Raw genomic sequence first — 56,669 nt, forward strand, 5'->3', positions numbered from 1 at the left:
AATGGGCGAGGCGCCTGGTGGAACGCCGGGGCCTCGCACATGAATCAGGCCCTGCCAAGGAAGTGGTTTGATGGACTGGGCCTGATCTCGGTACTCGATACGGTAAGAGGGCTTAGCCGTTCTTCATGAACCGCCGTATACCGAACGGTACGTACGGTGGTGTGGGAGGGCGCCGGGGGTGACCCCGGCCCCTACCCGATTGCTGCCGACAGACCGGCAGGTGAATACACGGCAAAGCAGGCCCGGTTCGTGGGGCCTGCTGCTTTTGCTTTCGCTCAGGGAGCGTGTCAGGCCCAGCTGCCGTTGGCTCGGCAGGGGCCTGGCGGGTTCAATTATGGCGCATGCGCAGGATGGCGGTCAGCACGTCGCGGCGAGTCACGATGCCGCACAAGCGGCCTTGTTCGGTTACCGGGTAGACCTTGGGTTTCTGCCCCAGCATCTCCTGAGCCAGATCGGTGATGCTCTTGGTGGGCGAAACGGAGAGTACTTCGTTGCGCATCAGTTCCTTGACCAGCGGGGCTTCGTCGTTGAGATAGGCGCTCTGCAGCAGCTTGCCCAGCACGTCCTGCTCGGAAATGAAGCCGATCAGGTTGTCGTTGTCATCGACGACCGGCACGCCTGGCAGGCGATGCAGGGCCAGGCCTTCGGCCAGCGTCGTGATCGAGGTGTTGGCCGTGACCCGGTAGCAATCCCGGGACATGATCTCGCGAACGATGGTAGGAGCCCTGTTTTGCATGGCGCATCTCCTTGTTCGAGCGCTTTGAAAACACTGCGAATGCCTGTGCGAGCGAATCGCTGGTCGGGAACGAGCCAAGCCGCTTCATCTCGCTCGACGATTTGTTCAGCGCTTCCTCTTACGGATACTTTCAGCATAGCTGAATCGCTTCGGGCTTAAACAATGCCTTCAACACCTAGCCAACGCTGTGGCTGGCGGGTTGGGCGCGGTGGTTCCAGGTGCCGGAACATGCACGGGGTCAGGCGAATCCAACCCTTGAGAAGGGATAGGCTAGGCACTTTTTCATGCAGCGCCTAGTTTGAGAGGTGGAGCTGGCGCACCCGATACCGTGGCGGGTGATGGAGGAGCAGATGGACGCGCGTGAATATCTGGCCCGCAAGGGCCTCGATGGCAGTCGTGACGAGGAGCGTCCCAATACGCTGGAAGAGAAGGCATGGGAGCGTGCTCGCCAGGCCGGTGGGCACCAGCCTCGGGCCGGCACCCCCCACGACTGGGAGGATTGGGAGCGCTATCACGATGCGCTGGCGGAAGGGGCGGAGAGTATCGATCAGAAGATCGACCACGAGGCGCATCGGCGGGCCCTGGAGATCGAACAGAGGCAGCGTGAAGCGGCGGAGGCAGTGCAGCACTATGTGCCGGCCGGTGATGACGCTTCGGCTAGCCATGGCGCTTCAGGCGGTGATGCCGAGCCGACGGCGGCTGCACGCGGCGCAGCGTCATCGTCGCCAGGTGTGCCACCATCCGCATCGACCGAGCCGATGCCTCCAGCGCTGCGCTTTGCCTTCAAGACGCTTGCCATTCTGCTGCCGCCCTTGGCCGTGGGCCTCTCCCAGGGTGGCGCCAAGCGAGTCGTCTACAGCCTGGCATTGACCCTGCTGGGATGGGTGCCGGGCTGCATTTACGCCTGGGTGTGGTTGAAGCGCCGGCTCGGGTGATGCCCTTCCCGGGCCCCATGACAGGAGCCACCTGCGTACTGGGCTCCATTTTCGTTTGCGAATAGTGAGGTTGAAAACGAAAGCGGTATGCTCGGGCTCGCACGCCGTAAGCTGCTATTCGCAGCACTTTGCAAAGGGAATCGCAAGAGCAATTCCATAGACTAAGGTCTAGGTGTCTTGGCGAACATGCCTGTTGCCCTCTAATGATCGTTAAGCTAGTCTCGCTATCGTAAACGAACATTTGGGGCTGTTTTTGATTGAAATCGAACATTTGACCGAGTGGTTAGTTTTCGTTTCGATCAGCCAGAGCCTCATCTTCGACCCACAAGAATAATCGGGGCGAGGCTAATGTCCTACCTGCTTTCCATCGATCAAGGCACGACCAGCTCGCGCGCCGTGCTCTTCGATCGCACCATGAACCCGCTGGCCATCGCTCAGCAGGAGCTCGCTCAATCCTTTCCCGACGATGGCTGGGTGGAGCACGACGCCGAGACCATCTGGCAGACGGTCATCGGGGTCTGCCGCGAGGTTCTGCAGCGCACCGGCGTTGCGCCCCGAGACATCGCCGCAATCGGCATCACCAATCAGCGTGAGTCCACCGTGGTCTGGGATCGTGCCACCGGCGAACCGATCCATCCCGTGATCGTGTGGCAGGATCGGCGCACGGTGGCGCACTGCGATGCGCTCAATGCCGCGGGACATGCCGAGCTGGTGCGCGAACGCACCGGGCTGCTGATCGACCCCTATTTCTCCGCCACCAAGCTGGCCTGGGTTCTCGACAACGTGCCCGGGGCGCGCCAACGGGCCGAGCGCGGCGAGCTGGCCTTCGGCACCGTCGACAGCTACCTCGTGTGGCGTTTGACCGGCGGCCGGCACCACGCGACCGATGCCACCAACGCCTCGCGCACGCTGCTGTTCAATATTCACACCCAGCAGTGGGATGCCGAGCTGCTGGCACTGTTCGACATTCCTGCCGCGGTGTTGCCCGAGGTGCGGGACTCCAGCGACGACTATGGCTGCACCGAGCCCGGCCTGTTCGGCCACGCCGTTCCCATCACCGGCGTGGCCGGCGACCAGCACGCCGCGCTGGTCGGGCAGGCGTGCTTCGAGCCCGGCATGGTCAAGAGCACCTACGGTACCGGCTGCTTCATCATGCTCAACACCGGTGAGCAGGCGGTGAGCTCGAACAACCGGTTGCTGACCACTCTGGCGTACCGGATCGATGGCGTTCCCACCTATGCCCTGGAGGGCAGCATCTTCGTGGCCGGGGCCACGGTGCAGTGGCTGCGCGACGGGCTCAGGCTGTTCGATGACGCCGCCGAGACCGAGCGCCTGGCCGAGCAGACCCGGGCGGGCAGCGGCGTCTATCTGGTGCCCGCCTTCACCGGATTGGGGGCGCCGCACTGGGACTCGCGTGCCCGCGGGGCGATCTTCGGTCTCACCCGCGATACCGGCATTGCCGAGCTGGTGGCCGCCGGGCTGCGCTCGGTGTGCTTTCAGACGCGCGATCTCCACCGCTGCATGGAGCAGGACGTCGGCCTCGGCCAGGGCAGGCTGCGGGTCGACGGCGGCATGGTCGCCAACGGCTGGCTGATGCAGTGCCTGGCCGATGTGCTGGGACAGGAGGTCGACCGCCCGGTGGTTCGCGAAACCACGGCCCTGGGAGCGGCCTATCTGGCGGCGCTGGGCATCGGCTGGTACCGCTCGCTGAACGAGCTGGCGGCCAGTTGGCAGTGCGAGCGCACTTTCTTTCCCCGCATGCCGGCTGATATCCGCGAGTCGCTCTATGTCGGCTGGCAGGTGGCCGTGGAGCGGGTGAAGAGCGAGCGCGATCTTTCTCCCCGGTGTGCGACGGAGCACGCATTGTCGCTTGCCGGTTAGAGCCCGCCTGGGCTCATCCACGACTCAATAACGACGACAAAGAGTTCAGCATGTCCTTGATACTTGAAAACATCGATCACGTGGTCAACGGGGCCGTGCATATCGAGGGCGTCAACCTCGAGTTGGCGCCCGGCTCCTTCAACGTGCTGCTGGGGCGGACCCTGGCCGGCAAGACGACGCTGATGCGCATCATGGCCGGTCTCGAGCCGCCCACCCGCGGCAGGGTGCTGATGCACGGCGAGGACGTCACGCGCACCTCGGTGCGCAAGCGCAACGTCTCGATGGTTTATCAGCAGTTCATCAACTACCCGGCCATGACCGTTTACGACAACATCGCTTCGCCGCTCAAGCTGGCGCGGGTGTCGCGAGAAGAGATACGCCGGCGGGTTCACGAGACGGCCAGCATGCTGCACATCGAGCATCTGCTGGATCGCTACCCGGCGGAGCTCTCCGGCGGCCAGCAGCAGCGCACCGCCATGGGCCGGGCGCTGGTCAAGGATGCCGATCTGATCCTGTTCGACGAGCCCCTGGTCAACCTCGACTACAAGCTGCGCGAGGAATTCCGCGAGGAGCTGCGCGAGCTGTTCAAGGCGCGCAACTGCATTGCCGTCTATGCCACCACCGAGCCCAACGAGGCGCTGGCGCTGGGCGGGCACACCGCGGTACTGCACGAGGGGCGCCTGCTGCAGTACGGCCCCACCGAAGATGTCTATCACCGTCCGCGCGACGTGCTCACCGCCGAGATGTTCTCCGAACCGCCGATCAACGTGGTGCCGGCCATCGTCTCGGGCACGGAGGTGACCTTCGACCGCAACGTGCACTTTCCTCTCAATCGCGATCTGGCGGGCCTTTCGCCGGGGCAGTACCAGTTCGGCGTGCGGGCCTCCCATATCGGGCTCGAGCGCCAGGCCAAGGACGATCTCGAACTCGAGGTGCAGGTCGACATCGCCGAGATCAGCGGCTCGGAAACCTTCCTGCACGTGCGCAACGAGCTGTTCCACCTGGTGCTGCATCTCACCGGCGTGTACGAGTTCGCCGTGGATCAGCCGCTCAAGGTCTACTTCCCGACCCACAAGATCTATGCCTTCGACCGGAATGGCGACGTCGTGCACATTCCGTCTCGGCCAGGAGCGCACTGATGGCCCAGATAACTCTCAAGTCGCTGGCGCACAGCTATTCGCCCAGCCCCTCGGGTCCCGAGGATTACGCCATTCGCGAAATGGAGCACGTGTGGCACCAGGGCGGCGCCTATGCCTTGCTGGGGCCCTCCGGCTGCGGCAAGTCGACCCTGCTCAACATCATCTCGGGCCTGCTGACACCTTCGGATGGCCAGGTGCTGTTCGACGACCGGGTGGTGAACGAGCTGGCCCCCGAGGAGCGCAACATCGCCCAGGTGTTCCAGTTCCCGGTGGTCTACGACACCATGACCGTGTACGACAATCTGGCCTTCCCGCTGCGTAACGTGGGCACGCCGGCGGCCAAGATTCGCGAGCGCGTGGCTGAAGTGGCCGACGTGCTCGATCTCACCTCGCTGCTCAAGCGCAAGGCGCGCAACCTCACCGCCGACGAGAAGCAGAAGGTCTCCATGGGGCGTGGCCTGGTGCGCGACGACGTCTCGGCGATCCTCTTCGACGAGCCGCTCACGGTGATCGACCCCCAGCTCAAGTGGAAGCTCCGGCGCAAGCTCAAGGAGATCCACGAGCGCTTCAACATCACCATGATCTACGTGACCCACGATCAGCTCGAGGCCTCGACCTTCGCCGACAAGATCGCCGTGATGTACGAGGGCCAGGTGGTGCAGTTCGGCACCCCGCGCGAGCTGTTCGAGACGCCGGCACACACCTTCGTTGGCTACTTCATCGGCAGCCCCGGCATGAATCTCATGGAGGTGGCGCGCACCGAAGAGGGCGTACGTACCGGCACCGTCGATCTGACGCTGCCGCCCGCTCTGCGCAATGCCATTCATCGCTCCCGCTCGCGCAACATCAAGCTCGGCATTCGCCCGGAGTTCGTCGAGGTGCTGACGGAGCCGGGTGAAGCCAGCTACCCCGTCGAGATCGACAACGTGCAGGACCTCGGCACCTACCGCATCGTGTCGTTCACCTTCGCCGGCATGCCGTTCCGGGCGCGCCTGGGAGAGGATCGGCCGTTGCCACGGCGCCATGCCTACGTCCGCTTCCCCGAAGCGTGGCTGAACCTGTACATCGACGAGTTCCGCGTGGAGGTGGGGCAATGAACAAGGTCTACAACAACCGGGCGTGGTTCCTGATCCTGCCCATGCTGATGCTGGTGGCATTTTCCGCCATCATCCCGTTGATGACGGTGGTCAACTACTCGGTACAGGACGTGTTCGATGCCAACACGCGTTTCTTCACCGGTACCGAGTGGTTCGAGGTGATGCTCAACGATCCTGCCTTGCAGGCGGCGCTGCTGCGTCAGTTCGCCTTCTCCTTCACCATCCTGGCCATCGAGGTGCCGCTGGGTATCGGCATCGCCCTGCTGATGCCAAAGCGCGGCTGGCAGGCCTCGGCGGTGCTGATCCTGATCACGCTGCCGCTGCTGATCCCGTGGAACGTGGTAGGCAGCATCTGGCAGCTCTTCACCCGCGGCGACATCGGCCTGATGGGGGTGGGCATCCGCGAGCTGGGCTACGCCTACAACATCACCCGTAACCCTGCCGATGCCTGGGCCACCATCATTCTGATGGACGTGTGGCACTGGACCCCGCTGATCGCTCTGCTGTGCTACAGCGGCCTGCGCTCGATTCCCGACGCCTACTATCAGGCCGCGCGTATCGACCGGGCTTCCAAGTGGGCGGTGTTCCGCTACATCCAACTGCCCAAGCTGACCAACGTGCTGGTGATCGGCGTGCTGCTGCGCTTCATGCACTCCTTCATGATCTACGCCGAGCCGTTCGTGCTCACCGGCGGCGGGCCGGGCAGCTCGACCACCTTCCTCAGCCAGTCGTTGACCACCATGGCGATCGGTCAGCAGGACCTGGGCCCCTCGGCGGCGTTCTCGCTGATCTACTTCCTCATCATCCTGCTGGTTTGCTGGGTCTTCTACACCGCGATCATGAACAGCCAGAAAGACAACACCACTCAGGGAGGAGCCTGACATGACCAGCTCCGTACCGACCACCCCCGAAAGCGTGCGCAAGCAGGCCGCCGAAGCCGCCGCCCTGCGCCGCAAGCGGGCGCGTAACGTCACCACCCGTTGGCGCCGCCGCACGCTGCTCGGTCTCTATCTCGTGTTCGTGATGCTGCCGATCTACTGGCTGCTCAACCTGTCGTTCCAGACCAACAGCGAGATTCTCGGCAGCTTCTCGTTCTGGCCGCAGAACTTCACCGTGGCCAACTATGCGCGCATCTTCACCGATGCCAACTGGTACATGGGCTACGTCAACTCGCTGGCCTACGTGCTGATGAACATGCTGATCAGCATCTCGGTGGCGCTGCCGGCAGCCTATGCCTTCAGCCGCTTTCGCTTCATCGGTGACAAGCACCTGTTCTTCTGGTTGCTGACCAACCTGATGGCGCCGCCGGCGGTGTTCCTGCTGCCGTACTTCCAGCTCTACTACTCGGTCGGCCTGTTCGATACCCATATCGCCGTGGCGCTGGCTCACTGCCTGTTCAACATTCCCCTGGCGATCTGGATCCTCGAAGGTTTCATGAGCAGCGTGCCCAAGGAGGTCGACGAAACCGCCTATATCGACGGTTACAGCTTCCCGCGCTTCTTCGTGACCATCTTCCTGCCCATGATCCGCTCGGGCATCGGCGTGACGCTGTTCTTCCTGTTCATGTTCTCGTGGGTCGAGCTACTGCTCTCCCGCACCCTGACCGCTACCAACGCCCAGCCCATCGCCTCGATCATGACGCGTACCTCGACGGCCTCGGGCATCGACTGGGGCACCCTGGCCGCGGCCGGCGTGCTGACCATCATCCCGGGCATCGTGGTGGTCTACTTCGTGCGCAATCACATCGCCAAGGGCTTTGCCCTGGGCCGTACCTGAAGGGGAGGGAACGACGATGGAATGGATGGTCTGGACTCTGCCCACGGCAATCTTCTTCTCCGTCATCGCCGCGATCCTGCTCGGCATGACGACCTGGGAACTGGTGTCGCCCAGCGTGGAACGGCGCGGCTTTCTGCCGATTGCCACCACCCGCGGCGACCGGCTCTTCATCGGGCTGCTCTCCGCTGCCTATATCCACCTGGCAGTGGTCGGCTTCACCGATATCTCGATTTGGTTTGCCCTGGGGGCTTCCGTCCTCTGGTTGCTGGTGCTGATGCGCTGGGGCTGAACCAAGGCCGTACGGACGATAAAGGTGTCAAGGATGACTCACAACACGCAGAACGAGGTCAACATGAAGAATAAAAGGATCCAACTGACGGCTATCGCGGGCAGCCTGCTGCTCGCCTCGGCCGCCCTGCACGCCCAGACAGACGATGCCCGCGCGATCGCCGAACGACTGGTCGATACGCACTTCCAGAACTCCACGCTCTCGAGGGAGGAGCAGATCGAGGAGCTGCTGTGGTTCGCCCAGGCCGCCGAGCCGTTCCGCGGCATGCAGATCAATACCGTGGCCGAGGGTCTGACCACCCACGTGTGGGAGCGCGACGTGCTGGCGCCGGCCTTCGAGGAGCTCACCGGCATCCGCGTCACGCACAACATCATCGGCGAGGGCGACCTGGTCGATAACATGCAGACCCAGATGCAGACCGGGCGCAACATCTACGACGGCTACATCAACGACTCGGATGCCATCGGAACCCACATCCGCTACGGCACCACCATCAACCTGTCCCAGGCGATGGAGAACGAGTGGGCCGACTTCACCTTGCCGACCCTGGATCTGGACGACTTCATCGGTATCCAGTACACCACCGGCCCCGACGGCAGCATCTATCAGCTGCCGGCCCAGCAGTTCGCCAACCTCTACTGGTTCCGCTACGACTGGTTCCAGCGCGAGGATTTGCAGGAGCAGTTCCGCGAGATCTACGGCTACGACCTGGGCGTGCCGACCAACTGGACCGCCTACGAGAACATCGCCGAGTTCTTCACCGAGCACGTGGGCGAGATCGACGGCGTGCGGGTCTACGGTCACATGGACTACGGCCGTCGCGACCCCTCGCTGGGCTGGCGCTTCCACGACTCCTGGCTCTCCATGGCCGGCATGGGCAGCCCCGGCATCCCGTTCGGTAACCCGGTGGACGACTGGGGCATCCGGGTCGACGAGGAGAGCCGTCCGGTCGGCGCCAGTGTCAGCCGTGGCGGCGGCACCAACGCGCCGGCTTCCGTGTTCGCCATGCAGAAGGCGGTGGACTGGCTGCGTGACTATGCACCGCCCGAGGCTCAGGGCATGACCTTCGGTGAGGCCGGCCCGGTTCCCGCCCAGGGCAACATCGCCCAGCAGATCTTCTGGTACACCGCCTTCACCGCCGACATGATCGACCCCAGCGTGGCGGTCACCGACGACGAGGGCAATCCGCTGTGGCGCATGGCGCCGTCGCCGGTCGGGCCGTACTGGGAAGAGGGTATGAAGGTCGGCTATCAGGACGTGGGTTCCTGGACCTTCTTCGACTCCACGCCTGAGGATCGCCGTACCGCGGCCTGGCTGTTCGGTCAGTTCACCGTGGCCAAGACGGTCTCGCTGGAGAAGCTGATGGCGGGTCTCACGCCGATCCGCGAGTCGGACATCTTCTCCGACCAGATGACCGAGATGGCGCCGCGCCTGGGCGGTCTCGTCGAGTTCTATCGCAGCCCCAACGAGTCGATGTGGACGCCGACCGGCACCAACGTGCCCGACTATCCGCGCATGGCACCGCTGTGGTGGCAGAACCTGGCGCCGGTCATCAGCGGCGAGATCTCGCCTCAGGAGGGGCTCGACAACCTGGCCGGCGCCATGGACAACATCATGGCGCGCCTGGCCCGGGCCAACGTGTTCGAGGCCTACCCGCCGGTGCTCAACGAGGAGCGCGACCCGGAGTACTGGCTGTCGCAGCCGGGTGCCCCCAAGGCCAAGCTCGACGACGAGATGCCGCAGGGAACCACCATCCCTTACGACCAGATGATGGAAGAGTGGATGGCCGCCGGTACACGTTGATGCCGACTCGAGTCCGGCGCAGCGGCTAGGTGCGCCGGGCTCCGCAACCATTATTCGTGTTTCCGGTAGCCCGTCCGGGTCATTCCAGGCCCCGTTCGGCGCTCGCCGAGCGGGGCCTTTGTCTTCGAAAGGTCCGCACATGGAACTGCGTAGCAGCAATATCGACAAGCTGGGCGGCGAGGTCTTCGACGTCCTGATCGTGGGCGGCGGCATCAACGGCGCGTCTGCGGCGGCGGCTCTGGCCGGCAAGGGCGTTCGTGTCGCCCTGATCGAGCGCGGCGACTTCGCCGGCAGCACCAGCATGCACTCCTCCAATCTGGTGTGGGGCGGCATCAAGTACATGGAGAGTCGCGACTTCGCCCTGGTGCGCAAGCTGTGCCGGAGTCGCAACCACCTGATCAAGAGCTATCCCTCCACGGTGCAGGAGATCCGCTTCCTCACCACCATCACCCGGGGATTTCGCTACCACCCGCGCTATCTCTGGGCCGGCGCCTGGCTCTACTGGCTGATCGGCAACGGCTTCACCCGCATACCGCGCTTTCTTTCGCCTCAGGCGATAAGCGACAACGAGGCGATCATCGACACCGGCAGCGCCGTTGGCGGCTTCGAGTACTCCGACGCCTATCTGCACGACAACGATGCCCGTTTCGTCTTCAACTTCGTGCGCGGGGCGCTCAACTACGGCGCCGTAGCGGTCAACTACGTCGAATCGCTGGGTGCCCGGCGCGAATCGGACGGTTGGCTGACCCGTGTGCGCGACGTCATGTCGGGCAGGGAGCTGGAGGTGCGTTCGCGGGTGTTGATCAATGCCGCCGGCCCCTGGGTCGACGAGCACAACGCGCTCACCGGTCAGTCGACCAACCATCGCCACGTCTATTCGAAGGGCATTCACCTGATCGTGCCGCGGCTGACCGACAGCCAGCGGGTGCTGGCCTTCTTCGCCGACGATGGCCGGCTGTTCTTCGTCATCCCCATGGGGCCGCGAACCTGCATCGGTACCACCGATACCCGGGTCGAGCGCCCGGAAGTGGTGGCGACGCAGGAGGACATCCGCTTCGTGCTCGACAACATCAACAAGCGGCTGCGGCTCGAGCGGCCGCTGGATCAGCAGGACATCATCTCCATTCGCTGCGGCGTGCGCCCCCTGGCGGTCAAGGCTACGGGCGGCGGCGAGCGCGACTTCCTGCAGCTTTCGCGCAAGCATGCCATCGACATCAATTCTCACGACGCCCATCTGAGCATCTTCGGCGGCAAGCTGACCGATTGTCTCAACGTCGGCGAGGAGGTGGTCGAGGCGGTGAACCGCATGGGGATCGAGGTGCCGTTCCCGAAGCACCGCTGGTACGGCGAGCCACCCGATCAGGTGCGCCGGGAATTTTTGCACCAGGCCAGGCTGATGCGACTCGACGATCTCACCGCGCAAGCGTCGTCCGAGCCGCTCTCGACCCGGCTGTGGCGGCGCTACGGCACCCACGCGCTGGAGATGCTCGAGGAGATTCGCGAAGACCCCCGCCAGGCCGAAGTGCTGATCGAGGGCACCGAGTACCTGCGCTGCGAACTACACTACGCCAAGCGACGGGAGATGATCACGCGGCTGGAGGACTTCCTGCGGCGGCGTTCCAAGATCGCCCTGGTGGTACATGAGGAGGCGATGCGTCGTTCTCCGGGGCTGCGCGAGGCCTGTACGATCCTGTTCGGCGAAGAGGCCGATGCGCGTCTGGAGGAGTACTTCGCCACCACCCGGCGCGAGCGCAGCGAGGCCGCCGCCGTCGAGCGGGCTGCCACGGTCGCCTCCGCGAGCGCAGCGCTAGCGGAGCCGGGAGCCGAGCCGGGACGCCAGGCGTCGCATTGATGTGCGGCGGGTTGGCAGTATAATCCGCGTCAACTCAAATCGAATGCGAGGTTGACCGTGGGCTACTTGATCGGCGTTACCGCGCTCTGGGCCTTCTCGTTCTCGTTGATCGGCGTCTATCTGGCCGGTCAGGTGGACAGCTATTTCGCGGTGCTGGTGCGTGTGGCGCTGGCGGCCCTGGTGTTCCTGCCGTTCCTGCGGCCCAGGCTGCTGGTCGGCCGCCAGCGGCTGGCGCTGATGGGCCTGGGCGCCGTGCAGCTGGGCGTGATGTACATCTTCTTCTACCAGTCCTTCCTGCTGCTCACGGTGCCGGAGGTGCTGCTCTTCACCATCTTCACGCCGCTCTACGTGACGCTGCTCGACGATGCGCTGTTCGGCCGCTTCACGCCGTTCTACCTGCTCACCGCCGCCTTGGCGGTAGTGGGGGCGGCGGTGATCCGCTACGACGGTATCGACAGCGGCTTCCTGCTCGGTTTCCTGGTGGTCCAGGGGGCCAACCTCTGCTTTGCGCTGGGTCAGGTGGGCTATCGACGCCTCTCCGCGGACCTGCCCGCCGAGCTGCCGCGTCACAGCGTCTTTGCCTGGTTCTATCTCGGCGCGCTGGTCGTGGCGCTGCCGGCCTTCGCCCTGCTCGGCAACGCCGCGGCGCTGCCCACCACCGGCGTGCACTGGGGCGTGCTGGCCTGGCTGGGGCTGGTGGCGTCCGGGCTTGGCTACTTCTTCTGGAACCTGGGGGCGACCCGGGTCGATGCCGGCGCCCTGGCGATCATGAACAACGCGCTCATCCCGGCCGGCCTGCTGGTCAATCTGGTGATCTGGAACCGCGATGCCGATCTGGTGCGGCTGGGGCTGGGCGGGGCGATCATCGTCGGCTCCCTGGTGCTCAACGAGTGGTGGCTGCGGCGTCGCGCTGCCGCTACCGCCTGAGACGCGTTTGCCCGTCCTGCCCACTGTCTCCATAATGAACGCCCACGACGCGAGAGGCGAGGGCATGCACAAGCAGCACGACGGGTTCAAGAACATCGGTCTGATCGGCCGCCTGGGCAGCACTCAGGTGGTCGAGACCCTCGAGCGGCTGCTTCGTCTTCTCGATGAGCGTGGCCTGCATGTGATCGTCGAGGATCGCACCGCGACCGTGCTGCCCGATCATGGGCATCCCGAGGCCAGCCGGCGCACGCTGGGCGAGCTCTGCGACCTGGTCATCGTGGTGGGCGGCGACGGCAGCCTGCTGGGCGCCGCTCGCACGCTGTGCCACAGCGGCACCCTGATGCTTGGCGTCAATCGTGGTCGCCTGGGCTTTCTCACCGATATCTCGCCGGACGAACTCGAAGAACGGGTAGGGCAGGTGCTGGACGGCAAGTACGAGGTCGAGGAGCGCTTCCTGCTCGACGCCGAGCTTTACCGGGACGGTACCCTGGTGGGCAGCGGCGATGCTCTCAACGAGGTGGTGCTGCACCCCGGCAAGGCGGTGCGCATGATCGAGTTCGAACTGTTCATCGACAAGCAGTTCGTCTGCAGCCAGCGCAGCGACGGCCTGATCATGGCCACGCCCACCGGCTCGACCGCCTATGCGCTGTCGGGCGGCGGTTCGATCATGCATCCCAAGCTGGACGTGATCGAGCTGGTGCCGATGTTCCCCCACACGCTCTCCAGCCGGCCCATCGTGATCGATGCCGCCAGCGAGATCCACGTGCATATCGGTGAGACCAACCAGACCTACCCGCACATCAGCTGCGACGGCCAGACCCGTGCCGTGGCCAAGCCCGATGACGTGCTGGTGGTGAAGCGCAAGCCGCAGCGGGTGCAACTGGTGCATCCGCTCGGTCATAACTTCTATGAGGTCCTGCGCAGCAAGCTGGGCTGGAGCAACCGGCTGGGAGATTGAGGTGAGGCAGGCGGCGATAGAAGGCTACGATCTGATCGGTGACGTGCACGGCTGCGGGGCGACCCTGGGGGCGCTGCTGGAGAAGCTTGGCTACCATCAGCGTGGTGGCGTCTACCGCCATCCCCGACGCAAGGCGATCTTCCTCGGCGATCTGATCGATCGCGGTCCGCGCATCCGCCTGGCGGTGAGCATCGCCCGGCGCATGGTGGAAGAGGGCGAGGCACATATCGTCATGGGCAACCATGAATACAACGCCCTGGCCTACTGCCATCGCGCGCCACGCCAGCTGGGCCGCGAGTGGCTTCGCGAGCACACGCCCCGGCACAATCGCATCATCAAGGAAACCCTCGACCAGTATCGCGATCACCCCGCCGAGTGGGACGAAACGCTGAACTGGTTCATGGAGATTCCGCTCTACCTCGACTTCGGCGACTTCCGCGTGGTTCACGCCTGCTGGGATCAGGCGCTGATCGATGCGCTGGAAAAGGAGTGTCCTGGCGGCATCATCGACGAGCCATTCCTCAGGCAGTCCGTCGAGCCGGATACCCAGGCCTATCGCATACTCGATCGCCTCACCCGGGGCGTGCACCTGCCCCTGCCCACCGGGGTCGAGATCCACTCCGGCGACGGCTTCACCCGGCGCAGCTTTCGCGCCCACTTCTGGTCACGGGGGCCAGAGACCTGGGGCGACGTCATCTTTCAGCCCGACAACCTGCCCGGCGACCTCGAAGAGCGTGAGCTGACCGCGGCCGAGCGGGCCCGCCTGCCGCACTACGGGCTCGATCAGCCGCCGCTGTTCATCGGTCACTACTGGTGCGAAGGGATTCCGGCGCTGCCCACCGCCAACATTGCCTGTCTCGACTACAGCGCGGTGAAATTCGGGCGCCTCGTCGCCTACCGCTGGAGCGGCGAACGGCGGCTGGACGCCAACCATTTCGTCTGGGTGAGGGTGCCGCAGGAAGAGGAGGCGAGGCCCCGGCCGTGGGAGATCGACTTCGACTGAAGAGAGATACAAAGTTTTACAACTTTTTTTCTCACGGCCCTGAACTTCCCCTCGGCTCGCTCGTCAGAGTAGGTGTTCCCTTGAATGATCCCTTGCTCTTGTCCGGCGGCCCCCCTTCCGCCGGATTTTTTCTGTGCCCCGATTTTCTCTGTGCATCAGTGGGCAGATTTGAGAAAAGCCCCGTCCCAGCGCAAGATTGCACTCAAAACCTTGGTTCAGGAAGCGTTCATGTATCGCATCATGCTGTTCCCCCATGAAACGGACACCAGCGAACTGCGTCGCGCGCTGTGGGCGCATCGCATCGGGCACCGCTTCACCGAGGAAGCGGAAGGTCAGGTGCTGTGGCTGGCCGATCCGGATCAGCACGACGCCCTGATGCAGCTGCTGACGCGCTGGCAGCGCGGTGAGCGGGTCATGCCCGAGCGCCGCAAGCGTGCGTCCGGCACCGGCGGTTCCCTGGCCGTGGCCTTCCGCCAGGCGCCGGTCACCGCCGCGGCGCTGGGGATCTCGCTGCTGGTCTTCGCCCTGATGTACCTGCTCGGCGATATCGTGGTGGCCATGCTGACCATCGTGCCGGTCGGGATCGTCAACGGCAGCCTGGCGTTCGGCAGCCTGACCGACTCCATCGCCTCGGGGCAGGTCTGGCGTCTGCTGTCGCCGGCGTTCATCCACTTCGGCTGGATGCACCTGATCTTCAACATGATGTGGCTGTGGTATTTCGGGCGCCAGGTCGAGACCCTGCAGGGCAGCGGACGCATACTGATGATCCTGCTGGTGGCGGGCATCGGTGCCAACCTGGCCCAGTACGCCACCGGGACCGTGCTGTTCGGCGGCATGTCGGGGGTCGACTTCGCGCTGCTCGGCTACGTCTGGCTGATGTCGCGCCGCGCACCGCACAGCGGTTTCTTCGTGCCGCAGATGCTGGTGGTGTTCATGCTCGGCTGGATGGTGTTCACCATGACCGACATGGCTGCGGCGGTAGGCTTCGGCAACGTGGCCAACGAGGCGCACCTGGGCGGGCTGGTCGTGGGGCTCCTGCTGGGGTGGTATTATTCCAGCCGTGCCCGCCGCCTTTGATCAAGAGAGTTTTACATGAGCGATATGACCTTCGAGCGCATGATCCGCCAGATGACGCCGGCCATCTACGAGAGCCTCAAGCAGGCGGTGGCGCTGCGCAAATGGCCCGACGGGCGCATGCTGACCGCGGAGCAGACCGAACTCTGCCTCGAGGCGGTGATTCGCTACGAGCACGAGAATCACGTGCCCGAGGAGCTGCGCGTGGGCTATCTGCAGCAGCGCACCTGCGGCAGCGCCAGCAGCGGCACTAACGTTCCGCCGGAGCTGGCGGGGCTAGCTCGGGACGCCTCGCGTGATTGACCAGTCTATGCCGCATCCCCTATGAATATTATTGAAACGAAAGAAGTCGATTCCGCCGTAGTTCAGGGCTGCCTGAGCAAGATGGCCGTCGCACCGGGCGAGCAGGGCGGCGCGGTGCGCTACACGCTGCGTGCCGGCGAGCATCGCCTCGATCTGAATGCGCGGCTCGGCCAGCCGCTGCGGCTGCAGTGGACCGGAGCGATTGCCTGTACCCACTGCGGACGGGCGACGAAGAAGAGCTTCGCCCAGGGCTACTGCTACCCCTGCTTCACCCGGCTGGCCCAGTGCGACACCTGCATCGTCAAGCCCGAGACCTGCCACTTCGACGCCGGCACCTGCCGTGAGCCGGAGTGGGCCGAACGCCACTGTTTCCAGCCCCACGTCATCTACCTGGCCAATTCCTCCGGCCTCAAGGTGGGCATCACCCGCGGCACCCAGGTGCCCACCCGCTGGCTCGATCAGGGCGCGATCCAGGCGCTGCCGATCCTGACGGTCGAGACGCGTCAGCAGTCGGGTCTGGTCGAGGTGCTGTTCAAGGAGGAGGTGGCCGACCGCACCAACTGGCGCGCCATGCTCAAGGGCGAGGTCGAGCCGCTGGATCTCGTGACCGAGCGCGACCGCCTGCTGGCGCGTCTGGAGAGCGGGCTTGGCCAGCTACGCCAGCGCTTCGGTGCCGATGCCATTCGCCTGCTCGACGAGCCGCCGGTCACTTTCGACTACCCGGTGCTGGAGCATCCGCGCAAGATCGTCTCCCACAACTTCGACAAGCAGTCCGAGGTGGCCGGCACCCTGCTGGGGCTCAAGGGACAGTATCTGATCCTCGATACGGGCGTGATCAATCTGCGCAAGTTCACCGGCTACGAGGTAGCGGTAAGCTGACCTGGGCACGGAACTGAGCGCAGCCGAGAGGCTGCGCTATGCTCCCCGAAGAGACTTCGTTGCGAGGGAGCCGTCATGAGCACGATGCGCGCGATGCGCCTGCATGCCCCCGGTCAGCCGCTGCGGCTGGAGCAGGTGCCCCGCCCCGAACCCGAGGCGGGGCAGGTGCAGTATCGCGTGCTGGCCTGTGGCGTGTGCCGCACCGACCTGCATGTGGTGGACGGCGAGCTGCCTTCGCCCGTGCTGCCGCTGGTTCCCGGTCACGAGATCGTCGGTGAGGTCACCGCGGTGGGTGCGGGCGTGCAGCACCTGGGGGTGGGCATGCGCATCGGCGTGCCCTGGCTGGGGTGGACCTGCGGCGAGTGCGAGGCCTGCCTGGCCGGTCGCGAGAATCTCTGCCCCCACGCGCGCTTCACCGGCTATACCCTCGATGGCGGCTACGCCGAGTACGGCGTGGCCGATGCCCGCTACTGTTTCCCCTTGATCGCCGAGGACGCCCAGGCCGCAGCACCGCTGCTATGCGCGGGGTTGATCGGCTATCGCACCTGGCGCCTGGCCGGAGGCGAGCAGAACCGGCGCCTCGGCATCTACGGCTTCGGCGCCGCGGCGCATATCCTCGTGCAGCTCGCCGTGGCGCGTGGGCAGCGAGTCTATGCCTTCACCCGGCCGGGCGACGACGCGGCCCAGGCCTTTGCCCGGCGGCTCGGCGCCGTGTGGGCCGGCGACGCCGACCAGGCGCCGCCGGAGCCCCTCGATGCCGCACTGCTGTTCGCCCCGGTGGGGGAGCTGGTGCCCCTGGCCCTGGCGCAGGTGCGTCCGGGCGGTACGGTGGTTTCCGGCGGTATCCACATGTCCGACATTCCTGCCTTCCCCTATCGCCTGCTGTGGCAGGAGCGCAGCGTCAAGTCGGTGGCCAACCTCACCCGGCAGGACGGCGAGGAGTTCCTGGCCCTGGCCCCCACGGTGCCGATTCGCACCGAGACGCACGCCTACCCGCTGGACCGGGCCAACCAGGCGCTGAGCGACCTGCGCGAGGGCCGGCTGACGGGAGCTGCCGTCATCGTGCCTTGAGCCGTCACTCGAACAGGTCGCCCTGCGCTCGGGGCGGGCGGAACGCGGTGACGTCGAGCTGTCGCGATTCGCTGGTGGCCGGGTCGTTGAGGCCCAGCCGTCGGCAGATCTTGTCGAAGCGCTGGGCGATCAGCTCGGCGAACACTCCCTCGCCGCGCATGCGCTTGCCGAAGCGGCTGTCGTAGTCGGCACCGCCGCGACTCTGCCGCACCAGACTCATCACCTTGCGTGCCCGCTCGGGGTAGTGGGCCTCCAGCCAATCCTCGAACAGCGGCGCCACCTCCCGTGGCAGGCGCAGCAGCGTCCAGCCGGCCCACTGCGCGCCGGCGTCCCGTGCCGCTGCCAGCAGGCGGTCCAGCTCATGGTCGGTCAGGCCCGGTATCACCGGCGCCACCATCACCCCCACCGGGATGCCGGCCTCGTGCAGCCGCTGCACGGTGCGCAGGCGCGCGGCGGGGGAGGCGGCCCGGGGCTCCAGGCTGCGCTTGAGTTCGGTGTCGAGGCTGGTCAGGCTGATCGACACCCGCACCAGCCGCCGGCGGGCCAGCTCCCCCAGCAGATCCAGGTCGCGCAGGATCAGCGCGCTCTTGGTGATGATCGACACCGGGTGGCGGCACTCAAGCAGGAAGCCCAGTATCTCGCGGCTGGTGCCGCGCTCCGCCTCCAGCGGCTGATAGCAGTCGGTGTTGCCGGAGAAGGCAATGGGGCGACACACGTAGCTGCGCTTGCAGAACTCCTCGCGCAGGCGATCCACCAGGCCGCTGCGGGCAATCAGCCGGGTCTCGAAGTCGATGCCCGGCGACATGTCCCAGTAGGCGTGGCTCGGTCGCGCATAGCAGTAGATGCAGCCGTGTTCGCAGCCGCGGTAGGGGTTGAGGGAGCGGTCGAAGGCCAGATCCGGGGAGTCGTTCCACGCCAGCGCGCTGCGTGCCCGCTCCTCGCTGACCACCGTGGCCAGGCGCGTCGGCATCTCCTCCTGCCACCAGCCGTCGTCCTCCGTTTCGCTGTGGGTGGGGGCGAAGCGGTTGCTGGGGTTGTAGGTGGCGCCGCGACCCTTGCGCGTTTGCTTGATGTCGAAGTGGGGCATGGCGAGCCTTCATTTAACTGTATTCATATACAGTATAGTGGGGCATTGGCCAGGTGCCAATCGTCAACGGCTCCACCTGGCGGGCATTTGTCCGGGGTTTCCTTTACGCTTTGCCGTATGGATGCCATCTCCGACAGTCAATCCGAGCGCCAGGGCGAGGCGCTCTACTCGGTTCAGGGGCTGTGGTGCACCAGCTGCGCCCTGGCCGTCGAGGCACAGCTGGCCCGCATGCCCGGCGTCAGCGCCGCCAGCGTGCACTACCCCAGTGCCACCCTGCTGGTGCAGGGGCAGCCGCCGGCGCTCGAGGAGGCGCGGCTGGCCGCCGCCGTGAGCCGGCTCGGCTACCGCCTCGGTCCCCCCGAAGCGATAGGCGATGCCGAAGCGCGGCTAGATGCCGAGAGCCGCTATCTCACCCTGCGGCTGCTCATGGCCGTGGCCTTCGGCATGTGGACCATGCTCGCCTCGCTGCTGATCTATGCCGGTGCCATGCCCAGTGCCGAGCTGGACGTGATCATGGCCTGGGTTTCGGGCGCATTCGCCCTGCCGGTCGTCACCTACGTGGCACTGCCGTTCTACCGTGCCGGCTGGCGCACGACCCGAGCATGGCGACCCGGCATGGATGCGCTGGTGGCGCTGGGCGCGCTGACGGCGGTGGGCGTATCGCTGTGGCTGCTGATGCTGGGCTCGCCGGAGGTCTATTTCGATACCGCGGTGATGTTGGTCACCCTGCTGCTGGTCGGTCGGCTGGTGGAAACCCTGTGCCGCCACCGCGGGCTGCGTGCGCTCCAGGCGTTGCATCGGCCGCCGGCGCAGGTACAGCGCTGGGTGGCGGATGCCTGGCACTCCTGTGCGCTGGAAGCGGTGGCGGTGGGGGATCGGCTGCGCGTCGAGCCCGGCGAGACCCTGCCGCTGGATGGCGTCCTCCGCGATGGCGAAGCGTTGCTCGACCTCTCACCGCTGACCGGCGAAAGCGCGCCGCGGCGCTGCCTGCCGGGCGATGCCGTGGCGGCCGGCTGCCGTAACCGCGGTGCGGCGCTGGTATTCGAGGTCACCGCGCCCGCCGGCGAGTGTCGTCTGGACCGGCTGCGCGAGCAGATGTGGTGGCAGCAGGCGCGCAAGGGCGAGCTGCAGCGGCTGGCGGACCGCTTCGCCGGCTGGCTCAGTCCTCTGGCGGTGGTGCTGGCATTGCTTACCCTGGTGGCGACCTGGCTGGCCGGCGTGCCGACCGAGGAGGCCTGGGTGAGGGCGCTGTCGGTGCTGGTGGTGGCCTGCCCCTGCGCCGTGGGCCTGGCGATTCCCCTGGCCGGTCTGGCGGGCAGCGGCCAGGCCCTGGAGCGCGGCGTGGTGATTCGCGACCCGGGGGCCTTCGAGACGCTGGCGCGAATCCGTAGCGCCGCCTTCGACAAGACCGGCACCCTCACCGCCGGGGAGCCGCAGGTGCAGGCCATGCACTCGGCGGCCAACCTGTCTGAACCGGAGCTGCTGACGCTGGCCTCGGTGGCGGCGCGAGGCAGCGAGCACCCGTTGGCGCGGGCCGTGCGTCGCTATGTTCAAGATGCCCAGGATGCCGGGGCGGGCGGGGAGTTCGAGATCGTGCAGGCCGAGGAGGTCGGCGGACGCGGGCGGCGGGTCTCACTTGGCGACGGGCGAGAGCTGCTGCTGGGCAGCCGTGCCTGGCTCGCCGAGCAGGGCGTTGCCACCGAGCAGGCCGCCGACTCGGGAGAGAGCGAAGTGCTGCTGGCCTGCGACGGTGCCCTGTCGGCTCGCTTCACCCTGGGCGAGACGGCCCTGCCCGGCACCGCAGAAACGCTGGCCGAGCTGCGCCGTCATGGCCTCGCGCTGGCGCTGATCAGCGGCGACAGGGCGCCGGCGGTGAGGCGGCTGGCGGATGCGGTGGGCATGAAAGCGGAGGAGTGCTATGCCGGGCGCAGCCCCGAGGCCAAGGCCAAGCTGCTGGCGGCCATGCCGCAGCCGTCGCTCTACGTTGGCGACGGGCTCAACGACGTGGTGGGGTTGGCCACCGCCAGCGTCGGCGTGGCGCCGCTGGGTGCCAATAGCACGGTGCAGGAGGGCGCCAGCGTGGCGCTGCTGAAGCCCGGGGTGGCCGGGGTCGAGGTGGCCTGGCGCCTGGCGCGCCGCACGCGCCGGGTGATGCGCCAGAATCTGGTGCTCTCCGGCATCTACAACCTGCTGGCACTGGGGCTGGCGGTGGCCATGCCGATTCCGCCTCTGATAGCGGTGCTGGCCATGGTGGCCAGCTCGCTCAGCGTAGTGGCGAATTCGGCACGCCTGGCCCTGGCCGGCGAGCGGGAGCCCCAGGTACGACAGCAGAGCCAGCAGGTGGGAGCGCTGGGCACGGCGCCGTGACAGGCCGAGCCAGCCTGTTAAGATGGCGGCTGCCCCACGCCCTATCAGGATACGCTCATGCTTGCCGATACCCTGGCCGCCATCGTACCGGTCGATGACGCTCTTGCCCCCACCGTGCAGACACGCCTCGACAACCTCACCAAGCCCCCCGGCAGCCTGGGTCGTCTCGAATCGCTGGTCATCCAGCTTGCCTGTCTGAGCGGCAGCGCTGCGCCTGCGGTGAGCCCGCCCGGGGTGATCGTCTTCGCCGCCGACCATGGCGTGGCCGAGGAGGGGGTGTCGGCCTTTCCCCAGGAGGTCACCGCGCAGATGGTGGCCAATTTCGCCGCTGGCGGTGCCGCCATCAACGTCTTTGCCCGGCAGATCGCGGCACGGCTCGAGGTCGTCGATGTCGGCGTGAAGGGTACCGTCGAAGGTGAGGGCGTGGTCCACGACAAGGTGCGTCCCGGCACCGCCAATTTCGCCCGCGAGGATGCCATGAGCCTGGCCGAGGCCCAGCGCGCCATCGAGGTCGGCATACGTGCCGCCGCGCGCAGTCACGCCGCCGGCTGCCGCTGCCTGATCGTCGGTGAGATGGGCATTGCCAACACCACCGCGAGCAGCGCCTTGCTGGCGGCGCTGAGCGGCCGGCCAGCGAGTCGCCTGGTCGGCCAGGGCACGGGTATCGCCCCTGCGCGCCTGGCTCACAAAGCCGGGGTGATCGAAAGCGCCCTGGCGGCTCGCGATGCCGACCCCACCCGGCCCATGGAAGTGCTGGTCAAGCTCGGCGGGCTGGAGATCGCCGCCATGGCCGGCGCCTACCTGGGTGCGGCCGCCCGGCGCATGCCGATCCTGGTCGATGGCTTCATCGCCACGGTGGCGGCGCTGGTGGCCTGCCGCCTCGCGCCTGCGCTGCGCGGCTACCTGATCTTCGGCCACCGTTCCTGCGAGCCGGGCCACGACGTGGCGCTGGAGCTGCTCGAGGCCGAGCCGCTGCTCGACATGCAGTTGCGCCTGGGCGAGGGCACCGGAGCGGCACTCGCCTTCCCGCTGCTCGAAGCCGCCTGCCGCATGCTGAGCGAGATGGCCACCTTCGATTCGGCCGGGGTGGCTGGCGCTGCCCCTGAGTCATGAGCGCCGAGGCATGAGTGTCGAGCCGCTGAGCCTGGCCCTACTGGCACTGCTGCTGGGGGCCATCGCGCTGGATCTGCTCATCGGCGACCCGCGCTGGCTTCCCCATCCGGTGGTCGCCATGGGGCGGCTGATCGAGGTGCTGGAGCGTCGCTGGAACCACGGCAGCCCGCGAGCCCGTCGCTGCAAGGGCTTTCTGCTCACCGGTTGCGTGGTGGCGCTCGTCTATGCGCTGGCCTGGAGTGGGCTGACGCTGCTCGCCTGGCTGCACCCCTGGCTTGGGCGCATCGGCGAACTGCTGTTGCTGGCCAGCGCGCTTGCCATCAAGGGGCTGCGCGATGCCGCCTTCGTGGTGGCCGACCCGCTGGTCAAGGGCGACCTCACAGGTGCGCGCCGGGCCGTTGCGATGATCGTCGGGCGCGATACCGATACCCTCGACGAGGCCGGCGTGACCCGGGCCACGGTGGAAACCGTGGCCGAGAACACGGTCGATGGCATCACCGCGCCGCTGTTCTGGGCGCTGCTCGGCGGGGCGCCGCTGGCGCTGGCCTACAAGGCGGTGAACACCCTGGACTCCATGGTCGGCCATCGCAGCGAGCGCTACGCCGATTTCGGCTACGCTTCGGCCAGGCTCGACGACCTGGCCAACTGGGTGCCGGCCCGGCTCACCGCCCTGAGCATGTGGCTGGCCGCCCTGGCGCTGCCGGGGGCGCGCTGGCAGGGGGTGCGTAGACAGAGGGCACTGGCCGGCACCTGGCGCGAGGCGCCGGGCCACCCCAGCCCCAACGCCGGCTGGCCCGAAGCGATGATGGCGTACCTGCTCGGCGTGCAGCTCGGCGGCACCAATACCTACGGCGGTCGGGTCTCAGAGCGGGTAAGGCTGGGCGAGCCGCACGAGCCGCTGCGGGTCGTCCATATCGAACGTGCCGTGCGCCACATGCATGGCGCCTGGGCGGTGTTCTTCCTGCTGATGGCCGCTGTGGCCGGAGTGCGGAGCGCCTGGGCATGAGCGAGGGGGGAGACGCATGAGCGACTGGCCGAGCCATGGCGGGCGCCCCGAGCAGCTGCTGCCGCGCTTCGGCCTCGCTGGCGACAGTGAGGTCATCGACTTCAGTGCCAACCTCAACCCGCTGGGGCCGCCGCCCTGGCTGGCGCAGCGGCTCGCCGCCTGCGTGACGGAACTCGCCGTCTATCCCGACCCTGACTATTGCGAGGCGCGAGACGCTATCGCCATGAGCGAAGGGCTCGGGCCCAAGCAGGTAAGGCTCACCAACGGCGGCGCCGAGGCGATCTTCCTCGCTGCGGCGCTGCTGGCCAGGCAGGGGGTGCGTCGGGCCGCGATCGTGCAGCCCACCTTCGGCGAGTATGAGCGGGCCTGCCGCCACTACGGCATCGCCGTGGAGCATGTCGAGCTGGCGCCGGGCAGTTTTGCGCTGGATGAGGCACGTGCCGATGAGGCCATGCGCGATGTCGGCGCGCTGTTCCTGTGTCGCCCCAACAACCCCACCGGAACGCTGATCGAGCGCGGGGTCGTCGAGCGCCTGCTGGCGACGGGCCGTAGCCACGGCGCCATGCTGGTGGTGGACGAGGCGTTCGTCGATTTCGTCACGCCGGACGAGCGACTCACGCCGCTGCTGGCTCGCTTCGACAACCTGCTGCTGCTGCGCTCGATGACCAAGCTTTACGCCATTCCCGGCCTGCGGCTGGGCTACCTGCTGGGCTCAGCCGCAGCGGTAAACGCTATTGCCGAGTTGCAGCCGCCGTGGAGCGTCAACGCCCTGGCGGCGGGGTTGGTCGCGCCGCTGTTGGCGGACCGGGACTATCTTGCGCGAACCCGCGCCTGGCTCGACGCCGAGCGCCCCTGGCTGCAGGGCGAGCTCGCGGCGCTGGGGCTCGACGTCGTGCCGTCCCACGCCAACTTCCTGTTGTTCAGGGATGCTCGGCTCCAGGATGCTCGCGGCGGGTCGATGCCGGCGCTGCTGGAACACCTGGCGCGCGGCGGCATTCTCGTCCGTCATACCCACCATTTCATCGGCCTCGAGGGCGCCTGGCTGCGGGTGGCGGTGCGCTCGCGGCCGGAGAACCGGGCGCTGGTCGAGGCCATCGCGCGTTGGAGACATCCATGATCGCTTTCATCAGCGGCGGGGCGCGCTCCGGCAAGAGCACCCATGCCGAAGCCCTGGCGCGGCGCTGGCAGGCCGAGCGGGGCGGGGCCCGCTACTACCTGGCGACCGCCATGAGCGGCAGCGACGAGTGGCAGGCCCGCATCGGCCGCCATCGGCAAGCCCGGGGCGAGGGCTGGATCACCCTGGAGGAGCCGGTGGATCTCATCGCCGCCCTCGAGCGGGTGGCGCCCGGCAGCACGCTGCTGCTCGACTGCCTGACCCTGTGGGCCAGCCAACTGCTCTATGCAAGCGAGTATGCCGGCGAGTTCGACGAGGCGCGGGGCATCGCCATGCTCGAGCGCCTGCTGGCCGAGGCCCGGCAGCGCGACGTGGCGCTGGTGATCGTCTCCAACGACGTCAACGAGGGCATGCCCCCCGAGGACACCGAGGTGTGGCGCTACCTGGCTTTTCTGCAGCGGGCTCACCGCCTGGTGGCGCAGGAGGCGGACGAGGTGATCCAGGTGATGGCCGGGCTGCCGCAGGTGTGGAAACGCCGTGGCGAGGAGCGCTCATGAAAGACGTCGCCTTTGGCCTGGTGCTGGCGCTGCAGTTCCTCACCCGGCTGCCGCTGCCCTTCGCCTGCCCCTGGACGCCGGCCACCCGGCGCTGGGCGGTACGCTGCTATCCGCTGGTGGGCGTGCTGCTCGGCGGCCTGCTAGCGGCGGCGGCCGCGCTGCTCGAGAGCCTGCTACCTGCACCGCTGCTGGCGCTGGCGCTGCTCACGCTGTGGGTGGCGCTCTCCGGCGGGCTGCACCTGGACGGCCTGATGGATGTGGCCGACGCCCTGGGCAGCAACGCGCCGCTGGAGCGCAAGTGGGAGATCATGAAGGATCCCCATGTGGGCAGCTTCGGCATCCTGGCGCTGGTGTTCCTGCTACTGTGGAAGGCCGCGCTGCTGTTCGTGCTGCTCCAAGCCGGCGCCAGCCTGCTGCTGCTGGTGATGATCCTGGGGCTGGGCCGCCTGGCAGCCGTGGCGCTGCTGGTGCTGGCTCCGGCGGCGCGGCCCGAGGGCATGGCTGCCAGCTGGAAGCGCGATCTTTCACCGCGCGATCTCTGGCTCGCGGCGCTGCCGCTGCTGCCGCTGGCCGCGCTGGTGCCGGGAGGCGTGTGGCTGTGCCTTGCACTGGCGCCGTTCCTGATGCTCTATGCCTGGGGCATGCTGTGCGCCTTCAAGGGCATCAACGGCGATATCGTCGGAACCGCAATCGAAGGAGGAGAGCTATGGCTGCTGCTGGTCGCCTGGAGCTGGTGGTCGTTCGTCACGGGGTGACGCAGTGGAATCGCGAGCGTCGCTACCAGGGGCAGCGCGACATCCCGCTGCTGCTGCCCGAGGCCTTGCCAGGTCTCGACCGGCTGCGCGAGGCGCTGGAGGAGCAAACCTTCGATGCCGTGCACTGCAGCGATTTGACCCGCTGCCGGCAGACCCTGGCGCACGTGGTCGAAGGGCGCGAGCGGGCCTGGCCGACGCACTTCGATGCGCGCCTGCGCGAGCTCGACTTCGGCGACTACGAGGGGCGCACCTATGATGAGCTGAAGTCGCAGCCCTTCTATCGCGCCTGGATCGACAGCGAAGGCCAGCAGCCGCCGCCCGGCGGCGAATCCACCGCCGAGCTGCGCCAGCGGCTCGACGACTGGTTCGCCGATCTCGTGAACGGCTGCTCGCCACACGACCACCATCGTGTGTTGGTGGTCTGCCATGGCGGCGTGATTCGCGAGCTGCGCCGCCGCTTCGAGGGCATCGGCTTCTGGGAGGGCGGCGTCGTTCAGGCCGAGGGGCGCCGATTCACCTTCACTCATGACGGAGGGCGCTGGCAATGCAGCTCTTCATCGGCGGTACCTGCGCCGGCAAGCGCGGCGTCGTAAGGCAGCGCTTCGAGGAGCCACGCTGGCACTCCGCCCATGCGCGAGACCGGCTCGAGGCGTGGCCTTCGGTCGCCGACACCTCATGCCTGGTGCTGGAGGGCTGGGAGCGCTGGATCGGCGAGCGGCTCGCCGCCGAGCCCGACGACGACCGGCTGCGCCAGGCCATGGTGCGGGAGCTCGATGCGCTGCGGGCCTGGGAGGCCGAACGCGGCGGCCAGGCGGTGCTGATCCTGCTCGAGATGGGCCGCGGTATCGTGCCGCTCGGCCTGGATAACAGGCGCCTGCGCGACCTCAACGGCTGGCTGGCCCAGGATGCCGCGGCCCGCTGCGAGCGGGTGTGGTACGTATGGAACGGGCTGGTGAAAGAGCTAAGTTGTTGATCTGTATCAGCCTGAGCGCAACGGTGCGTTGACGTTCGTCGGCGCTGTTGTTAGCTTACGCCCACTCTCAGGCGCCTCATTGTCCTATCGAGGTTAAACGGGAAGTCGGTGGTCCTCTTCGCAGTCGAAGAGGCGCATTCCGACGCTGCCCCCGCAACGGTGATCGAGTGCAGGTCCATCATCACGCCACTGTGCTTTGCATGGGAAGGCGATGGACCCGGAGCGTGTAGTCGGCGCTTCACTCGTCAGCCCGGAGACCGGCCTGAGGGCGGGAAACATCTTACAAATCGCCGAGCGGGATGAAGCGCAAGGCGCACGCAGCGCAAAAACCGGAGCCTATGTGGTATAGGTGAGGATTTTGAGCAGCGCGCAACGCAGCGATTCGCTCGCGCAGGCATTTGTAGGTGTTTCCCTCATGCCGGGTTGCGGTGGGCTACCTCGAGGCAGGGCCGCACCTCTCTCCCTTTCTCGATCCCCTTCACGCCACCCCGGCTTCGCCTAGAAGACCGTGCGGGTAGGCACGGCGAGCAAGGGAATCGAAATGAAAACCAGACATCACCTGGCCGCGCAGGGCCTGGCCGCCTTCGGCCTGGCAGCGCTTCCTCTGGCCGTTCAGGCCCAGGCCACCGCCGCCGAAGAAACCGACACCGTCGCGCTCAACCCGATGGTGATCACCGCTACCCTGGCGCCGCGTACCGCCGACGAGACGCTCTCCTCGGTGACCGTGCTCGACGAGGCCACCCTGCGCCGGCAGGATCCCACCAGCGTTACCGATATGCTGCGCGGTCAGCCGGGGGTGGACGTCATCACCAACGGCAGCTTCGGCAAGAACAGCAGCGTCTACCTGCGGGGTACCGGCAACGAGTCGACGCTGCTGATGATCGACGGCATTCGCCTGCGTTCGGCGACGGCGGGCGGCGCGGCCTGGCAGTTCCTCGACCCGCGCATGTTCCAGCGCGCCGAGATCGTGCGTGGCCCGCGGGGCAGCCTCTACGGGGCCGATGCGGTGGGCGGCGTGGTGCAGCTGTTCACTCATGAAGCGCAGGAGGGCGGTCCGCACCCACGCGTCTCGGTGGGCGGCGGCTCCTTCAACACCCAGCGCTACAGCGCCGGGCTCTCCGGTAGCAGCGGCGGCACACGCTACAGCTTTGCCGGCAGTCATTTCACCACCGATGGAACGCCGGTACGTCGTGATAGCGAGGACAAGGGGTACGACAACACGTCAGCGCTGGCGCGTATTGCCCATACTTTCGAAAATGAAGTGGAAGTAGGTATGCTGGCATTGCGTACCCGTGGCAACACGGAGTTCGATCGCTTCGGGGCGCCGTCCGATACGGACTTTGTCCAACAGGTCGCCGGCATCTATGGCGAAATCCCGTTCACCGACACCTGGCGTAGCCGTCTCACACTGAGTGAATCCCGCGATGAGCAGGATACGAGCTACCCCACCGGCACCAGCTTTTTCGATACGCGCAGCCGGGCGGCTCGCTGGGACAATACCCTGGATTTCGGCCCCCATCAGCTGGTGGTAGGCTCCGAGTACATGCATGATGCCATCGAGGCGACCGACGATTTCGTCGAGGAAAGCCGCGACAATGTCGCCGTGTATGCCCAAGCGCTGCTCGACTTCGACCCCTTCTCGGTCCAGGCGAGTTTGCGTCACGATGACAACGAAGCCTTTGGCCGGGAACTGACCGGGGGCATCGCACTGGGGTTCGAGTTCGACGCTCACCATACGCTCCGCGCCAGCTACGGTACTGCCTTCCGCGCGCCTACGTTCAATGATCTCTACTACTGGGACGAGTGGGGCAGCGAGGGCAATCCGGACGTCAATGCCGAGACTTCCCGTACCTTCGAGCTGGGTGCCAGAGGCCAGTATCGCAGCGGCTTCTGGGATCTGGCCGTTTACCAGAGCGATATCGACGATCTCATCGCCTGGACGCCCGACCCCGACGACCCGTTCCGCTGGACCCCCATGAATGTCAACGAGGCCCGTATTCGAGGTATCGAACTCGCGACAGGTGTCGAGCTCCAGCACTGGACCCTGCAGACGGCCCTGACCTGGATCGATCCGGAAAATCGTAGCGGAGCCAATGCGGGCAATCGTATCCAGCGCCGGGCCAGCCAGAGCGCCCGTTTCGACGTGGATCGCGAGCTGGGCGAGTGGTCGCTGGGCGGCTCCTGGATCGTTCAGGGGTATCGCTACAATGATGCCGAGAACCAGGATCGCATCGGTGGCTTCGGGCTGGTCAACCTGCGCGCCGGGTGGCAGTTCGCCCCGCTGTGGTCGGCTCGCCTGACGGTGGAGAACGCCCTGGACAAGGAGTACGAAACTTCCCGTGACTACCTCAACGCCGGCCGTGCGGCCTTCGTCAGTGTTCACTTTGGCCAGTAAGGGCCGGTTCGGCGGGGCCCTTGGCCCCGCTGCATCTTCCTGTGCCTTGCTGGCGCTGGCCCTGTCGGGGCCGGTGGCCGGCGAGGCGCGTGCCGGTTCGCTGTGCGCCATCGACGACCGCGAGCGTGAGGTGTGCCTCGAGGCACCGGCCAGGCGCATCGCCGCGCTCTCGCCCGGTGCCACCGAGCTGGTCTACGCCGCCGGGGCGGGGGAGAAGGTGGTGGCGGTGGTGGCCTTCAGCGACTATCCGCCCGAAGCCAGGGACGTACCGTCGGTGGGCAGCCATACCCGCATGGATCTGGAGACCCTGGTGACGTTGAGCCCCGACCTGGTGATCGGCTGGATGACCGGCAACCCGCCCGAGCAGCTCGAGACCATCGAGGCGCTGGGCATGCCGGTGTTCTACATCGAGCCGCGGGACTTCGAGGGCGTTTCCGGCGCCGTCGAGCGCCTGGCACTGCTGGCCGATACCCAGGAGGAGGGCGAACGGGTCGCCGCTGAATTCCGCGACGGCATGGCGGCGCTGGCCGAGCGCTACGCCGATGCCGAGCCGATATCGGTGTTCTACCAGGTGTGGGACGAGCCGTTGATGACCATCAACGACGAGCACCTGATCGGCAAGGTGCTGACCCTGTGCGGCGGCGTCAATGTGTTCGGCGATCTGTCGCGGCTGGTGCCGCGCATCGACGACGAGTCGGTGCTGGCCGCCGACCCCGAGGCGATCCTGGCCGGCGGCATGGGCGAGGAGAACCGTGGCTGGCTGACCCATTGGCAGCAGTATCCGAGCCTGACCGCCGTCGAACGTGACAATCTCTACTTCGTGCCGCCATCGTTGATCCAGCGCCCCACGCCGCGGCTGCTCGAGGGCAGCCGCCTGTTCTGCGAGCAGCTCGAGCGTGCCCGTGCCAAGCGCTGAGGCCGGCATGACCACGCCCCGGCGCGTACTGTGGCCACCGCTGGCCGTGCTCGCGCTGCTGGGGCTGGCGGCGCTGCTGCTGTCGGTCACTTTGGGAAGCGCCGCGCTGTCGCTCGGTGACGTCTGGGCGGTGGCGCGCGGCGAGGGCAGCCCCCTGGCGCGCACGCTGATCCTCGACCTGCGCATCCCGCGTTCTCTCTCGGCCTTTGCCGTGGGCGGTCTGCTTGCCGTGGCCGGTGCTCTGATGCAGGTGCTGCTGCGCAATCCCCTGGCCGACCCCTACGTGCTGGGCCTCTCCGGCGGGGCCTCGGTGGGGGCGCTGGCGGCGATGCTGGCGGGGCTGGGCGGGGCGGTGATCACCGGCTCCGCCTTCGCCGGGGCCTTTCTCTCCACGCTGCTGGTGTTCGGCCTGGCCCATGGCACCGGTAGCTGGACCCCGTCGCGGCTGCTGCTCACCGGCGTGGTGGTGGCCGCCGGTTGGGGCGCGGTGATCACTCTGATGCTGGCGATAAGCCCCGCCGAGCGCCTGCCCGGCATGCTCTACTGGCTGATGGGCGATCTCTCCTACTCGCGCTCCCCGTGGCCGCCGCTGGCGCTGCTGCTGGTCATCTGCCTGCTGCTGATGCCGCTGGGGCGCAGCCTCAACGTCATGGCGCGCGGCCCGCTGCAGGCGGCGGCGCTGGGGGTCAACGTGCGACCGCTGGAGTGGACGATCTATGTCGTGGCCAGCGTGCTCACCGCCACCGCGGTGACCACTGCCGGCAGCATCGGCTTCGTCGGCCTGGTGGTGCCGCACATGCTGCGTCTGGTGCTGGGCAACGATCAGCGCCTGATCCTGCCGGCCTGCGCCCTGGCCGGCGGCACTCTGCTGGTGCTGGCCGATACCCTGGCGCGTACCATGATCGCCCCGGAGCAGCTGCCGGTGGGGGTGATCACCGCGCTGCTCGGCGTACCCACCTTCCTCTATCTGCTGTACCGGAGCCGCTGATGAACCGCCTCGAGATCCGCGAGCTGGTCATCGACGTGCCGGGGCGGCGCGACGGCCGGGCGCTCACGCTCAGCGTCGAGCCGGGGCAGGTGTGGGGCGTGCTCGGTCCCAACGGCGCCGGCAAGACCACCCTGCTGCACACCCTGGCGGGACTGCGCGGGCCGCGGGCAGGGCAGGTGCTGATCGACGGCCGCCCGTTGGCGGCGCTGGGCCGGCGACAGGTGGCGCGTAAGCTGGGGCTGGTGTTCCAGGAGCGCCACGACGGCTTTCCCGCCACGGTGCGCGAGACCGCGCTGATCGGTCGGCATCCGTGGCTGTCGGCGTGGCAGATGGAGGGCGGCGAGGACCTGCGCCTGGCCGAGGCGGCGCTCGAGCGGCTCGATGTCGATCACCTGGCCGAGCGCCTGGTCAGCACGCTCTCGGGAGGGGAGCGCCAGCGCCTGGCGATTGCCACCGTGCTGACCCAGGCGCCGCAGATCTGGCTCGCCGACGAGCCCACCAACCATCTCGATCTGCATCACCAGAGCGCGGTGATGGCGCTGCTCGCCGAGCAGGCCGCCGAGGGCCGCGCGGTGATGATGTGCCTGCACGATCTCAACCTGGCGGCACGCTGGTGCGACCACCTGCTGCTGCTCTATCCCGACGGCGAAGCGTGCTGGGGGCCGGCCAGAGACATGCTGGTGCCCGCCGCCCTGGAGCGGCTCTACGGCCAGCGCCTGGCCACCGCCGAGATCGACGGCGCCCCGGTGTTCGTGCCCGTTAGATGAGGAACGTTGACGGAGCCAGCATCGGGCTGATCAGTCGGGCTCCTCAGTCGGACTTTTCATAGTGCGCAGCGAAAGCGCATGATCCGGCTTCGATCGACGGGGTCTTCGAGGATGTCGGCCTGCACGCCGAAGGTGCGGCGCAGCCTGGCGGCGGTCAGCACCTGCTCGGGCGTGCCGAGGTCGACCAGCCGGCCGGCTTCCATCACGCCGATACGGTCGCAGTCCATGGCCTGGTTGAGGTCGTGCAGGGCGATGACCACCGTCACCGGCAGCTGCTTGACCAGCCGCAGGATCGAGAGCTGGTGGCGGATGTCGAGGTGGTTGGTGGGCTCGTCGAGCAGCAGAATGCGCGGCTGCTGAGCCAGGGCGCGCGCAATGTGCACGCGCTGGCGTTCGCCGCCGGAGAGGGTGTGCCAGAGGCGTTCCGCCAGGGGCAGCATGCCGACGTCTTCGAGGGCGCGGTGGACGATGGCGTCATCCTGCTCGGTCCAGGGTTGCAGCGGCGAGAGGAAGGGGGTGCGGCCCAGCTCCACCACCTCCCTGGCGCCGATGCGCTCGTGGGTCTCCGCCTGCTGCTCGACGAAAGCGATGCTACGGGCGATATCGCGCTGCGGCATTGCCTGCATCGGTCGGTCGTCCAGCAGCACACGCCCACTTTTCGGTCGTTGCAGTCCGGCCAGTACGCGCAGCAGCGTGGTCTTGCCCGAGCCGTTCGGGCCGATCAGGCCGAAGGTCTCGCCGGGCGCAATGCCGAGGCTGACGTGATCCAGCAGCTTGTGCCCGTGGATTGCCCAGCCGACGCTTTCCGCGGTCAGTTTCATCGTCTTCTCGTCCCACGAATCAGAATGACGGCGAAAGCCGGCGCCCCGACCAGGGCCGTGACCACGCCGATCGGCAGCACCTGCCCCGGCACGATGACGCGCGAGATGATGTCGGCGCCGATCAGGAACACGGCGCCGGCCAACGCCGAGGCCGGTATCAGCCGGGTGTGGCGATTGCCCACCAGAAAGCGCATGGCATGAGGAATCACCAGCCCCACGAAGCCGATGGCGCCGACCATCGACACCATCGTTGCCGTCACCAGCGCCATGACGGCGATCAGGATCGCCCGCACGCGGCGCACGGCGATGCCCATCGAGGCGGCGCTGTCGGCACCGAAGGTGAAGGCGTCCAGGGCGCGCCGATACCATAGGCACACCAGCAGGCCGCCCAGGGCGGCGGGCAGGCCCAGGGTGACGTCGTCCCAGCGCACCCCGGAGAGGTTGCCCATCAGCCAGAACATGATGCCCCGGGCCTGTTCGGCATTCGCCGATTTGGCAATGATGAAGGCGGTAAGGGCATTGAACAGCTGCGACCCGGCGATACCGGCCAGAATGATGGCACCTGCGGCCTGGGCGCTGCGCCCACCCCCGGTGCCGCTGCCGGCGGCACGGGCGAGCAGTACCACCAGGGAGAACGCCAGCCCCGCACCGGCAAAGGCGCCGAGCGAGAGCGTCACGGCGCCGGCACCGAGTCCGGCGATGGTGACCGCCACGGCGCCGGTCGAGGCGCCGGCGGAAATTCCCATCAGGAAAGGGTCGGCCAGCGGGTTGCGCAGCAGGGCTTGCAGGACGACGCCGGACAAGGCCAGCCCGGCACCGCAACAGGCGGCGAGGATGGCGCGGCTGAGGCGGTAATTCCAGATGATGCCGGCGTCGATTCGGTCGACGGCATGCTCCGCTCCCCACAGCCGGTTCGCCAATACCTTGAGAATGGTCTCCAGCGGTATCGCCGTTTCGCCGATCGCGGTGCCGGCCATCACGGCCAGGAACAGCGTCGCTGGCGCGAGCCAGACCCAGCGCCATCGGAAAACCATTGGTAACTGCACTGCTGCGGCCAGTTTCATCGTTCGAAGGAGAGTGTCGTCAAGGCATCGGCCAGCGATTCCAGGCCGAAGATCGTGCGCATTGTGGCACTCATTGCATGAGCATCCATCTCGATGATGTTGCCGTTCTTCACCGCCGTCATCTCCCGGGTCACCGGATCGCTATGCAGGAAATTCAGCTTTTCTTCGATATCGTCAGCGGGAAAGCGTCGGCGATCCATGCGCGCTATAACGATCAGGTCAGGGTCGGAGCGGGCAATGGATTCCCAACCGACGATAGGCCATTCTTCATCGGATTGAATGACGTTCTGAATACCGAGTTTCTCCATCATGTAGCCGGGGGAGCCAAGCCGACCTGCCACGTAAGGATCCACCGAGCTATCGGGGGAAGAGAACCAGAATACTGCCGAAAGGTCCTGAGGAAGCTCCAGGCTTTCGGCCTTGGCAATGGCGTCGGCTTCACGCGCCTCGAGTTCGGTCACCAGGGCTCTGCCGGCTTCCTGTACGTCGAAGATGGCGGCCAGCTCGGTGATGCCTTTGTAGACATGCGCGGGGGAGAAGGCAGCGGTACGGGTGCCGTCGCCGCCGGTGCTGTTGTCCTTGGTGTCGCAGTCGGCGGGCATCACATAAGTGGCGATACCCAACTCGTGGAACTGTTCGCGACTCGCCACGCTGCCGGTGGGCCCCACATGCCACTCGTACTGGGCCGCGACGAGCTGCGGTCGACGATTCACCACGGCTTCGAAACTCGGGTCATTGTCGGCCAGCCGTTCGATGCCGGCGTTGACCTCGCTGAACTCAGGCAGCACGGGATTGAACCAGACCGAGGTGCCGAGCACCCGATCGGAAAGGCCCAGGGAATAGAGAATCTCGGTGGCGGACTGCCCAACGGTAACGACGCCTTCAGGAGCGGAAGAGAAGCTGATTTCCATACCGCAATTGGTAAGGGTCAATGGATATTCCGTATCGCTTGCCATGGAGAATGAGGCGGGAATTAGCGACAATGGAAGCAGGAAATGGCGAGCGATTTTCATTGGTCGGTGTCCGGAGTCTGGGAGAATTCTTCGGATGATTTGGCGTGAAACCCGGCATTGCTGCCATCTCTGTCCTCGCGCCGGCCGTGGATTCACTGCCATTGGCCTGAGATGCCGTGTGCGAATGGCGAGGATCATGATTCAAACCTGCGGTAAAATACAACCCCAAAATTTCCTTCGAGGTTGAGGTTTCCGTAGCGTCTTGGCGCTGCACGGGGAAGCTTTTTCCTACCTGTGAAATCTAGAGTTTTCAGTCGATTGCGAGAGAGTTTGCTGTGCAATCAGCCACCGCAGGCACTGAGGTCAGGCCAGGACACGCTACGCATTGCGCTGGTTGCGGCAGTTCCTTTACGATGGTCCGACTGAAATGGGTGCCCCTGTGTCTAGGGGATAATCGGGAAGTATGGTGAGGCCGTAGGCCAATTCCATCGCTGCCCCCGCAACGGTAATGAGTGAGTCGCCTGCAGGAACCACTGGCATAGCGCTGGGAAGGTGCAGGCTTCGACGTCGTTCTGGCGTCCTCCTCGAGCCCGGAGACCGGCCCATCAATCCATCATCATCCCGTAACGGTGCGGTGGGCACCGAGGAGATGCCGTGTCTGCGTTCGCTCTATCCGCCCCTCCCGCGGGGTTGTCGCCGTTTACGATCGATGCCTTGTCGGCCGTGTGCCGCTGCCTGTCCAGCCGGTGCATGGCGAGGCTCCCGTGAGCGAGTTTCCCTTCGCCGCCGTGGTCGGCCTGGCAGAGCTCAAGACCGCGCTGCTGCTCAACGCCATCCACCCCCGGCTCGGCGGGGTGCTGATCAGCGGGCCGCGTGGCAGTGCGAAATCCACCCTGGCGCGAGCCCTGGCGGCGATCCTGCCTGACGATGGCGAAGGGCGTCGGCCGCCCTTCGTCACCCTGCCCCTGGGGGCCAGCGAGGAGCGCCTGACCGGCAGCCTGGACCTGCAGCGGGTACTCGCCGAGCGCGAGGTGGCTTTCCAGCCGGGGCTGCTGGCCAAGGCGCACGGTGGCGTGCTCTACGTCGACGAAGTCAACCTGCTGCCGGACTCGCTGGTGGACCTGCTGCTCGACGTGGCCGCCAGCGGTACCAACGTTGTCGAGCGCGACGGTGTCAGCCATTCCCATCCCGCGCGTTTCCGCCTGATCGGCACCATGAACCCGGACGAAGGCGAGCTGCGCCCGCAGCTGCTCGACCGTTTCGGCCTCTGCCTCGAGCAGCACGCCGCGGTCAGCGTGGAAGAGCGCATCGTCATCGTGCAGCAACGCGAAGCCTTCGACCGCGACCCCAAGGGCTATGTGGCACGTCACGGCGAGGCCCAGGCAGCTCTGACCCAGCGTATCCGGCGTGCCCAGTCGGCGCTGCCGGAGATCGTCAGCGAGGCGTGGGTTTACGAGCACATCGCGCTGGGTTGTCAGGCGGCCGGCGTCGAAGGGCTGCGGGCGGACGTGACCTGGCATCGTGCGGCCCAGGCCCACGCCGCCTGGCGCGGCGCCGCTGCCGTGGCCAGGGAGGATCTGGAGGTCGTCGGGCCCTGGGTGCTGGCGCATCGGCGGACTTCGCCGCCTGCCCAGGAGCCGGGCAGGCACTCGGGCCATAATCCGCCACCGCCGCCGCCAAGCTCCGGTACACCACCTGCGTCGAGCGGGCCGGCAGGTTCCGGTGGCGGCACGTCAGGCTCGAGCGGCCAGGGGCAGTGGGGCGCCATGCCGCCGGTAGCGCAGAAAAGCGTCAGCGTGCCGGCCCCGAGCCTGGCGGACAGTGTCGCCCACGAGCGTGGACTGGATGGCTTCATGGCTCCCCCGATGCCAGCGGTCAGGCGGCGGGGCCATCAGCGTCGCTCCTACCAGGCATCGCCCCGGCCGGACTGGTTCGCCACCCTGATTGCCAATCGCGGTCGCTGGCCCTGGCGCCGACTGCAGTATCGCCAGGCGCGAATCGTCCCGCCGACGGTTCATCTGGTACTGCTGGATACCTCCGCCTCGACCCTGGGGCGGCAACTGCTGGGGCGGGCCAAGGGGCTGGTCGAGCAACTGGCCCGGCAGGCCTATTCCGCCCGCGAGCAAATGGCCGTGCTCGGCTTCGGCAATGACGGTGTCACGCCGATCCTGCTGCGCCGCCGTGCGCCCAAGGCGCTGCGTGAGCGGCTCGACAATGCTGACGGCGGCGGCGGTACGCCGCTGCGCCAGGTCGTGGTGCAGGCGGCGCGGTTGATTCGCCAGTGGCGGCGGCAGGAGGCCGACCTGCGCATACGCACCTACCTGATCACCGACGGCCGCACCCGGCAATCCCTGGCCGGCCTGCCGGCGCTGGGCGATTGCCTGGTCGTCGATACCGAGCAGGCCGCCGTCAGGCGGGGGCGGGGCGAGACCATCGCCGAGCAGCTCGGCGCCCGCTATTGTCGCCTGCCGCTGCCGGCGGGCCGTTCACGGCCAGGAGGCCAGGCGTGATGAAGGAACCTGTCGAGCGGCCGAGTGCTGCCTGTCCTGCGCTGTTCATCGCCGCACCGGCCTCGGGCCAGGGCAAGACCACGCTGACCGCGGCGCTGGCCCGGCTGCTGCGCAACCGCGGCAAGGTGGTGCGGGTGTTCAAGACCGGGCCGGACTACCTCGACCCCCAGATCCTGGCCCAGGCCTCTGGCCGGCCGGTGGATCAGCTCGACCTGTGGATGGCGGGGGAGACCTACTGCCGCCAGCGCTTCTTCGAGGCGGCCTGCGAGGCGGATCTGATCCTGGTGGAGGGCGCCATGGGGCTGTTCGACGGCGAGCCCTCCAGCGCCGACCTGGCCGCCCTGTTCGGCCTGCCGCTGGTCATCGTCATGGACGTCAAGGGCATGGCCCAGACCGCCGCGGCGCTGGTGGCCGGCCTGGCGGGCTTTCGCGACGACATCCGCATCGCCGGGCTGATCGCCAACGCCTGTGCCTCGCAGCGCCACCGTGAGCTGATCGAGTCCGCACTGCCTGCCGAGATTCCGCTGCTGGCCGCGGTGGCGCGGGACGGCGCGTTGACCCTGCCGGAGCGCCACCTGGGACTGGTGCAGGCCGACGAGATCCGCGCCGAGCTGGAGCTGCGCTTCGAGGCCGGCGCCAGGGCGCTGGATGCCGAGGGGCTGGCGGAGGCGCTGCTGCAGCTGCCGCCGGTCACCTTCGAGGCGCCGCGTCAGGCCGCCGAGCCGCCCATGCCCTCGCTGCAGGGACGGGTCATCGGCGTGGCCCGGGACGCGGCCTTCAGCTTCATCTACCAGGCCAACCTGGATCTGCTGGAGCGCATGGGGGCGACCTTGCGCTTCTTCTCGCCGCTGGCCGACCGCCACCTGCCCCCCTGCGATGCGCTGTGGTTGCCGGGCGGCTACCCCGAGCTGCACGCCGCACGGCTGGCGGCGAACGTGTCGATGCGCGACGAGCTGCGCCGCTTCTTCGCCGCCGACAAGCCGATCCTCGCCGAGTGCGGCGGCCTGCTCTACTGCCTGGAGAGTCTGACCGACATCGACGGCGAGACCCACACCCTGCTGGGGCTGCTGCCGGGCCACGGCGCCATGCGTGGACGCCGCGGCTGTCAGGGCATGCAGACCGCCGAGCTGCCGGAAGGGCCCGTGCGAGGCCACGCCCATCACCGCTCGATGGCGGAAGGCACGCCGGCGCCCATCGCCTTCTGCCGGCGTCAGCGCCACCCCGCGCCGGGCGAGGCGATCTATCGCCAGCGCGGCCTCACGGCCAGCTACCTGCATCTGTTCTTTCCCGACAACCCCGACGCCCTGGCCCGGCTGTTCACGGCGAGCGGGCAGCCGGCAAGCGCTTTAGAGACTCATTCCCTTACCCCCGAGGAGTCCCAAGGATGAACCTGAACAAGATCCCCGCCACGGTGGTGACCGGCTTCCTGGGCAGCGGCAAGACCACCCTGCTGGCCGCCATGCTGCGCCAGGTCACCGGCAAGCGCATCGCCGTCATCGTCAACGAGTTCGGCGAGCAGGACATCGACTCCAGCCTGCTGCGCGGCTGTGCCTTGAGCTGTGAAGAGGGCAATGAAGAAGGCCGCGACGAGGCGGGCGGCGCCCCGGTCGAGATCGAAAACGGCATCTATGAGCTGGCCAATGGCTGCATCTGCTGCACCGTGGAGGAGGAGTTCCTGCCGGTCATGAAACAGCTGATGGCCCGCCGCGACACGATCGACCACATCCTGATCGAGACCAGCGGCCTGGCCCTGCCCAAGCCGCTGGTGCAGGCGTTCAACTGGCCGGAGGTGCGCCAGCACTGCACCGTGGATGCGATCATCACCGTGGTCGACGGCCCGGCGGTGGCCGCCGGCCGCTACGCCCACGACGTGGAGAGGGTGGAGGCCCAGCGCCGGGCCGACGAATCCCTCGATCACGATCCCAGCCTGCGCGAGCTGCTCGACGACCAGCTCAGCGCGGCGGATCTGGTACTGGTCAGCAAGACCGACCTGCTCGACCCGGCCGAACGGGCCCGGGTGGAAGCGCTGGTCGCCCAGCGGGTGCCGGCCTCGGTGAAGACCCTGTTCATCGACAAGGGGCTGGCCGAGGACCGCGCCCAACTGGAGGCGCTGATGGGCATCGGTGCGGCCAGCGAGGAGGGCATCGACCGTATCGACAACCACCACGATCGCCACCACGCCGAGGGCGCCCATCACGACCACGCCCACGATCACTTCGACTCCTGCGTGATCCGCCTGGGCGAGGTCGACGGCGAGGCCCTGGCGGCGCGCCTGCAGCAGCTGCTGCAGCATCACGAGATCTATCGCGCCAAGGGCTTCGCGGCGATTCCCGGCAAGCCCATGCGCCGGGTGATCCAGGCCGTGGGCGAACGTCTGGACGGTTACTTCGACCGGCTGTGGGGGCAGGACGAGCCGCGCGCCACCCAGCTCGTCTTCATCGGCAAGGGACTGGATGGCGCGGCGCTGCATGACGCCCTGGCAGACGTCGAGATCGCGACGAGCGCCTGATGCATCTCTTCGCTGCCAAGCCGGGGGGCTTCGTCGACGACGAGGGTATCGTCGATCTGCAGCAGAGCCCCGCCGAGATCGTCATCCTGTCGGCCGCCGACAGCAGCCTGTCGGCCCTGGCCCAGGCGGCAGAGCGCTTGGCCGAGGCGGGCGGTGAGGGATTTCCCTCGCTACGCCTGGCCAACTGGATGAACCTGATCAAGCCGGCCGCCTACGACCTCTACGAGGATCGGGTGCTGGAACAGGCGCGGCTGGTGATCGTCTCGCTGCTGGGCGGCAGCGGCTACTGGCGCTACGGCTTTGATCGCCTGCTGGCCTGGGCCGCCGCCGACCGGCGCCGTCAGCTGATCCTGGTGCCGGGCTGCGACGCCCCGGACGACGCCCTGCTGGCGGACTCCAGCGTGCCTGTCGCCACGGCCCATCGGGTGTGGCGCTACCTGCGTGAGGGTGGGGTCGACAACGCCGAGCAGCTGCTGCGCTGTGTCGGCAGCGAGTGCCTTGGGCTGCCGCTGGCGTGGCGCGAGCCTCAGGCGCTGCCCGCGGCACTGCTCTATTTTCCCGCAACGCCCGCTCGGCAATCCCCGCACGGCCAGCCGGCAATGACGCTCAACGAGTGGCGAAGGCAGCAGGATGGGACGCGCCCGGTCTGTCTGCTGCTGTTCTATCGCAGCCATCTACAGGGCGCCAACACCGCGGTGCTGGATGGCCTGCTCGAGGTGCTCGAGGCCCAGGGGTTCGCGCCCCTGGCGGTGGCGGTGGCCTCGCTCAAGGAGCCGGCCTGCCTGGCCTTCGTCAACCACCTGATCGAGCAGACCGGGGCCGGCATCGTGATCAACACCACCGGCTTCTCGGTCAATCGCCATGCCGACGAGAGCGAGGCAGCGGGGGAAGAGCAGCTCGACCAGGACCTAGCGGGGCTCTTCGTCGGCCGGCCGGTGGTGCTGCAGGCGATCCTCTCCAGCAGCACCGAGGAGGACTGGCAGGCCGAGGCCGGCGGCCTGCGCAGCCGCGACATGGCCATGCAGGTGGTGCTGCCGGAGATGGATGGCCGCATCCTGACCCGGGCGGTGGGCTTCAAGAGCGAGGCCCACTACAGCGAGCGCTGCCAACTGCCGGTGATCCGCCACGCCCTGCACCCGGAGCGCGCCGCCTTCGTCGCCCGGCTGGCGCGGCGCTTCAGCGACCTGCAGCGCAAGCCGAACCGGCACAAGCGCCTGGCGCTGGTGCTGGCCAACTACCCCAACCGCGACGGCCGCATCGGCAACGGCGTCGGCCTCGACACGCCGGCCTCGACGCTGGCGATCCTGCGCGCCCTGGCCGCGGCGGGCTATCCGGTCGACGACCTGCCGGCGGATGGCAATGCCCTGATGCGGCGGTTGCAGGCGGGGGTGACCAACGACCCCCGCGGGCTGGACCAGCGCGGCTGCTGGCAGAGCATCGCCCTCGACGACTACCTGGCCTGGTTCCGGACCCTGCCGCCAGCCCTGCAGGAGGCGGTGTGGCGGCGCTGGGGCGCACCCAGCGAGGACCCCAAGCATCGCCAGGGCCGGCTGATGATCGCCGGCATTCGCCTGGGCGAAACCTTCGTCGGCATCCAGCCGCTACGCGACCTGGGTGACGATCCGCTCCAGAGCTACCACGACAGCGAGCTGGTGCCGCCTCACAGCTACCTGGCCTTCTATCTCTGGCTGCGCGAGCACTACCGGGTGGATGCGCTGATCCACGTCGGCAAGCACGGCAACCTGGAGTGGCTGCCGGGCAAGAGCGCGGCGCTCTCCGCCGAGTGCTGGCCGGACGTCGCCCTGGGGCCGCTGCCGCACTTCTATCCCTTCATCGTCAACGACCCGGGCGAGGGCGCCCAGGCCAAGCGCCGCAGCCAGGCGGTGATCGTCGATCACCTGATGCCGCCGCTGGCCCGTGCCGAACTCTACGGCGCCATGGCCGAACTCGAGTCGCTGACCGACGAGTACTACCAGGCCCTGGGCATGGACCCGCGACGCGAGACCCTGCTGCGCGAGCGCATCCTCGTCCACCTGCGCGACACCGGCATCGACCGCGAACTGGCGCAGGGCAGAACAGGCGGGGAGACGGCCGGGGAGGTGGATGACGAGCGCCTGCTCAACGAGCTGGACACCTATCTGTGCGACATCAAGGAGGCGCAGATCCGCCACGGCCTGCACGTGCTGGGCAGCCTGCCGCCGCGAGACAAGCTGGCCGGAACTCTGGTCGCCATCCTGCGGCTGCCGAGAGGCGATCAGCCGGCGCAGCGCGGCCTGCTGCACAACCTGGCCGCCGACCTGGGGCTGCCGCCGGCGTTCGACCCCCTGGCGGCCGGGGCCGAGCCCTGGCACGGCCCGCGGCCTCCAGCGCTGGCCGAGCTCGACGATTCCCCCTGGCGCAGCGCCGCCGATACCCGCGAGCGCCTGGAGCGGCTCGCCCACCGCCTGGTGGAGACGCACGTCGTGGCGGAGGGCTGCCTGGCCAGCCTGGCCCATGACTATCCGGCCACCGCCGAGCAGCTGCGCCATGTGCGCAGCGGGCTCTGGGCAGCCATGCAGCGCGGCGTCGAGATGGAGATCCAGTCGCTGCTGGCCGGCCTCGCGGGGCGCTTCGTTCCGCCCGGGCCGAGCGGTGCGCCCAGTCGCGGGCGTCTGGACGTGCTGCCCACCGGGCGCAACTTCTTCAGCGTCGACAATCGCTCGATTCCGTCGCCGGCCGCCTGGTCGCTGGGCGAGGCCTCGGCCCGGGCCTTCGTCGAGCGCTACCTGCAGGATCACGGCGACTATCCGCGGCGGCTGGGCCTGTCGATCTGGGGCACCGCCACCATGCGCACCGGCGGCGACGACATCGCCCAGGCTTTCGCCCTGATGGGCGTGCGGCCGGTGTGGTCGCTGGGCTCGCGGCGGGTGATCGACATCGAGGTGATTCCCGCCATGCTGTTGGGGCGGCCGCGGGTGGACGTCACCCTGCGGGTCTCCGGCTTCTTCCGCGACGCCTTCGCCAACGTCATCCGCCTGTTCGACCGGGCGGTACGGGCGGTGGCCGAGTACCAGGAGCCGGGGGAGGCCAACACCATCCGTGCGGCGGTCATGGCGCGCCGGCAGGAGCTCGAGGCGCAGGGCCGCTCCCCTGAGCAGGCGGCGCGGGAGGCCGGCTATCGGGTCTTCGGCAGCCGGCCCGGCGAGTACGGCACCGGCCTCAACCGGCTGCTCGACGAGCGCGCCTGGCGGCACGCCGATGACCTGGCCGACGCCTACCTGGCGAGCGGAGCCTACGCCTACGGCCAGTTTCCCGAGTCGGGGGTGGCGGCCCGGGCGGCCTTCGAGCACCAACTCGAAGGGCTGGAGGCGGTGATGCACAACCAGGACAACCGCGAGCACGACATCCTCGACTCCAACGGCTACTTCGCCTTCCAGGGCGGCATGGCCAACGCCAGCCGCGCCCTCAGCGGCCAGGCACCGAGCATCTATCACGCCGATCATGCCAATCCGGCGCGACCGCGCATGCGCAGCCTCGAGCAGGAACTGGCCCGGGTGATCCGCTCCCGGGTGCTCAACCCCAAGTGGATCGAGGCCATGCGCGAACACGGCTACAAGGGGGCTGCGGAGATGGCGGCAACGGTGGACTACCTGTTCGCCTACGACGCCACCACCGACCTGGTGGCCGACTACCAGTATGCCCAGGTCAGCCAGGCGCTGGTGCTGGATGACGAGAACCAGGCGTTCCTGCGCAAGCACAATCCGGCGGCCATGGAGGAGATGGCCGAGCGCCTGCTCGAGGCCATCCAGCGCGGCCTGTGGCGGGAGCCCGGCGAACAGGGCCCGGCCCTGCAGGACCTGCTGCTGGAGATCGACGAAACCCGGGAGGTGGCGGCGCCATGACGAACCAGGCGAATCGGCCGGCGGGCGCGCCGCGCATCAAGGGCTGGTGTCCCGGCGCCTGGCGCCCCATGGCCTCCGGCGATGGGCTGCTGGTGCGCGTACGCCCCCCGCTGGGGCGTCTCACCCGGCACCAGATGCTGGCCCTGTGCGAGGCGGCCGAGACCTTCGGCAGCGGCCTGATCGAACTCACCAATCGGGCCAACCTGCAGCTGCGCGGCGTATCCGACGCCAGCTGGCCCGGGCTGATGACCTTTCTCGTCGAGCACGGCCTGGTGGCGGCAGACCCGCAGGAGGAGCGTCGGCTGCCGCTGTTGCTGGCGCCCGACTGGCAGCCGGGCGACGCCACCCATGAGGTGGCGCGACGCTTGGAAGCCCGGCTCGATGCGCTGCCGGCACTGCCGGCCAAGATGGGCGTGGCCATCGATGCCGGCGCCGCGCCGCTGCTGGGCGAAGTCTCGGCGGATTTCCGTATCGAACGCTCGCTGGAAGGGGGCTTGGAAGGGGGCTTGCCGGCGCGGGCTTCGGACGCCTTGCCGGCGCAGTCTTCGGGCGCCTTATTGGTCCGTGCCGACGGGCGGGAAAAGGGCACCCCGGTGGACTCGCCCGCGGCCGCCGTCGAGCTGCTGATTCGCCTGCTGCACTGGTTCGTCGACAGCGGCGGGATCGACGCCGGCCGCATGCGTCGGCACCCGGCGCCGCTGCCGCCCTGGGCGCCTGCCACGCAGCGGCCTGCCGCCGCCGGTTGCGTGCCGGCCCTGGGACAGCACGCCTGGGGCCGGGTGCTGGGCCTGCCGTTCGGGCGGGCACCGGCGGCGACGCTGCGGGCCCTGATCGTGTCGGAGTCAGTCGTGGCGGCGTCAGCCTCGTCGGATTCGGTCGGCGCCGTGCGGCTCACCCCCTGGCGGCGGCTGCTGGTCGAGGGCTTTCCCGTCGGGGCGTCTTCGCCGTCGGGGCTGCTGGAGAGCGAGAGCGATCCGCGCCTGGCCATGCAGGCCTGTCCGGGCGCGCCCTACTGCGAGCAGGCCAGCGTGGCGACCCTGGGCCTGGCGCAGGAGTTGGCCGAACGGCTGAACGGCCAGGCGGGCAGCGTGCACCTGTCCGGCTGCGTCAAGGGCTGCGCCTGCCAGGCGCCCACGGACCTCTGCCTGACCGGCCGGGAGGGACGCTTCGACCTGATCGTCGGCGGTCGCGCCGATGGGACGCCGGTGGCCACCGGCCTGGATGAATCCGATGTTATCGAACACCTAGAGAAGAATCGCGATGCCTTACGTCTATGAAACGGACGGCCCGGCCATCTATCGGGAGTCCTTTTCCATCATCCGGCGCGAGGCCGAGTTGGCGCGTTTCGCGCCGGAGGAGGAGCCGGTGGCGGTGCGCATGATCCATGCCGCCGGGCTGGTGGAACTCGCCGCGCATATTCATTTCCGCGGCGATGCGGTGAACCGGGCCCGGACGGCGCTGGAGCAGGGCGCTCCCATCCTGTGCGATGCACGCATGGTCTCCGAGGGCATCACTCGCAAGCGCCTGCCGGCGGACAACGCCGTCATCTGCACCCTGCACGACGAGCGAGTGCCCGAGCTGGCCCGGGAACTGGCCACCACCCGCTCGGCGGCGGCGCTGGAGCTGTGGCGGCCCCATCTTGACGGGGCGGTGGTGGCGATCGGCAATGCGCCCACCGCGCTGTTCCATCTGCTCAACATGCTGGAAGACCCGGCGTGCCCGCGTCCGGCAGCGATCATCGGCTGCCCGGTGGGCTTCGTGGGGGCCGCCGAATCCAAGCAGGCCCTGTGGGAGAGCGCCGCGGCCCCCTGCGTGATCGTCGAAGGCCGCCTCGGCGGCAGCGCGGTGACGGTGGCTGCCCTCAATGCCATGGCGGATCGCAGCGAATGAGCCAAGCAACCATCACACCGGGCACCATCCATGGCGTCGGCCTCGGCCCCGGCAGCCAGGACCTGATGAGCGTGCGCGCCGACCGGCTGATTCGCGGGGCCACCCACGTCGCCTATTTCCGCAAGAAGGGGCGCCGCGGCCATGCCCGCAGCATCGTCGAGGGCCTGCTGGCGCCCGACGCGATCGAGATTCCGCTGGAGTATCCGGTCACCACCGAAATCCCGTTCGACGACCCGCTCTACAACGAACTGCTGGCGGCCTTCTACGAGAACAGCGTCGCGCAGCTCCGCGAGATCGCCGAGGCCGGGTGCGATGCGGTGGTGCTGTGCGAGGGCGATCCGTTCTTCTACGGCTCCTTCATGCACCTCTATACCCGCCTGCAGGGTCGGGTGCCGGTGGCAGTGGTGCCCGGCATCACCGGCATGTCCGCCGCCTGGACCGCCACCGGGCAGCCGGTGACCTGGGGCGACGACATCATGACCGTGCTGATGGGCACCCTGCCCGAAGCAACGCTGGTCGAGCACATTGCGCGGACCGATGCCCTGGTGGTGATGAAGATCGGTCGCAACCTGGCCAAGCTGCAGCGCGCGCTGGCCGAGGCCGGCCGGGAGCAGGAGGCCTGGCTGATCGAGTACGCCGCCATGCCGCAGCAGCGGATACGGCCGTTCCGCGAGGTCGGCGACAGCGTGCCCTACTTCTCCATCGTGGTGATCCATGGCAACGGGAGGCGGCCATGAGAGAACCTGCGTGGGGGAAGGAAGGGTGGCTGAAGGTGGTCGGCCTCGGTCCGGGCGATGCTGCGCTGATCACCCCCGAAGTCTCCGCCGCCCTGAGCGAGGCCACCGACGTGGTGGGCTACGTGCCCTACGTCGAACGGGTGGCGCCGCGGCCGGGGCTTACGCGCCACGGCTCGGACAACCGCGAGGAGCTCCGCCGCGCGGAGCAGGCGCTGCGGCTGGCCGCCGAGGGGCAGCGGGTGGTGGTGGTCTCCTCGGGGGACCCCGGGGTGTTCGCCATGGCCGCGGCGCTGTTCGAGGCGCTCGAGGCCGGCGAGCCAGAGTGGCGCGAGCTGGACATCCAGGTGCTGCCGGGCATCTCCGCCATGTTGGCCGCCAGTGCACGCCTGGGGGCACCGCTGGGCCACGATTTCTGCTGCCTCAACCTCTCCGACAACCTCAAGCCCTGGGGGCTGGTGGAAAGGCGTCTGCGATTGGCCGCCGAGGCCGATTTCGCCATGGCCTTCTACAACCCGCGCTCCCGCGCCCGGCCGGAGGGCTTCGTCCGCACTCTCGAGGTGCTGCGCGAGGCCTGCGGGGCGGAGCGCCCGATCATCTTCGCTCGGGCCGTCTCCATGCCGGAAGAGCAACTGACGGTCACCACGCTGGGCGAGGCCACGGCGGAGATGGCCGATATGCGTACCCTGGTGATGGTGGGCTCCAGCCAGACGCGGCTGATCCGGCGTGAAGGCGTGCCCTGGGTCTACACCCCGCGCTCGGCCCCGGGTTCTGACTCAAGGCCTGACGCAGGAGCCGAGCCGTGATGCAGCCAGGCCAACACCGCATCGACCGAATGCACCTCGCGCCGGGGCGGCGGCACTGGCCGCTCGATCATCACCACCGGTACGCCCAGCCGGCGAGCGGCGTCGAGCTTGGCGATGGCGCCGGTGCCGCCGGCGTTCTTGCACACGACGCGCTGGATGCCGTGCTCGCGCAGCAGCGCCAGGTCGCCGTCCAGCGTGAAGGGGCCGCGGTCGAGGACGATATGGTGGCGGGGCAGGGGCGGTGGCGTCTCGGGAGCGTCGACCAGGCGCAGCAGGTAGTGGTGCTGGGGCTGGTCGGCGAAGGCGGCGAGCTGCTGGCGGCCGATGGCCAGCAGGATGCGCCGGGGCGGGCCGGCCAGGGCGCTCACCGCTGCTTCGACGCTGGCGACCGGTTCCCAGCGGTCCCCGGCCTGGGGCACCCAGGGCGAGCGGGTCAGGGCGATCAGCGGAATGCCGCTGTGGCTTGCCGCGGCCACGGCGCTACGGCTCATCCGCTCGGCGAAGGGGTGGGTGGCATCGACCAGATGGGTAATGCGCTGCTCCGTCAGGAAGGCGGCCAGGCCCGCCACGCCGCCGAACCCGCCGACCCGGGTGGGCAGCGGCTGGGGCTTGGGAGTGCTCACTCGCCCGGCATAACTGAACAGGGCCGGGACCTCGCGCTCGGCCAGCGCGGTCGCCAGGGCACTGGCCTCAGTGGTTCCCCCTAGAATCAGGATTTTCATATGACGGACCTTGACGACGCTCCCTGGCTGACCCTGCTCGGCTGGGGGGAAGGTGGCACAGAAGGGCTGACCGCGGCAAGCCGCGAGGCGCTCGAGGCCGCCGAGCTGGTGTTCGGCGCCCGGCGCCATCTACGCCTGCTGCCGCCGCTGTCCGCCGAGGTGCGGGAGTGGCCGGTGCCCTTCGCCGAGGGCATTCCTCGACTGCTGGCCGAGCGGGGCCGGCGGGTGGTCATGCTGGTCTCCGGCGATCCCTTCTGGTTCGGCGCCGGGTCCACCCTGGCGCGCCATCTACCCGCTGCAGAGTGGCGGGCCCTGCCGGCGCCTTCCACCTTCAGCCTGGCGGCAGGGCGCCTGGGTTGGCCGCTGGAGGCGTGTACCTGCCTCGGCCTGCACGCCAAGCCGCTGACGCGCATCCGGCCCTACCTGCAGCAGAACCGACGCTTATTGGTGCTGCTGCGGGACGGGAACGCCGTCCATGAGCTGGCTGGCCTGTTGGTGCGCTTCGGCTTCGGTGGGTCGCGGCTTCACGTGCTGGAAGCGCTGGGGGGAGACGACGAGCGCCTTCGCAGCATGCGGGCCGACGCCGACCTGCCCGGCGATATCGCCCACCCGGTGGCGGTGGGGCTGGAGGTGGTCGGAGAGGGCCCGGCGTTGCCGCTCACCCCCGGCCTGCCGGACACGCTGTTCGAGCACGACGGCCAGCTCACCAAGCAGGCCGTACGCGCCATGACCCTGGCCGCCCTGGCTCCGAGGGCGGGGGAGCGGCTATGGGACATCGGCACGGGCTCGGGCTCGATCGCCATCGAGTGGCTGCTGGTTCATCCGGAGAACCAGGCGGTGGCCTTCGAGTGCCACGCCGAGCGGGCGGCGCGGGCGCGGCGCAACGCCGATAACCTTGGCGTCGACTGGCTCGAGGTGGTGGAAGGCGATGCCCTCGACGTTCTGGAGAATCAGGCACAGGGAGACCTGCCGCCGCCGGATGCGGTCTTTATCGGGGGTGGGCTATCGGAAAGCTTGCTGGAGGCGCTGTGGCAGCGCCTGCCGCCCGGGGTGCGCGTGGTGGCCAATGCGGTGACCCTGGAGTCCGAGGCCCTGCTGGCCGAGTGGCAGCGGCGGGCCGGCGGCGAGCTGCTGCGCATCGAGCTGTCCAGCGCCGCTCCCCTCGGCAACCGTCGCGGCTGGAAGGCCAGCTACCCCATCGTGCAGTGGCGGGTGACCCGATGACGGCGGCATCGAACGACATGCGCGTGGTCGGCTTCGGCTTTCGCCGCGCGGCACCGCTGGCCTCGCTGGCCGATCTGCTGGCACAGCTGGAGGCCCGCTATGGCCCCGTCGACCGCCTGGCGGCGGCAGCGTCCAAGCAGGCGTTGGTGCAGGCGCTGGGGCGCGAGCGGGGCATGGCGGTGATCGCCGTGGCCGACGAGGCGCTGCCATCGGTCGCCACCCTCACGCACTCCCGCCATAGCCTGACGGCCCGGGGCACGGGCAGCGTTGCCGAGGCCGTTGCCCTGCTGGCGGCGGGGCCGGGGGCGACCCTGCTCGCGCCCCGGCTGGTTTCTGCGGATCGCATGGCTACCGCGGCGCTGGCTCGAGTGTCACTGCCGCCAGGAGAGTCGACATGACCATACACTTCATCGGTGCCGGCCCCGGCGCGCCGGACCTGCTGACGCTGCGCGGGCGCGATCTCATCGCGGCCTGCCCCGTATGCCTCTACGCGGGCTCGCTGGTGCCCGAGCAGATCCTGGCCCACTGCCCGGAGGGCGCCCGTATCGTCAATACCGCGCCGCTCTCCCTCGACGAGATCATCGCCGAGATGCGCGCCGCCCATGCTGCCGGTCATGACGTGGCCCGGCTGCACTCCGGCGACCTGTCGATATGGTCGGCCCTGGGCGAGCAGCTGCGCCGGCTGCGCGAGTTGGCGATTCCCTACACCATCACCCCGGGCGTGCCGGCCTTCGCCGCGGCCGCCGCCACCCTGGGCCAGGAGCTGACCCTGCCGGGGGTGGCGCAATCGCTGGTGCTGACCCGCACCCCGGGGCGCGCCAGCGCCATGCCGGCGGGCGAGACCCTGGCCAACTTCGCCAGCAGTGGCACCACCCTGGCGATCCATCTCTCCATTCATAACCTGCCCCAGGTCGTCGCCGAGCTGCTTCCGCACTATGGCGCCGAGTGCCCGGTGGCCATCGTCTGGCGGGCCAGCTGGCCCGACGAACGGGTGGTGCGGGGGCGCCTGGCGACGGTGGAAACCCTGGTCGACGACGCCCTGCAGCGCACCGCGCTGATCCTGGTGGGGCCGGCGCTGGAGAGCGAGGATTTTGCCGAGAGCTGCCTGTATGCGGTTGGCTACGACCGCCGCTTTCGGCCGCAGTCGGCGGAGTCGCCCTTCGCCGACTGCGAGAGGGTCGATAAGAGGAGTGAGCGATGATTCACCTCTCGCTGATCGGCATCGGCACCGGCAACCCCGAGCATATCACCCTGGCCGCGGTGCGGGCGCTCAACCAGGCGGACCTGATCCTGCTGCCGCGCAAGGGGGAAGCCAAGTCGGACCTGATCGACCTGCGCCGGTTGCTGTGCCGCGATCTGCTCGAGGCGTCATCTCGCACCCGGGTCGTGGAGTTCGATCTGCCGTGCCGCGATGCCCGCGCCGACTACCTGGGCGCGGTGGACGACTGGCACGACGCCATTGCCGAGGTGTGGGCGGAACTGATGGCAACGCACCTGCCTGAAGGCGGGCGGGTCGGTATGCTGATCTGGGGCGATCCCTCGCTCTACGACAGCAGCCTGCGTATTGCCGAGCGTCTAGGTGGCAAGGGGCTTGCGCTCGACATACGCGTGGAGCCCGGCATCACCAGCCTGCAAGCGCTCACCGCCGCGCACCGCATCCCCTTGAATGCGCTGGCCGAACCGGTGTTGATCACCACGGGCCGGCGACTGCGGGAGCGCGGCTGGCCCAGTGACGCCGAGAGCGTGGCGGTGATGCTCGACAGCGGCGGTGCCTTCCAGGCGCTGCCCCAGGAAGGCCTCACTATCTGGTGGGGGGCCTATCTGGGCATGGACAAGCAGTGCCTGATCGACGGCCAGCTGGTGGACGTGGCCGCGACGATCCTCGAACGGCGTGCCGCCCTGCGCGAGCGGCACGGCTGGATCATGGACGTCTACCTGTTGCGGCGAGTGTAATTAAGGAGAGTGCAATGAAAACGGTCGACCCCCAGCGCCATGCCGAACGCATGGCACACAAGCAGAAGATCATGCAGGAGCGCATTGCCCGCGCCGACAAGGAGCAGGGCGTGCTGCTGGTACTCACCGGCCCCGGCAAGGGCAAGAGCAGCTCCGGATTCGGCATGCTGGCCCGTGCGCTCGGCCATGGCATGAAGGTGGGCGTGGTGCAGTTCATCAAGGGCAAGTTCCAGACCGGCGAGGAGGCCTTCTTCCGCCAGCAGTCGAACGTCGACTACCACGTGATGGGCGAGGGCTACACCTGGGATACCCAGGATCGCGACAAGGATGTGCAAGCCGCCGAGGCAGCCTGGGAGGTGGCGCGCGGCATGCTCGAGGATCCCGCGGTCGATCTGGTGCTGCTCGACGAGCTCAACATCGCGCTGCGCCACGGCTACCTGGAGCTCGATCGCGTACTCGACGACCTGCAGGCCCGCCCGCCCATGCAGCACGTGGTCGTTACCGGCCGGCACGCACCGGAGGCGCTGATCGAGCTGGCCGACACCGTCACCGAGATGAAGGTGGTCAAGCACGCCTTCAAGGAGCAGGGGATCAAGGCGCAGAAGGGCATTGAACTCTAGCTGATGATTCGGCTGGAGGGGATGATGAGCTTCTCCGGGGACAAGCCATCGCGAGGGCGCTGTGAACCCATCCCTGGGCGCTACTTTTGCCATCCATGGCAAAAGACCCTCGCTTAGACTTGTCCCCGGCGCTCATCCTGCCGACTCGTTCCCTCATGACTTTTTTGGAGAGCCGCATGGCAGAACACAGCGGGCGAGCCGATCACGCCTTTCCCCCGCCACAGCGGGAGGGACTCTACCGCGCGATTCACGAGCGGCGGGACGTGCGCGCCCAGTTCCTGCCGGATCCCGTGCCGCCCGAGGTGCTGGCCCGGCTGCTGGACGCCGCGCACCATGCGCCGTCGGTGGGCTTCATGCAGCCCTGGGACTTCCTGGTGATCGACAGCCTGGAGGTGCGCCGCCGGGTGCATCGGCTGTTCCTACAGGAGAACGAGCGGGGGGCGCAGCAGTTTTCCGCTGAGCGGCAGCAGGCGTACCGCCGCCTCAAGCTCGAAGGCATCCTGGAAAGCCCACTCAACCTCTGCATCACCTGCGACCGTAGCCGTGGCGATGGCCCGGTACTGGGGCGCACCAGCATCGTCGACACGGACCTGTTCAGCACCTGCCTGGCAGTGCAGAACCTATGGCTGGCGGCCCGCGCCGAGGGCATCGGCGTGGGCTGGGTCAGCATTCTCGATCAGCAAGAGCTGGCGACGATCCTCGACCTGCCAGAACAGGTCTACCCCTTGGCGTACCTGTGTCTGGGCTACGTCAGCGAGTTTCTGCAGCAGCCCGAGCTGGCCCGCTCCGGGTGGCGCCAGCGCCTGCCGCTCACCGAGCTGGTGCATGGCAACGGCTGGGGGCAGGCGCTGGCGGACGAGGCGCTTCACGAGGCACTGCAAGAGGTGGCCAGACCATGCCAACCTTGATGATCCAGGGCACCACTTCGGATGCCGGCAAGAGCACGGTGGTGGCGGGGCTGTGCCGGGTGCTGGCGCGGCGCGGGGTATCGGTGGCGCCGTTCAAGCCGCAGAACATGGCGCTCAACAGCGCGGTGACGGTGGATGGCGGCGAGATCGGCCGCTCCACGGCGCTGCAGGCGCTGGCGGCAGGCGTCGAGCCGCATAGCGACATGAACCCGGTGCTGCTCAAGCCCGAGAGCGACCGCGGCGCTCAGGTGATCCTGCGCGGGCGGGTCCACGGCCACATGGACGCGCTGGACTACCACGCCTACAAGCGCACCGCGCGGGAGAGCGTGCTGGCGGCGTGGCACGCGCTGTCGTCGCGCTTCGACGTGATCGTCGCCGAGGGGGCGGGCAGCCCGGCCGAGATCAACCTGCGCGCCAACGACATCGCCAACATGGGCTTCGCCGAGATGGTCGACTGCCCGGTGGTGCTGGTCGGCGATATCGACCGCGGCGGCGTCTTCGCTCAGCTGGTCGGGACCCTGGAACTGCTCAGCGAGAGCGAGCGCTCGCGTACCCGTGGCTTCATCGTCAACCGCTTTCGCGGCGACATCGCCCTGCTCGAGCCGGGGCTCGACTGGCTCACCCAGCGTACCGGCAAGCCGGTATTCGGCACGCTGCCCTATCTGCAAGGATTGTTGCTCGATGCCGAGGACAGCATCGGCCGCAGCGGTCGGGTGGGGCCTGGGGCCACGCTCAAGGTTGTGGTACCGGCGCTGCCGCGTATCAGCAACCACAACGACTTCGACCCGCTGCGGCTGCATCCGCAGGTCGACTTGAGCTTCGTCGGGCCTAACCATATAGGGCCAGGCCGAGCGATCCCGCCAGCGGATCTGATCGTCCTGCCCGGCAGCAAGAGTACCCGTAGCGATCTCGAATGGCTGCGCGCCCAGGGCTGGGAGGAAGCGATACAGCGCCATCTGCGCTACGGCGGCCGGGTGCTCGGCATCTGCGGCGGTCTGCAGATGCTGGGCCGGGCGGTGCACGACCCGGAGGGGCTGGAGGGGCCGGCGGGATCGACCCCCGGGCTCGGACTGCTCGAGTTCGAGACGCGCATGGTAGCGGGCAAGCAGCTGCGCAACGTGAGTGGGCGCTTGCTTCGCGAAGGGGTGCCGATCGCCGGCTACGAGATCCACAACGGGGTGAGCGAGGGGCCTGCCCTGGCGCGGCCGCTACTAGAGCTGCAAGGCCGGCCGGACGGTGCCGAAAGCGCAGATGGCCAGGTCATGGGCACCTACCTGCACGGCCTGTTCGACCGGCCCGAGGCGTGCGCGGCGCTACTTGCCCGCTGCGGGCTCGAGGCGCCGGGAAGCGCAGTGGATTACCAAGCCCATCGCCAGCAGGAGCTGGACCGGCTGGCCGACTGCCTGGAAGCGAACCTGGACATGGCCGCCATCGAACGACTGCTGGGGCTTTGAGTCCTGTAGGCTCATTATTCTTTAGTCCTACGTCCCTGCCTGGGGGACGTTGCTTTGTGTAAGCGCCTCTGCGGCGCCCGCGTTCGGAGCGCCTTGCCTGGAATCATTGACGTTAACGTAAACTTCGCTCAACTGGCGCCAAACCTGTCGACAACTCGCTTGAAAATGTCGAAGCGATATCCAGAAAGCGCCCTCTTTTTCGGGGTGTTACTCGTCTGTGTTTGTAATGTTGTCGACAAGTTCCGGCGAGTGGCGGCTTGTCCACTCGTCACATGGTCGAATGTTGCGCTGCGTCAGACCCGCGTACAACCGAGCTCAGCCAAGAACAACAACAACCGACCAAGAGGACCGCTCAACAAACAGAACCGCTGAGGTGTCGACGTGCTGCTCAAACGCGAATATGGCCAGGAGCACCCCTACTGGCCACTGGGACCCTTCAAGGTCCGCCTGCCTTTCATCCATTTCCCCTGGGCCATCCCGGAAACCATCCAGGCCATGGTGATGTTCGTCATCTCCCTGGGGATGATCCCGCTGCTCGAACAGTACCTGGGCGTGCCCTACGAGGTGGGCCTGGCCTTCGTCGTGGTGTGTGGTATCGGTTTCATCCTACCACCACTGCTGGGGGTGCCGTTCATCGCCGGGTGGATCACACCCGCGATCCCGGTGGTGTTGCTGTTCATCGGCCAGTACGAGCCGGGGCCCGAGGCCATCCGGGCGATGGTGGCGCTGCAGCTGATGGTGACGGCGATCTTCCTGTTCATGGCCGTGACGCGGCTGGGTAGCAAGCTGGTCAACAACGTGCCGGCATCGATCAAGGCGGGCATTCTTCTCGGCGCGGGCATTGCCGCCATCAGCGGCGAGATCGTCGAGGGCGGGAGGCTCTACAACACGCCGATCTCGCTCGGTATCGGCGGGCTGATCACCCTCTACGTGCTGTTCTCGCTCTCCTTCCGTGACCTGGCCGAGAAGTACCGCTGGGCGCGCAACATCGTCGCCTTCGGCATGGTGCCGGGCATGCTGATCACCATGGCCATTGGCTGGGGTGTCGGTGAGTACTCGATGCCGACGGTGGAGTGGGGACTGGCCGTGCCCGATTTCGCCGGCATCTGGGCCTACCTGCCGTTCTCCATCGGCGCGCCGCCCATCGAGCTGATGGTGGCGGCGATTCCCACCGCCATCATTGCCTACATCATCGCCTTCGGCGACATCGTGGTGGGTCAGACCCTGCTCAAGCGCGTCGATCATCTGCGTCCCGACGAAAAGATCGAGGTCAACGTCGACCGCGTGCACCTGATCACCGGTATCCGCAACCTGATGCACTCGCTGCTGGCGCCCTATCCGGGGCTGGCCGGGCCGCTGTTCACCGGCGGCATGGCCACCGTGACCGAGCGTTACCGCTACGGGCGCAAGGCGATGGACACCATCTACTCCGGCACCGGTGTGTTCTGGATCGTCGGCTTCTTCGCTCTGTTCCTGCTGCCGCTGGTGACCTTCTTCCGCCCGGTGCTGCCCATTGCGCTGTCGATCACGCTGCTGATCACCGGCTACCTGTGCATCGCCGTGGCGGTGGAGCAGATCAAGAACGCCACCGCCATGGGCGTGGCGGGCATCATGGGCGTGGTGCTGGCCACCCACGGCGCGGCCTGGGGCCTGGGCATCGGCCTGATCCTCTATTTCCTGATCGAGCACCGTGCCCGCGGTGCGCGCGAGGCCGAGGAGCAGGAGCCGATTGCGGTGGAGGATGACATGGTGGTGGAGCGCGACGAGGAGGAGGCCGGGCGGCCCGAACCCGCCGCGCGCTGAAGACGCCACTGCCATGCAATGCGGGCCGACGCCGAGGCGTCGGCCCGCTGCGTTACAGAGACCGAGGCGCGATGGAACTCAGTCCGGCGCGATGGGCAACCGGCGCTTGTGTGCGGTGCGCCGGTAAGTGGTGAGGATGGTCTCGTAAGCCTGTTCTGACACTTCCCGATTTTCCAGGAAGTCGTCGATCTCCTCGTAGCTGACGCCGAGGGCCACCTCGTCGAGCTTCTGCGGTGCCAGCGACTCGAGATCGGCGGTGGGGGCCTTGTTCACCAGTGCTGCGGGCGCCCCCAACTGCTGGCCGAGCAGGCGCACCTGGCGTTTGCTCAGCCCGGTCAGGGGCGCCACGTCGCAGGCCCCGTCACCGTACTTGGTGAAGAAGCCCATCAGCGCCTCGGCGGCCTGGTCGGTGCCGATGACCAGGCCGCCGCGGGCGCCGGCCACGGCGTACTGGGCCACCATGCGCTGGCGCGCCTTGATATTGCCCAGCACGAAGTCGCGCTGGTGGGCGTCCTTGAACGTCAGCCCGCCGTTTTCCAGCGCTTCCAGCAGCGCATCGCTGGCGTCCTGGATGTTCACGTCGAGCACTTCGTCGGGCTGGATGAAGGCCAACGCAGCGTTGGCGTCGTCGGCATCCTGTTGCACGCCGTAGGGCAGACGCATGGCCACGAAAGTGGCCCGCTCGCCCTGCTCGCGGCGCTGCTCCACGGCGAGCTGCGCCAGGCGCCCCGCCACGGTGGAGTCGACCCCACCGCTGATGCCCAGCACCAGCGTGGTCTGGCCGCTCTCCTGCATGACCCGGCACAGGAAGTCGCGCCGCCGCTCGATCTCATGCCGGACATCGATGTCGCTGCGGGCTTGCAGCTGCACGCCGACGGCGCGCTGTACGGCCCGGCGCGAGCGCGTCTCTTCCTGGCTCTGCGTCGTGCTCTCGAGGCACAGCCGATGGTAGTGGGGTAGGCGCTCCAGGGCGTAGTGGGCCGCGGCCAGGCGCACCTCGTTGCGGGTGCCGTCGAAGCGTCGTGTCTCGCAGTAGTGGTGGTGATCGCCATCGTG

General features: G+C 67.9%; 51 protein-coding genes and 2 riboswitches (1 of these 53 running past the window's edge). Of the genes, 44 read left to right on the forward strand and 7 right to left on the reverse strand.

Translation table 11 applies throughout. The annotated features are described in order from the left end of the window. Positions 1-328 precede the first annotated feature (328 nt). Positions 329-736, reverse strand: a complete 408-nt coding sequence (locus C4S71_RS02365) for a CBS domain-containing protein (RefSeq protein WP_086511664.1) — start codon at positions 734-736, stop codon at positions 329-331. A gap of 350 nt (positions 737-1,086) precedes the next feature. Between C4S71_RS02365 and C4S71_RS02370 the strand changes: the two genes are divergently transcribed. The 16 genes from C4S71_RS02370 to C4S71_RS02445 all read left to right on the forward strand — a co-directional run bounded on the left by C4S71_RS02370 (position 1,087) and on the right by C4S71_RS02445 (position 17,723). Next, positions 1,087-1,671, forward strand: coding sequence for a YqaE/Pmp3 family membrane protein (locus C4S71_RS02370; protein ID WP_103968090.1), 585 nt, complete (start codon positions 1,087-1,089; stop codon positions 1,669-1,671). 348 nt (positions 1,672-2,019) lie between these two features. Next, positions 2,020-3,552: a glycerol kinase GlpK gene (gene glpK, locus C4S71_RS02375; protein ID WP_103968091.1), complete on the forward strand. Its 1,533-nt coding sequence runs from the start codon at positions 2,020-2,022 to the stop codon at positions 3,550-3,552. Between the two features lie 50 nt (positions 3,553-3,602). Continuing rightward, positions 3,603-4,691, forward strand: coding sequence for an ABC transporter ATP-binding protein (locus C4S71_RS02380; protein WP_103968092.1), 1,089 nt, complete (start codon positions 3,603-3,605; stop codon positions 4,689-4,691). After that, positions 4,691-5,788 carry an ABC transporter ATP-binding protein gene (locus C4S71_RS02385; protein WP_103968093.1) on the forward strand — a complete coding sequence of 366 codons (1,098 nt, stop codon included), beginning with the start codon at positions 4,691-4,693 and terminating at the stop codon, positions 5,786-5,788. The genes C4S71_RS02380 and C4S71_RS02385 overlap by 1 nt, the downstream gene beginning before the upstream one ends. After that, positions 5,785-6,669 carry a carbohydrate ABC transporter permease gene (locus tag C4S71_RS02390; RefSeq protein WP_086511669.1) on the forward strand — a complete coding sequence of 295 codons (885 nt, stop codon included), beginning with the start codon at positions 5,785-5,787 and terminating at the stop codon, positions 6,667-6,669. Before C4S71_RS02385 ends, C4S71_RS02390 begins: the two co-directional genes overlap by 4 nt. Before the next feature lies 1 nt (position 6,670). After that, the gene (locus C4S71_RS02395; RefSeq protein WP_103968094.1) at positions 6,671-7,564 is read left to right on the forward strand and encodes a carbohydrate ABC transporter permease; all 894 of its coding nucleotides are present in this window, start codon (positions 6,671-6,673) and stop codon (positions 7,562-7,564) included. A gap of 16 nt (positions 7,565-7,580) precedes the next feature. Beyond that, the gene (locus C4S71_RS02400) at positions 7,581-7,853 is read left to right on the forward strand and encodes a DUF2160 domain-containing protein (protein ID WP_086511671.1); all 273 of its coding nucleotides are present in this window, start codon (positions 7,581-7,583) and stop codon (positions 7,851-7,853) included. Positions 7,854-7,886: 33 nt separating this feature from the next. Then, on the forward strand, positions 7,887-9,656 hold the full coding sequence (locus C4S71_RS02405; protein ID WP_422666833.1) for an ABC transporter substrate-binding protein: 1,770 nt from the start codon (positions 7,887-7,889) through the stop codon (positions 9,654-9,656). Positions 9,657-9,795: 139 nt separating this feature from the next. Further along, a complete protein-coding gene (locus C4S71_RS02410; RefSeq protein WP_103968095.1) occupies positions 9,796-11,508 on the forward strand; it encodes a glycerol-3-phosphate dehydrogenase/oxidase in 1,713 nt (570 codons plus the stop codon). Positions 11,509-11,565: 57 nt separating this feature from the next. Then, positions 11,566-12,435 carry a carboxylate/amino acid/amine transporter gene (locus C4S71_RS02415; RefSeq protein ID WP_086511677.1) on the forward strand — a complete coding sequence of 290 codons (870 nt, stop codon included), beginning with the start codon at positions 11,566-11,568 and terminating at the stop codon, positions 12,433-12,435. A 64-nt stretch (positions 12,436-12,499) separates the two neighbouring features. Then, positions 12,500-13,393, forward strand: a complete 894-nt coding sequence (locus tag C4S71_RS02420; protein WP_086511673.1) for an NAD(+) kinase — start codon at positions 12,500-12,502, stop codon at positions 13,391-13,393. Between the two features lie 16 nt (positions 13,394-13,409). Beyond that, positions 13,410-14,396, forward strand: a complete 987-nt coding sequence (locus C4S71_RS02425) for a metallophosphoesterase (RefSeq protein ID WP_103968268.1) — start codon at positions 13,410-13,412, stop codon at positions 14,394-14,396. Between the two features lie 228 nt (positions 14,397-14,624). Further along, positions 14,625-15,473, forward strand: coding sequence for a rhomboid family intramembrane serine protease (locus C4S71_RS02430; protein WP_103968096.1), 849 nt, complete (start codon positions 14,625-14,627; stop codon positions 15,471-15,473). Between the two features lie 15 nt (positions 15,474-15,488). Beyond that, the gene (locus C4S71_RS02435; RefSeq protein ID WP_086511675.1) at positions 15,489-15,773 is read left to right on the forward strand and encodes a YeaC family protein; all 285 of its coding nucleotides are present in this window, start codon (positions 15,489-15,491) and stop codon (positions 15,771-15,773) included. Between the two features lie 81 nt (positions 15,774-15,854). Further along, positions 15,855-16,652, forward strand: a complete 798-nt coding sequence (locus C4S71_RS02440) for a DUF2797 domain-containing protein (protein ID WP_103968097.1) — start codon at positions 15,855-15,857, stop codon at positions 16,650-16,652. A 75-nt stretch (positions 16,653-16,727) separates the two neighbouring features. Further along, positions 16,728-17,723, forward strand: coding sequence for a zinc-dependent alcohol dehydrogenase family protein (locus C4S71_RS02445; protein ID WP_103968098.1), 996 nt, complete (start codon positions 16,728-16,730; stop codon positions 17,721-17,723). A gap of 4 nt (positions 17,724-17,727) precedes the next feature. Here C4S71_RS02445 and C4S71_RS02450 read toward each other — a convergent pair whose 3' ends face one another. After that, a complete protein-coding gene (locus C4S71_RS02450; protein WP_103968099.1) occupies positions 17,728-18,810 on the reverse strand; it encodes a PA0069 family radical SAM protein in 1,083 nt (360 codons plus the stop codon). A 117-nt stretch (positions 18,811-18,927) separates the two neighbouring features. Between C4S71_RS02450 and C4S71_RS02455 the strand changes: the two genes are divergently transcribed. From C4S71_RS02455 to C4S71_RS02510, 12 genes are all read left to right on the forward strand, one after another. Further along, positions 18,928-21,177 (forward strand): heavy metal translocating P-type ATPase, encoded by a 2,250-nt coding sequence (locus C4S71_RS02455; protein ID WP_103968100.1) that lies wholly within the window; start codon positions 18,928-18,930, stop codon positions 21,175-21,177. Between the two features lie 57 nt (positions 21,178-21,234). Beyond that, positions 21,235-22,290, forward strand: a complete 1,056-nt coding sequence (cobT, locus tag C4S71_RS02460; protein ID WP_086509943.1) for a nicotinate-nucleotide--dimethylbenzimidazole phosphoribosyltransferase — start codon at positions 21,235-21,237, stop codon at positions 22,288-22,290. Between the two features lie 10 nt (positions 22,291-22,300). Next, the gene (gene cbiB, locus C4S71_RS02465) at positions 22,301-23,296 is read left to right on the forward strand and encodes an adenosylcobinamide-phosphate synthase CbiB (RefSeq protein WP_086509942.1); all 996 of its coding nucleotides are present in this window, start codon (positions 22,301-22,303) and stop codon (positions 23,294-23,296) included. Between the two features lie 16 nt (positions 23,297-23,312). Next, entirely contained in the window at positions 23,313-24,413 is a 1,101-nt protein-coding gene (gene cobD, locus C4S71_RS02470) for a threonine-phosphate decarboxylase CobD (RefSeq protein ID WP_086509941.1), read from the forward strand. Further along, positions 24,410-24,967 (forward strand): bifunctional adenosylcobinamide kinase/adenosylcobinamide-phosphate guanylyltransferase, encoded by a 558-nt coding sequence (locus C4S71_RS02475; RefSeq protein ID WP_086509940.1) that lies wholly within the window; start codon positions 24,410-24,412, stop codon positions 24,965-24,967. The genes cobD and C4S71_RS02475 overlap by 4 nt, the downstream gene beginning before the upstream one ends. Then, positions 24,964-25,722: an adenosylcobinamide-GDP ribazoletransferase gene (gene cobS, locus C4S71_RS02480; RefSeq protein WP_086509939.1), complete on the forward strand. Its 759-nt coding sequence runs from the start codon at positions 24,964-24,966 to the stop codon at positions 25,720-25,722. Before C4S71_RS02475 ends, cobS begins: the two co-directional genes overlap by 4 nt. Next, positions 25,674-26,315, forward strand: a complete 642-nt coding sequence (locus C4S71_RS02485) for a histidine phosphatase family protein (protein WP_086509938.1) — start codon at positions 25,674-25,676, stop codon at positions 26,313-26,315. Before cobS ends, C4S71_RS02485 begins: the two co-directional genes overlap by 49 nt. After that, complete coding sequence (locus C4S71_RS02490) at positions 26,267-26,695, forward strand: bifunctional adenosylcobinamide kinase/adenosylcobinamide-phosphate guanylyltransferase (RefSeq protein WP_086509937.1); 429 nt, start codon at positions 26,267-26,269, stop codon at positions 26,693-26,695. Before C4S71_RS02485 ends, C4S71_RS02490 begins: the two co-directional genes overlap by 49 nt. 52 nt (positions 26,696-26,747) lie before the next feature. Beyond that, positions 26,748-26,975, forward strand: a riboswitch (cobalamin riboswitch). Between the two features lie 261 nt (positions 26,976-27,236). Next, positions 27,237-29,090 (forward strand): TonB-dependent receptor domain-containing protein, encoded by a 1,854-nt coding sequence (locus C4S71_RS02495; protein WP_086509936.1) that lies wholly within the window; start codon positions 27,237-27,239, stop codon positions 29,088-29,090. Between the two features lie 46 nt (positions 29,091-29,136). After that, positions 29,137-30,006 carry a cobalamin-binding protein gene (locus tag C4S71_RS02500; RefSeq protein ID WP_086509935.1) on the forward strand — a complete coding sequence of 290 codons (870 nt, stop codon included), beginning with the start codon at positions 29,137-29,139 and terminating at the stop codon, positions 30,004-30,006. A 7-nt stretch (positions 30,007-30,013) separates the two neighbouring features. Beyond that, a complete protein-coding gene (locus tag C4S71_RS02505) occupies positions 30,014-30,994 on the forward strand; it encodes a FecCD family ABC transporter permease (protein WP_086509934.1) in 981 nt (326 codons plus the stop codon). Further along, on the forward strand, positions 30,994-31,761 hold the full coding sequence (locus C4S71_RS02510; protein ID WP_086509933.1) for an ABC transporter ATP-binding protein: 768 nt from the start codon (positions 30,994-30,996) through the stop codon (positions 31,759-31,761). The genes C4S71_RS02505 and C4S71_RS02510 overlap by 1 nt, the downstream gene beginning before the upstream one ends. A gap of 56 nt (positions 31,762-31,817) precedes the next feature. Here the strand turns inward: C4S71_RS02510 and C4S71_RS02515 are convergent, their stop codons facing one another. Genes C4S71_RS02515 through C4S71_RS02525 form a run of 3 tightly spaced genes read right to left on the reverse strand, consistent with a single transcriptional unit; the run spans position 31,818 to position 34,797 of the window. Then, entirely contained in the window at positions 31,818-32,582 is a 765-nt protein-coding gene (locus C4S71_RS02515; protein ID WP_103968101.1) for an ABC transporter ATP-binding protein, read from the reverse strand. Continuing rightward, positions 32,579-33,616 carry a FecCD family ABC transporter permease gene (locus tag C4S71_RS02520; protein WP_234238303.1) on the reverse strand — a complete coding sequence of 346 codons (1,038 nt, stop codon included), beginning with the start codon at positions 33,614-33,616 and terminating at the stop codon, positions 32,579-32,581. Before C4S71_RS02520 ends, C4S71_RS02515 begins: the two co-directional genes overlap by 4 nt. Before the next feature lie 26 nt (positions 33,617-33,642). Further along, positions 33,643-34,797: an ABC transporter substrate-binding protein gene (locus C4S71_RS02525; RefSeq protein WP_479688556.1), complete on the reverse strand. Its 1,155-nt coding sequence runs from the start codon at positions 34,795-34,797 to the stop codon at positions 33,643-33,645. 214 nt (positions 34,798-35,011) lie between these two features. Continuing rightward, a riboswitch (cobalamin riboswitch) is annotated at positions 35,012-35,217 on the forward strand. Positions 35,218-35,363: 146 nt separating this feature from the next. Between C4S71_RS02525 and C4S71_RS02530 the strand changes: the two genes are divergently transcribed. From C4S71_RS02530 to cobJ, 8 genes are read left to right on the forward strand one after another with little or no spacing between them, the layout of a single operon-like run. Further along, entirely contained in the window at positions 35,364-37,109 is a 1,746-nt protein-coding gene (locus tag C4S71_RS02530) for an AAA family ATPase (protein WP_200825217.1), read from the forward strand. Beyond that, positions 37,109-38,497 carry a cobyrinic acid a,c-diamide synthase CobB gene (locus C4S71_RS02535; RefSeq protein WP_103968105.1) on the forward strand — a complete coding sequence of 463 codons (1,389 nt, stop codon included), beginning with the start codon at positions 37,109-37,111 and terminating at the stop codon, positions 38,495-38,497. The genes C4S71_RS02530 and C4S71_RS02535 overlap by 1 nt, the downstream gene beginning before the upstream one ends. Then, positions 38,494-39,618: a cobalamin biosynthesis protein CobW gene (cobW, locus tag C4S71_RS02540; protein WP_103968106.1), complete on the forward strand. Its 1,125-nt coding sequence runs from the start codon at positions 38,494-38,496 to the stop codon at positions 39,616-39,618. The genes C4S71_RS02535 and cobW overlap by 4 nt, the downstream gene beginning before the upstream one ends. Beyond that, complete coding sequence (gene cobN / locus C4S71_RS02545; protein WP_103968107.1) at positions 39,618-43,499, forward strand: cobaltochelatase subunit CobN; 3,882 nt, start codon at positions 39,618-39,620, stop codon at positions 43,497-43,499. Before cobW ends, cobN begins: the two co-directional genes overlap by 1 nt. Next, positions 43,496-44,776, forward strand: coding sequence for a cobalamin biosynthesis protein CobG (locus tag C4S71_RS02550; RefSeq protein WP_103968108.1), 1,281 nt, complete (start codon positions 43,496-43,498; stop codon positions 44,774-44,776). Before cobN ends, C4S71_RS02550 begins: the two co-directional genes overlap by 4 nt. Beyond that, positions 44,760-45,389: a precorrin-8X methylmutase gene (locus C4S71_RS02555; RefSeq protein WP_103968109.1), complete on the forward strand. Its 630-nt coding sequence runs from the start codon at positions 44,760-44,762 to the stop codon at positions 45,387-45,389. Before C4S71_RS02550 ends, C4S71_RS02555 begins: the two co-directional genes overlap by 17 nt. An 11-nt stretch (positions 45,390-45,400) precedes the next feature. Continuing rightward, positions 45,401-46,126, forward strand: coding sequence for a precorrin-2 C(20)-methyltransferase (gene cobI, locus C4S71_RS02560; RefSeq protein ID WP_103968269.1), 726 nt, complete (start codon positions 45,401-45,403; stop codon positions 46,124-46,126). After that, on the forward strand, positions 46,123-46,929 hold the full coding sequence (gene cobJ / locus C4S71_RS02565) for a precorrin-3B C(17)-methyltransferase (protein ID WP_103968110.1): 807 nt from the start codon (positions 46,123-46,125) through the stop codon (positions 46,927-46,929). Before cobI ends, cobJ begins: the two co-directional genes overlap by 4 nt. Here cobJ and C4S71_RS02570 read toward each other — a convergent pair. Continuing rightward, a complete protein-coding gene (locus C4S71_RS02570) occupies positions 46,869-47,651 on the reverse strand; it encodes a cobalt-precorrin-6A reductase (protein WP_103968111.1) in 783 nt (260 codons plus the stop codon). The two genes, cobJ and C4S71_RS02570, sit on opposite strands and share 61 nt — an antisense overlap. Here C4S71_RS02570 and cbiE point away from each other — a divergent pair, their 5' ends adjacent. The 8 genes from cbiE to C4S71_RS02610 all read left to right on the forward strand — a co-directional run bounded on the left by cbiE (position 47,652) and on the right by C4S71_RS02610 (position 55,613). Then, positions 47,652-48,875, forward strand: coding sequence for a precorrin-6y C5,15-methyltransferase (decarboxylating) subunit CbiE (cbiE, locus tag C4S71_RS02575; RefSeq protein ID WP_103968112.1), 1,224 nt, complete (start codon positions 47,652-47,654; stop codon positions 48,873-48,875). It begins immediately after the preceding gene. After that, entirely contained in the window at positions 48,872-49,273 is a 402-nt protein-coding gene (locus tag C4S71_RS02580) for a cobalamin biosynthesis protein (protein ID WP_103968113.1), read from the forward strand. The genes cbiE and C4S71_RS02580 overlap by 4 nt, the downstream gene beginning before the upstream one ends. Further along, positions 49,270-50,076, forward strand: a complete 807-nt coding sequence (gene cobM / locus C4S71_RS02585) for a precorrin-4 C(11)-methyltransferase (RefSeq protein WP_103968114.1) — start codon at positions 49,270-49,272, stop codon at positions 50,074-50,076. Before C4S71_RS02580 ends, cobM begins: the two co-directional genes overlap by 4 nt. Further along, the gene (gene cobF / locus C4S71_RS02590; protein ID WP_103968115.1) at positions 50,073-50,828 is read left to right on the forward strand and encodes a precorrin-6A synthase (deacetylating); all 756 of its coding nucleotides are present in this window, start codon (positions 50,073-50,075) and stop codon (positions 50,826-50,828) included. Before cobM ends, cobF begins: the two co-directional genes overlap by 4 nt. 14 nt (positions 50,829-50,842) lie before the next feature. Next, on the forward strand, positions 50,843-51,448 hold the full coding sequence (cobO, locus tag C4S71_RS02595; protein ID WP_103968116.1) for a cob(I)yrinic acid a,c-diamide adenosyltransferase: 606 nt from the start codon (positions 50,843-50,845) through the stop codon (positions 51,446-51,448). A gap of 176 nt (positions 51,449-51,624) precedes the next feature. Continuing rightward, a complete protein-coding gene (gene bluB / locus C4S71_RS02600; protein ID WP_103968117.1) occupies positions 51,625-52,356 on the forward strand; it encodes a 5,6-dimethylbenzimidazole synthase in 732 nt (243 codons plus the stop codon). Next, complete coding sequence (locus tag C4S71_RS02605; protein ID WP_103968118.1) at positions 52,344-53,810, forward strand: cobyric acid synthase; 1,467 nt, start codon at positions 52,344-52,346, stop codon at positions 53,808-53,810. Before bluB ends, C4S71_RS02605 begins: the two co-directional genes overlap by 13 nt. Before the next feature lie 381 nt (positions 53,811-54,191). Continuing rightward, entirely contained in the window at positions 54,192-55,613 is a 1,422-nt protein-coding gene (locus C4S71_RS02610; protein ID WP_103968119.1) for a xanthine/uracil/vitamin C permease, read from the forward strand. A gap of 78 nt (positions 55,614-55,691) precedes the next feature. Here C4S71_RS02610 and nadE read toward each other — a convergent pair whose 3' ends face one another. Continuing rightward, a protein-coding gene (gene nadE / locus C4S71_RS23000) for an ammonia-dependent NAD(+) synthetase (RefSeq protein WP_103968120.1) crosses the window boundary here: on the reverse strand, positions 55,692-56,669 show its 3' portion. It continues 363 nt past the right edge of the window; the window shows 978 of its 1,341 coding nt (coding positions 364-1,341); the start codon falls outside the window, past its right edge — the gene reads right to left on this strand; the stop codon is at positions 55,692-55,694.

The organism is Billgrantia desiderata (genome assembly GCF_900108215.1).
In the GTDB taxonomy this organism is placed as follows: Bacteria; Pseudomonadota; Gammaproteobacteria; order Pseudomonadales; family Halomonadaceae; genus Halomonas; species Halomonas desiderata.

What these genes read in the sequence shown, in the direction of transcription:
- C4S71_RS02365 (WP_086511664.1), bottom strand. Translation starts at nt 736, where the DNA reads ATGCAAAACAGGGCTCCTACCATCGTTCGCGAGATCATGTCCCGGGAT.
- C4S71_RS02370 (WP_103968090.1), top strand. Translation starts at nt 1,087, where the DNA reads ATGGACGCGCGTGAATATCTGGCCCGCAAGGGCCTCGATGGCAGTCGT.
- glpK (WP_103968091.1), top strand. Translation starts at nt 2,020, where the DNA reads ATGTCCTACCTGCTTTCCATCGATCAAGGCACGACCAGCTCGCGCGCC.
- C4S71_RS02380 (WP_103968092.1), top strand. Translation starts at nt 3,603, where the DNA reads ATGTCCTTGATACTTGAAAACATCGATCACGTGGTCAACGGGGCCGTG.
- C4S71_RS02385 (WP_103968093.1), top strand. Translation starts at nt 4,691, where the DNA reads ATGGCCCAGATAACTCTCAAGTCGCTGGCGCACAGCTATTCGCCCAGC.
- C4S71_RS02390 (WP_086511669.1), top strand. Translation starts at nt 5,785, where the DNA reads ATGAACAAGGTCTACAACAACCGGGCGTGGTTCCTGATCCTGCCCATG.
- C4S71_RS02395 (WP_103968094.1), top strand. Translation starts at nt 6,671, where the DNA reads ATGACCAGCTCCGTACCGACCACCCCCGAAAGCGTGCGCAAGCAGGCC.
- C4S71_RS02400 (WP_086511671.1), top strand. Translation starts at nt 7,581, where the DNA reads ATGGAATGGATGGTCTGGACTCTGCCCACGGCAATCTTCTTCTCCGTC.
- C4S71_RS02405 (WP_422666833.1), top strand. Translation starts at nt 7,887, where the DNA reads ATGACTCACAACACGCAGAACGAGGTCAACATGAAGAATAAAAGGATC.
- C4S71_RS02410 (WP_103968095.1), top strand. Translation starts at nt 9,796, where the DNA reads ATGGAACTGCGTAGCAGCAATATCGACAAGCTGGGCGGCGAGGTCTTC.
- C4S71_RS02420 (WP_086511673.1), top strand. Translation starts at nt 12,500, where the DNA reads ATGCACAAGCAGCACGACGGGTTCAAGAACATCGGTCTGATCGGCCGC.
- C4S71_RS02430 (WP_103968096.1), top strand. Translation starts at nt 14,625, where the DNA reads ATGTATCGCATCATGCTGTTCCCCCATGAAACGGACACCAGCGAACTG.
- C4S71_RS02435 (WP_086511675.1), top strand. Translation starts at nt 15,489, where the DNA reads ATGAGCGATATGACCTTCGAGCGCATGATCCGCCAGATGACGCCGGCC.
- C4S71_RS02440 (WP_103968097.1), top strand. Translation starts at nt 15,855, where the DNA reads ATGGCCGTCGCACCGGGCGAGCAGGGCGGCGCGGTGCGCTACACGCTG.
- C4S71_RS02445 (WP_103968098.1), top strand. Translation starts at nt 16,728, where the DNA reads ATGAGCACGATGCGCGCGATGCGCCTGCATGCCCCCGGTCAGCCGCTG.
- C4S71_RS02450 (WP_103968099.1), bottom strand. Translation starts at nt 18,810, where the DNA reads ATGCCCCACTTCGACATCAAGCAAACGCGCAAGGGTCGCGGCGCCACC.
- C4S71_RS02455 (WP_103968100.1), top strand. Translation starts at nt 18,928, where the DNA reads ATGGATGCCATCTCCGACAGTCAATCCGAGCGCCAGGGCGAGGCGCTC.
- cobT (WP_086509943.1), top strand. Translation starts at nt 21,235, where the DNA reads ATGCTTGCCGATACCCTGGCCGCCATCGTACCGGTCGATGACGCTCTT.
- cbiB (WP_086509942.1), top strand. Translation starts at nt 22,301, where the DNA reads ATGAGTGTCGAGCCGCTGAGCCTGGCCCTACTGGCACTGCTGCTGGGG.
- cobD (WP_086509941.1), top strand. Translation starts at nt 23,313, where the DNA reads ATGAGCGACTGGCCGAGCCATGGCGGGCGCCCCGAGCAGCTGCTGCCG.
- C4S71_RS02475 (WP_086509940.1), top strand. Translation starts at nt 24,410, where the DNA reads ATGATCGCTTTCATCAGCGGCGGGGCGCGCTCCGGCAAGAGCACCCAT.
- cobS (WP_086509939.1), top strand. Translation starts at nt 24,964, where the DNA reads ATGAAAGACGTCGCCTTTGGCCTGGTGCTGGCGCTGCAGTTCCTCACC.
- C4S71_RS02485 (WP_086509938.1), top strand. Translation starts at nt 25,674, where the DNA reads ATGGCTGCTGCTGGTCGCCTGGAGCTGGTGGTCGTTCGTCACGGGGTG.
- C4S71_RS02490 (WP_086509937.1), top strand. Translation starts at nt 26,267, where the DNA reads ATGCAGCTCTTCATCGGCGGTACCTGCGCCGGCAAGCGCGGCGTCGTA.
- C4S71_RS02495 (WP_086509936.1), top strand. Translation starts at nt 27,237, where the DNA reads ATGAAAACCAGACATCACCTGGCCGCGCAGGGCCTGGCCGCCTTCGGC.
- C4S71_RS02505 (WP_086509934.1), top strand. Translation starts at nt 30,014, where the DNA reads ATGACCACGCCCCGGCGCGTACTGTGGCCACCGCTGGCCGTGCTCGCG.
- C4S71_RS02510 (WP_086509933.1), top strand. Translation starts at nt 30,994, where the DNA reads ATGAACCGCCTCGAGATCCGCGAGCTGGTCATCGACGTGCCGGGGCGG.
- C4S71_RS02515 (WP_103968101.1), bottom strand. Translation starts at nt 32,582, where the DNA reads ATGAAACTGACCGCGGAAAGCGTCGGCTGGGCAATCCACGGGCACAAG.
- C4S71_RS02520 (WP_234238303.1), bottom strand. Translation starts at nt 33,616, where the DNA reads ATGGTTTTCCGATGGCGCTGGGTCTGGCTCGCGCCAGCGACGCTGTTC.
- C4S71_RS02525 (WP_479688556.1), bottom strand. Translation starts at nt 34,797, where the DNA reads ATGATCCTCGCCATTCGCACACGGCATCTCAGGCCAATGGCAGTGAAT.
- C4S71_RS02535 (WP_103968105.1), top strand. Translation starts at nt 37,109, where the DNA reads ATGAAGGAACCTGTCGAGCGGCCGAGTGCTGCCTGTCCTGCGCTGTTC.
- cobW (WP_103968106.1), top strand. Translation starts at nt 38,494, where the DNA reads ATGAACCTGAACAAGATCCCCGCCACGGTGGTGACCGGCTTCCTGGGC.
- cobN (WP_103968107.1), top strand. Translation starts at nt 39,618, where the DNA reads ATGCATCTCTTCGCTGCCAAGCCGGGGGGCTTCGTCGACGACGAGGGT.
- C4S71_RS02550 (WP_103968108.1), top strand. Translation starts at nt 43,496, where the DNA reads ATGACGAACCAGGCGAATCGGCCGGCGGGCGCGCCGCGCATCAAGGGC.
- C4S71_RS02555 (WP_103968109.1), top strand. Translation starts at nt 44,760, where the DNA reads ATGCCTTACGTCTATGAAACGGACGGCCCGGCCATCTATCGGGAGTCC.
- cobJ (WP_103968110.1), top strand. Translation starts at nt 46,123, where the DNA reads ATGAGAGAACCTGCGTGGGGGAAGGAAGGGTGGCTGAAGGTGGTCGGC.
- C4S71_RS02570 (WP_103968111.1), bottom strand. Translation starts at nt 47,651, where the DNA reads ATGAAAATCCTGATTCTAGGGGGAACCACTGAGGCCAGTGCCCTGGCG.
- cbiE (WP_103968112.1), top strand. Translation starts at nt 47,652, where the DNA reads ATGACGGACCTTGACGACGCTCCCTGGCTGACCCTGCTCGGCTGGGGG.
- C4S71_RS02580 (WP_103968113.1), top strand. Translation starts at nt 48,872, where the DNA reads ATGACGGCGGCATCGAACGACATGCGCGTGGTCGGCTTCGGCTTTCGC.
- cobM (WP_103968114.1), top strand. Translation starts at nt 49,270, where the DNA reads ATGACCATACACTTCATCGGTGCCGGCCCCGGCGCGCCGGACCTGCTG.
- cobF (WP_103968115.1), top strand. Translation starts at nt 50,073, where the DNA reads ATGATTCACCTCTCGCTGATCGGCATCGGCACCGGCAACCCCGAGCAT.
- cobO (WP_103968116.1), top strand. Translation starts at nt 50,843, where the DNA reads ATGAAAACGGTCGACCCCCAGCGCCATGCCGAACGCATGGCACACAAG.
- bluB (WP_103968117.1), top strand. Translation starts at nt 51,625, where the DNA reads ATGGCAGAACACAGCGGGCGAGCCGATCACGCCTTTCCCCCGCCACAG.
- C4S71_RS02605 (WP_103968118.1), top strand. Translation starts at nt 52,344, where the DNA reads ATGCCAACCTTGATGATCCAGGGCACCACTTCGGATGCCGGCAAGAGC.